A 56,106-nucleotide genomic window follows, 5' to 3' on the forward strand; every position below is an offset into this window, starting at 1 on the left:
ATTTCGGTCGCTGGGTTTCAACATCTACCGTCAAGGGTGACCCAAGAGGCAGCCCTTTCTTGTACCTTAAATTACGCTGCTGCGCCGCCACCGCTGCGACGCCTGCGTGCGCCACCGCCGGGCTTGCCAGCACCACCGCCAGCGTTACCTTGGGGACGGCCACCGCCACCACCCTGTGGACGACCGCCGCCACTGCCGCCGCGACCACCACGACTTTTTTGCTTTGGCTTGGCGGGGATTTCATGGCTTTCCCAGACGCGACCAGAGGCAACAGGAATGCGGATGCCCATAACTTTTTGAATGTCGATCAACTCGCCCATTTCATCCGGCGCACAGAACGCAATTGCCGCGCCATCTTTGCCAGCACGCGCGGTACGGCCAATGCGATGCACATAGTTGTCAGGCACATTTGGCAATTCATAGTTATAGACATGCTTCACGTCAGGAATGTCCAAACCGCGTGCCGCCACATCCGTGGCCACCAACACTGTGATGTCGCCCTTTTTAAATCCGTCGATTGCACGATCGCGCTGACCTTGGGATTTATTGCCGTGGATGGACGCCGCGTCAAAACCTTCTTTGACCAGATCTTTCATCAGCTTTTCACAACCGTGCTTTGTGCGCCCGAATACCAGCGCACGTTCGCCTTTGTGCTTGGCCAGTAGTTCAATCAGCAGGGTCTTCTTTTCCGACTTCGCGATAAAGTGGACCTCTTGAGTGACCTTATCGGCCGCTTTGCCCGGAGGGGACACTTCGATGCGGATCGGGCTGTTGAGATAGCTGTTCGCGATCTCGTTCATCAGCTTTGGCATTGTCGCAGAGAACAGGAATGTCTGGCGATCTTTTGGGATCACTTGGGAAATCTTGCGCAAATCATGGATGAAACCCATGTCCAGCATTTGGTCCGCTTCATCCAGCACAAGGAACTTTGCCTCGTCCAGACGCACCGCGCGGCGGTCCATCAGGTCAAGCAAACGACCAGGTGTCGCAACCAGAATGTCTACACCAGGATGCAATCGCTTGATCTGGGTGTTGATGTTCTGACCACCAACAACCATCGCCACCTTGATTGGTGTGCTTTCGGCAAAGGCGCGCAGGTTTACGCTGATCTGGGTCGCCAGCTCACGGGTTGGGGCCAAAACTAGGCCGCGCACGGATTTAGGGTTTGGACGCCCTTCCATTTCCAGCATCCGCGCAATCAACGGAATACCAAAGGCTGCTGTCTTACCTGTACCGGTTTGGGCCAAGCCCATCACATCGCGGCCATTGATCCCATGCGGGATCGCCTGTTTCTGGATCGGAGTTGGATCTTTCAAACCCATAGCCGCCAGTCGTTTCACAAGAGCTGTTGGCAGCTCCATCATGTCAAAATCGCTCATTAAAAACTCATCTTCCGCGCTGCGGGCAAGGCCCGAACGCATATCATCTAGGGTGCGCAATACCGGATCGCAGGAACGGACCAAATGCCCTGCCCCTGTCGGAATGCGTCTGGCCCCACGCGTGATTTTGGGAACAAGGGGCGACCTTACAATTACGGATATCCGCAGCCTGCTCACGCGGCAGAAGGTACGCCCTATCCCCCACATGGGGCCTACGTGCACATAAGTCAACGGGTCTGGCAAACCACACGACATCGTTTTAAGGCTTCCCTCATAACGTGAAAGGAAGCTCCAATGCACAAACGCCACCCAAATGAACGCCCATTGCTGGCCGTTTTGATCGACGCCGACAATCTGAATGCGCGTTTAGCTGAATCGATCCTCAAAGAAGTAAGCAACATTGGATAACCCGCGTTACGGCGCGTCTACGGGGATTGGACCGAACCAAATCTCAAACACTGGAGCGACAAACCACTGTCACTTGGGCTGGGCGCAATTCAAGCTTCCGCAAATACAAAAAGCAAAAACGCCTCTGATATTCGTCTGGTGATTGATGCTATGGACATTCTACATGACGGCCAATTTGATGGATTTGTTATTGTGAGTTCAGATAGCGACTTCACTGCACTTGCCAACAGGATGCGTGAATCTGGGAAGTTGGTGATCTGTATAGGCGAAGAAAAGACGCCGACCTCATTACAAAATGTTGTGAACCGTTTCATTCTAATTGAGAACATCGATGAAACTGCCAGAAAAGACAGCCCACCTGCCCAGCACCCCAAAGCGGCTTTGGGCCTTGTCAAACAAGCTATGGCAAAAATAGAACCTGATGATGATTGGTATGCCTTGGGCCTACTCGGCCAAACCATCCGCGCATCACACTCTGATTTTGACACCCGAACCTACGGATGTGTTAACTTGTCAACGTTGGTCCAATCCGTCCCAAAATTGGAATATCGCCAGCTCGGTAGCGGGTGGGTTCGGCTGAAAAAATAGCAATCTCACAGCCCCTTGCACAGCCGCCAACAAAAGCGCATCAAACTCCAAACACAACGGAGCCCCCTTACATGGATAATCTGCGCGGCGCGATCTTGATGGTGCTGGCCATGCTTGGTTTTGCAATTGAAGATGGGTTTATCAAGCTGATGGGCGATGCCCTTCCAGTGGGTCAGATCATCTTTTTGCTCGGTATTGGTGGCTCAACCGTGTTTGGGATCATTGTTTTGGCCCAAGGGCGTGCGTTATTTGAACGCGCAATGCTGACAGGTCCGGTTGTGATCCGCGCAATAGGTGAAATCATCGGCACCATGTGCTTTATCTCGGCCATCGTGTTTACGCCCCTCTCATCCGCTTCGGCAATTTTACAGGCCACACCATTGGTTGTGACACTGGGCGCCGCGCTTTTCTTGGGTGAAACGGTTGGCTGGCGCCGTTGGAGCGCTATTTTTGTCGGGTTCATTGGTGTCTTAATGATCATCCGCCCCGGAATGGAGGGGTTCTCGCCTCTGTCTTTATTTGCACTGGGGGGCGTTTTGGGGCTGGCTTCACGTGATGTGGCCACGCGCAAGGTGCCTCCAAGCCTATCCACCATGCAGCTTAGTTTTTTGGGCTTTCTCGTGCTGATCCCTGCTGGTCTGATCATGCTGGCCATAACAGGCAAAACCCCTCAAGCCATGGATATGCAGCTTATCGGGTTGATGATTGCATCCATCATCATCGGCATTTTTGCCTATTACGCTATTGTTGCAGCTATGCGCGTTGGCGAAGTCAGCTTTGTCAGCCCCTTCCGGTATAGCAGGCTGATCTTTGCACTGGTCATTGGCATTTCGTTCTTTGGTGAACGTCCAGATCTGTTCACCCTGCTTGGGGCAAGCATAATTGTAGCCTCAGGCATCTATACGGTCCTGCGGGAGCGCAAACAGCGGCGCAAATCGGCCACCAAGCCTTCCAATGCGTGACATCGCGCTATAAGACGGGCGCAACGTAAACGATCTGCCCCAAGGAACGCCGCCATGAGCACCATCATTGATATCCACGCCCGCGAAATCCTCGATAGCCGTGGGAACCCCACTGTCGAAGTAGATGTTACTCTTGAAGATGGAACAATGGGCCGCGCTGCGGTTCCTTCCGGCGCATCAACTGGTGCTCATGAAGCCGTTGAAAAACGCGATGGCGACAAGAGCCGTTATTTCGGCAAAGGCGTGTTGGAAGCTTGCGCTGCCGTAAACGGTGAAATCGCCGAAGCTCTGGTAGGTTTGGACGCAACCGAGCAGGTTGATCTGGACGAAGCCATGATCGAACTGGACGGCACCCCGAACAAGGCGCGCCTTGGTGCAAACGCCATTCTCGGCGTTTCCCTTGCCTCTGCAAAAGCTGCTGCAGATTTCTGCGCACAACCGCTGTACCGCTATGTTGGTGGCACTTCCGCTCGCGTATTGCCCGTACCGATGATGAACATCATCAACGGTGGTGAGCACGCAGATAACCCGATCGACATTCAAGAATTCATGATCATGCCAGTGGCAGCGGAAAACATCCGCGATGCTGTTCGTATGGGCTCCGAAGTATTCCACACGCTGAAAAAAGAACTCTCTGATGCAGGTCTTGCGACGGGTGTTGGCGATGAGGGTGGTTTTGCGCCAAACATCAGCTCCACCCGTGATGCACTTGATTTCATTTTGAAATCCATCGAAAAAGCTGGGTACAAACCCGGCGAAGAAATCCATCTCGCGCTCGACTGTGCAGCCTCTGAGTACTACAAAGACGGCGCGTATGTCTTTGCGGGCGAAGGCAAAACACTGTCTTCTGACGAAAACGTCGATTACCTAACAGCGCTGGTAAATGATTACCCCATCATCAGCATCGAAGATGGCATGCACGAAGATGACTGGGATGGTTGGATCGCACTGAACGCCGCCTTGGGTGATAAAATACAACTGGTTGGCGATGATCTGTTTGTCACAAACCCTGCGCGTTTGGCCGAAGGTATCTCACGTAAGGCCGCCAACTCAATGCTGGTTAAAGTGAACCAAATCGGTACGTTAACTGAAACTCTTCAAGCCGTTGAAATGGCGCACCGCGCTGGTTTCACCAATGTGATGTCCCACCGTTCCGGCGAGACCGAAGATGCAACGATTGCCGATCTGGCCGTTGCGACCAACTGTGGTCAGATCAAAACCGGCTCGCTGGCACGCTCTGACAGGCTCGCGAAATATAACCAGTTGATCCGCATCGAAGAAGCCTTGGGCGAAAGCGCGCAATACGCGGGCCGCAGCATTCTCAAGTAAGCTGACACGTTAAGCGCTTGGAAAATAATAAAAGGGGCGGCATCATTGGTGTCGCCCTATCTATTTCAGGAGTTGGTTCAATGACCCTCATTCGCCCTGCGACCTCACCCACCGACCTAGAGGCCGTTCGCAAGCTCTGCTGGGATTACCGCACACATCTGGCCAGCGTATCGCCCATTGAGGCAGAACTGACCGAGACGTTTTATCCTGTCCCGAAATACGCCGCGCTGATGGACGCGCTTGAGACCGAGCACGCCCGCCCGCAAGGCATAATCCTATTGGCCGAACTTGATGGCTCGCCAGTGGGTTGCGCCATGACACACGCCCTTGATCCGCAAACATCCGAAATCAAACGCGTGTTTGTTGCACCCGAAGCCCGCGGCCATGGCATTGCGCGCAAACTGATTGGTGCGCTGATGGATCAGGCGCGCACGGACGGGTATTCCCGCGTCGTCTTGGATACGTCTGTCAATCTGGGCCCTGCCCGCGCGCTGTATGCCAATCTGGGATTTTCGGAGCGCGGCCCGTATCAGGACACGCCCGAAGACGCGCTGCCACATCTTTTGTTCTTTGAAGCGCCACTGTAATTGCAGGAACTTCCAAGATACTGCCCCTTGACGCCGCATTGGAGATTTCGACATGAGCCGTAAACGCACAATTGCCATTGCAGGCATTGCCCTGCTTGCAGGTCTGCCCCTCGTTGAAAGAGCCACACGTACTGTGGGAGTTCTGCCTGCGACGGTTGTTGATGTCATATCTCTAGTGCCCGATGCAGGGCCTGATCAGTGGTCCATCACATTCACGCTGGCAGCCGGGGCCGAACACAGTCTTGATCCACTCATTGTCCGCCCGACCCTGCAATCAGGTGATAAATTTTGCGTACGCATACACAAACGCAGCTGGGCCGCACCAAAATTTCAAAAGGCTGCCGACAAAACCTGCTGATCTATGTCTCAGGTTTGATCCAGATCTACTGGCACACTCACTGTGCCGCCGCCTACGACCGCACGCACACCCGTAGTGCCAGAGCACGACGTTGGCAACCCACGCGCCACACGCACTGCCAGATAGGCAAATGCTTGGGCCTCTAGCATGTCGCCGTCCAGCCCAACTTCTTCAACCGGCACTACCGGACAATCGAGCGAGACCTCAAGCATCTGCATCAGGACGGGGTTGCGCCGCCCGCCACCTGTCACCAGAACGCGGCTTGGCGGGCTGGGACAATGTTGCATCGCCTCAGCAACGCCAGCAGCACACATCGCGGTCAGGGTCGCCGCAGCATCCGCATCAGACAGTTCGCGCACCAGTGCGACCATCTCATCAAAATCATTCCTATCCAAGGACTTGGGCGGCATCCGTGCAAAATACGGCTCTGCCAAAAACAACTCTAGCGCGCCCATTTCAACCGTGCCACCGCGCGCAACTGCGCCGTCTTTGTCATAGGCCAGCCCGAGCCGTTCTTGCATCAAGTCATTCAGGGGCGCATTGGCAGGCCCCGTATCAAAGGCCAGCAAAGCACCGCTCTGGTGTGGCTCCTCAATTGCAGGATCAACCCACGTTAGGTTGCCAACACCACCTAAATTCAGAAACACCACAGGCCCGTCAGCTTTGATGTAGCGCGCACAGGCATGGTGGAAGAACGGCGCAAGCGGCGCACCCTCGCCGCCCATCTCAACATCAGCGGATCGGAAATCCCATACAACGGGCACGCCAAGCTGGTCAGCCAACATCGCGCCATTTCCAACTTGCAGCGTCCCCTGAAGGCGCGGTGCATGGGCAAGGGTTTGACCATGAAACCCGATCAGATCAACGTCAGTGAAGTCGCTTAGAATCTCCAGATGTGCCGCCTCAACAATCTGTGCGGCGGCTTCAACTGCGTCACCGCTCCATTGCCCAAAGGCATCGGCGATTACTTTCCGGTCCTGTGCGGTGTAGCTGCGATAATCGCTGCGGCCAAATCCCGCGATGCTATGACCATCCGTTTGCAGCACAGCCACATCCACCCCGTCTAGCGACGTGCCAGACATTGCACCCGCAGCTGTGACAACACCCGTCTTTGCGATGGCCCGCCCTTTGCCAGATCTCTCGATACGAGTTGTGCCCATATTCTTGCCTTTTCCTTTGGCCCTGCTCCGCCTATAGATGCCCTGCAATTTGATCCGAGGGCAAGCGCCATGACATACCATCCCAAATCCGATTTCGTCGCTGTAATGATGGAGCGTGGCTTTTTGGCTGATTGCACCGATTATCAAGGCTTGGACGAGGCCCTGCTCAAAGGCGCACAGCCTGGATACATCGGCTTTGATGCCACGGCAAAATCCTTGCACGTCGGATCGCTCATTCAAATCATGATGTTGCGCTGGCTGCAAAAGACGGGCGGCAAGCCGATCACCCTGATGGGCGGCGGCACAACCAAGGTTGGCGATCCGTCTTTCCGCGCGGATGAGCGCCCCTTGCTGGGTCCAGAACAGATCGATGAGAACATCGCGGGCATCAAAAAGGTGTTCTCCGCCTACCTCACCTACGGCGATGGCCCGTCTGATGCGATTATGGTCAACAACGCGGAATGGCTGGACGAGTTGAATTACCTCGATTTCCTGCGCGACATCGGGCGGCACTTCAGCATCAACCGCATGTTGGCATTTGAATCCGTGAAATCGCGTCTTGATCGTGAGCAAAGCCTCAGCTTCCTCGAATTTAACTACATGATCCTGCAGGCCTATGACTTTATGGAGCTGCACCGCCGCTATGGCTGTATCCTGCAAATGGGCGGATCCGATCAATGGGGCAACATCGTCAACGGGATCGACCTGACGCGCCGAGTGATTGACGGCGAAGTGTACGGCCTTACCTCGCCACTGCTGACCACGTCTGACGGCAAAAAGATGGGCAAATCGCAATCCGGCGCGATCTGGCTTAATCCTGATATGCTGTCCCCTTACGAGTTTTGGCAGTTCTGGCGTAATACCACAGATGCCGATGTGGGCCGCTTCCTCAAGCTATACACCGAGCTGCCTGTGGACGAGTGTGACCGTCTGGGCGCGCTTGAGGGTTCCGAGATTAATGCGGCCAAGATCCGCCTCGCCAATGAAGTGACTGGCCTACTCCACGGCCCAGAGGCTGCGGTTGCAGCCGAGGCGACATCGCGCGAAGTGTTTGAAAAGGGCGGCGTTGGTGATGACCTACCCACGCTGACGCTTTCTGCAGCGGATATTGGGGACGGGATGTCCATCGTGCAACTGATTGTAAAATCCGGCCTTGCGGGTTCTGGCAAAGAAGCCAAACGCCTGATCTCGGAAAATGGTGCGCGCCTGAATGATGAACCGCTCACAAATGCTGGCCTGATGATTGACGCGGCTGCACTGGCTTCGCCAATCAAACTATCCGCAGGCAAAAAACGTCACGCGCTGGTGCAACTGGGATAAATCCCATGCGTGGTTAAGCCTGCCTTAACCACGCTGCGTCCAATGTGATGTTATGTTTGATGCCACCCCCTCCACGTCTTCTCATGCGTTGATGCAAGATCGCGCTTTTGCAGCCGCTTTGCGCCATTGCGGTGAAGCGCCAGTCACCCTGCCTTCTGGCCTCACCCTTCTTAAACGGCGCGTTGTTGGCATCCCGATTCTCATGCTTCCGCGCGTCTGCCCGCCCGCTGATCTGCGCGCACAGCTTGCCCAAGTGGGGCAACAACGCCTGCCCCTGATCCTGTCACCAGAGCAGCCCTGCAAGATGCCACTGGCCCTGAGGATCAGCCCCCCGCGCACCCTTTTACAAATTGACCTGAGTGCCGCGCAGCATGAACGCCGCGCGGCGTTGCATCAAAACTGGCGGCACCAGCTGGGACAGGCCGAAAACGGGCCGCTGCGGGTTTTAGAACGCCCTCTTACGCCGGGTCACATCTTGCTGGCACTTGAACGGGCGCAGGCTCTTAAACGGCGGTATCAAAGCTGGCCTGTAACCCTCACTGCTGCCTTTGCTAAAATCGCGCCTGATCAAACCCATCTGTTCACCGCCCTGCTGCGGGGGTATCCTGTGGCACACATGTTGTTCCTTTCACACGGCTGCCGCGCAACCTATCACATCGGTCACAGCACCGATGCTGGTCGCAAAACCCACGCACATAACCTCCTTTTATGGAGCGCGATGAACCAACTGGCGCAACGCGGCATCACTTCGCTTGACCTTGGGCCGACCACCACACCAAATATTGATCGCTTTAAGCGGCGTGCGGGTGCACTGCCACAGCCAACAGGCGGCACATGGCTACGTTGGGGCCCCCTTGCGCGTGCGCGGCGCACGTGATTATCTGAACGCCTGTTCAGATAGGGAGCATTCCACATGCAGATGTCCACAACCGCCGCTGTCATCACCGGAGGCGCATCGGGCCTTGGTGAGGCTACCGCCCGCCATTTCGCCGCTCAAGGGGCAAAGGTAACCCTGCTAGACCGCGACACTGAGCGCGGCGCACAAGTTGCCAAAGAAATTGGTGGTTTTTTCATTGAAACGGATGTGACCGATGAAGCCTCAGTTGAGGCCGCCATTGCCCAAGCTCAAAAACAAATGGGCGGGCTAAATGCCGCCGTGAACTGCGCTGGCATTGCACTGGGCATCAAAACCACAGGCCGCGATGGCCCTCACCCGCTGTCCGCGTTTCAAAAGACCATCGACATCAACCTTGTCGGCACCTTTAACGTGGCCCGCCTTGCCGCGACAGCGATGGCCAAAAACGAACCCGAAGGGGACGGCGCGCGCGGCGTGATCATCAACACAGCCTCAGTTGCCGCGTTTGACGGGCAAAAAGGCCAAGTTGCCTATGCCGCGTCCAAAGGAGGGATTGTGGGCATGACCCTACCGATGGCACGTGATCTTGCACAATCAGGCATCCGTGTTATGGCCATCGCTCCCGGCATTTTTGGCACGCCAATGCTCAAAGGGTTGCCGCAGGAAGTTCAAGACAGCCTAGCCGCGGAAGTGCCAAATCCCGCACGCCTTGGTGATCCAAGCGAATACGCGCGACTGGCGGCGTTTATTGTCGAAATGGGATATATGAACGGCGAAGTGATCCGTTTGGACGGCGCGCTGCGCATGCGCTAACGCGATGAGTGTGGAAGGCGGGCTATGCGCTCGCCTTCTCCTCTAACTTCATCCATTCTTCTTCGGCGTCTGCCAGTTTCCCGTGACGTTGCACCAGCGCATCACTGGCTTTTTGGAACTTGGCAGGTTGTTCAGTGAACAATGCCGGATCGCCCAACAGCTCTTCGAGCTTGCCAATCTCTGCGCCTATCCGCTCAATCTCGGCAGGCAATGCTTCCAGGCGGTGCTTTTCAGTAAAGCTAAGGCCTGATTGCGTCTTTTCTTTTGTCTGTGGCTTGCCCGCTGAAGTTTTGGATTTCACAACACTTTCCGAGAAATCCTCCATTCCGCGCTGCGCGAGATAATCGCTCCAACCGCCTGCATAAACAGTGGCACGTCCGTCGCCTTCCATGGCGATGGTTGTGGCGGCAACACGGTCAAGGAAGTCACGGTCGTGGCTTACCAGAATGACAGTGCCGTCATAGTTGCTCAGCAGTTCCTGCATCAGATCAAGGGTTTCAACGTCCAAATCGTTTGTCGGTTCATCGAGAACCAGCAGGTTGCTTTCGCGCGCCATCAGTTTGGCCAACAGCAAACGCGCCTTTTCCCCACCAGATAGGGAACGCACAGGTGCGCGGGCTTGGGCCTCGTCGAACAGGAATTCTTTCAAATAGCCAACGACGTGCTTGGGCATGCCACGGACCATAATCTGATCCGCCTTACCGCTTACCCGCATATCAGGATCGCCTGTCAGGCTGTCCCACAGGGTCATGTTGCCGTCCAGCTGCGCACGCGCCTGATCGAACAGCGCCAGCGCCAGATTGGTGCCAATCTTGACTTCACCGCTGTCGGGTTGCTCTTTGCCGATCAACATATTCAACAGCGTGGTTTTACCCACACCGTTAGGACCAACAAGCGCAATACGATCCCCACGGTTCACCGTCAGCGTGAAGTCATGCAGGATGACCTTGTCGCCGAAAACCTTTGTAATTCCAATCGCTTCCATGACCTTACGGCCAGACTTTGGACCCGCTTCCAGCGCCATGGCAGCGGCACCTTGGCGTTTGATCTGACCCGCACGTCCGGCGCGCAGATCTTGCAGCGCGCGGACCCGGCCTTGGTTACGTGTACGCCGTGCGGAAATACCTTCAACAGCCCAACGTGCTTCCGCTTTGATCTTGCGGTTCAGCTTGTGGCGCTGCATGTCCTCTTCTTCCCAGATCGTATCGCGCCATGCTTCAAACCCTTGAAAGCCGATCTCTTGGCGCCGAACGGCACCACGATCAATCCAAAGGGTGGCGCGGGTCAGCGCATTCAGGAATGCACGGTCGTGGGAAATAATCACATAGGCTGCGCGGGTGGACTTTAGTTCGTCCTCCAGCCACGCGATGGCCTCGATGTCCAGGTGGTTGGTCGGCTCGTCCAGCAACATCAACTCAGGCTCAAGCGCCATCAGACGTGCAAGTGCTGCGCGGCGACGTTCTCCACCTGATGCGGTTGCAACGGGGCGTTCGGGATCAAACTTAAGACCCTCGCCAGCGCGCTCGACTTTATACAATTCACCAGGCTCTAGCCCGTGAGAGGCGAAATCGCCAAGTGTTTCAAACCCTGTCAGATCAGGGTCTTGTTCCATATAACCAACGCTTACGCCCGGGCCTGCGGTGACCATGCCGTTGTCGGCTTCCACCAACCCCGCCATGACTTTCATCAGCGTGGATTTGCCAGAGCCATTACGCCCCACCAAAGCCAGCCGATCGCCGGGCTGGACAACCAACGAGAGGTTATCGAATACAGGATCGCCGCCAAAAGTGAGGGCGATATCGGAGAGTTGAAGAACGGGTGCGCGTGCCATGGGTGTCGCCTAATGCGCGCGCGCCAGAACGTCAATCACACAAGTGCGCGAAGCAGCTTTTTGCGTGCAGGTGGGATTGCGCTGATCTCAAGCCCTGTAAAAACATGCAGCGTGTCCATCTGATGATCTATGACCGCATGGTCACTCACCCAGCCCCCCATCATCAGATAGGTGCGCAGTAATGGCGGCATCGTTGCATTGGCCTTTTTGAGATCGGGTTTTCTTTGCTCCTGCACGCAGTAGCGAAACACATCCTTTGCCTTTATCCGAGGCATCCAACGCTCAGGTGGCAGATGCCGCGCTTTAAGCAAGGCAAATGCATCGCGGTAAGGATCTGCGTTCGTTCCCGCGAATGATGAGCAGCCAAACAACATTTCAACCCCCGCCTCATCGACATAAGCCGTAAGAACGGCCCAAGCGATGCGCAATATATCTGGGTCTGCGTGGCTGGGATGAATGCAAAACCGCCCTAACTCAAGCATAGGCCCCTGAAAGGCAGCCAATGCAGCAAGGTCGTAATACTGTGCCGCATAGCTGGTGTGGACTCGCGCACCGTCCAGCATAGACATTCGAAACGTCGCGACGGCTTGGCCGCTTTTGATTTCTTCCACCAGAACATGTGTAGAGCACGCATCAAATTTGTCCGCTACCCCGCCAGCGGCACCAAAACACAACCCACGCAGCGCAAGCGCCACTGACATATCATCAGCGGATTCGGCCTGTCTGACCGAATAGTTTCCTTTTTTAAAAAACTTCATACGAGACCCGCCTGAAAACCAATCGGGATAAGCGTTGCATCAATTGCATTGCATTCGTGTGAAATCAGCCCGCCAGCGCCGATGGGTTAAAGCGACCGAGGTTTCCAAGCAATTGACGCAGGAAGCCGGAATTGCCAACGCCCGAGGTCGTCACGCGACGCTCTAACGGCACAACCTGCCCCCGTTCCAGTCCGAAACGTTCAACGTTGGTCACAACACCAGAACTGTCAAAACTGATCGCCAGCACCTCACGCTCAATTATCTTGGGCGCAAAGGCGCCAAGGGTCCGTTTTCTGCTGCGCACGTAATAAAAGCCACTGTCGTTCACCACACCTGCAGTAGACGGCGTACCAATGGTGTCCTCAACAGATGCCCGTGTATCAACACCTACTACTATTTGGTCCAGCTCTTCCTCAGGCGGAATATAGCCGTGGTTTGCAAACTCAGGACTACAGGCAACAAGACCACCAATAAGCGTTGCTGCAATCAGCACACGCCGCAAAGCGCCTGTGTTAATAAAGATACTCATAGTGCTGCCCCTTGCCCTCAGCCTGTATGGCTTTTATCCCGCTTACACCAAATGCGCCCTATGGTTCAAGAAACGAAAGCACCTGCTCATGTCCCCAACGCCCCCCAGCGACACCAGCCTGCGAGTCTCCAGCCTTTCTCAGTCTGGCCCGTCTCCATTCTCAATACGTCCAGATGCGCGGGTTCTTGCCACCTTGGCTGAGATGCTTGGCATTAGCAGCCTACGAAAACTGTCTTTTGAAGGGTCGTTGAAACCTTTTGGCGAATCTGACTGGCAACTCAAAGGCCGCTTGGGCGCCACAGCGGTCCAAGCCTGTGTTGTCACCCTTGAACCAGTGGTCACAAGAATCGACACAGACGTTGCGCGTATTTTTGTTAAAGACTTCAGCGAAGCCGAAGCACCTGAAATAGAAATGCCCGAAGATGATAGTATCGAACCATTGGGTGTTTGGATTGATCCTGCCATTGTAATGCAAGAGGCCCTCGCCCTCGCTCTGCCAGAGTATCCGCGCAAAGACGAAGCCCAAGCAAAGACTATCCGCGTCACCGAACCCGGAAAAACACCTATGACAGATGAAGAAGCACGCCCCTTTGCTGGCCTTGCCGCCCTAAAAGACCAGTTGGACGGCAACACGGACGACTAAGAATAAGACGCTCAATTGCGCCAACTAGTCTGTTGCCCGGTAACCTTGGCAATATCTGGCCTGCAAACGGGTACTTTCACAGTATTTTACAGCTATCTGGCGAAATACCGTTGGACAAGCGAGCAGCACTTGCCTAAACGCACCACACACCCGTACGGGAGTTGATCAGAAACACGGCCCGCTGCACCCGATGTGCAACACCATGGCCCCGAATACAAAGGCACCAGATATGGCTGTCCAGCAGAATAAAGTCTCCAAATCCCGCCGCAACAACCGCCGCTCACACGATTCGCTGACAGCAGCGAACCCGAACGAGTGTACCAACTGCGGTGAGCTAAAGCGCCCACACCACATTTGCCCGTCTTGCGGTCACTATGCGGAAAAAGAAATTGTAGCGCAGGTCGACGAGATTGATCTCGAAGACGACGCGGCGTAAGCTTCGTTCGATCAATAACAACTAAAGGCATTCGCAGAAGATGACGGCCCCGACCGATCACACGACAGCGAACGCCCGCACCCTCATCTCGGTCGATGCGATGGGGGGCGATCAAGGACCGGCAGCTGTTGTTGCCGGTTGCCTCATATCGGCCAAAGCAAATCCAGACATTTCCTTTGTGTTACATGGTCCTGAGGACGTTTTACGCCCGCTTGTTGCAAAACATCCCGTGCTTGAACAACGTACCAAAATCCGCAATGCAGTCGGTATTGTGACGATGGACGATAAGCCAAGTCAGGTTGTGCGTTCCGGCAAAGACACCTCTATGTGGTCCGCCGTTGAGGCCGTCCGTACAGGCGAAGCCAGCGTTGCTGTATCTTGCGGCAACACAGGGGCGCTTATGGCGCTCTCTATGATCCGCTTGCGCAAACTGCCCGGCGTGAACAGGCCCGCCATTGCTGTGCTCTACCCTTCTTCGAATCCATCCGGTTTTAATGTCATGTTGGATGTCGGCGCAGACATTCGCGCAGATGCCGATGATCTGCTGCGGTATGCCTTGATGGGCATGTCTTATGCGCGCAATGGGTTGGACCTGAAAAAACCGCGTATCGGGCTACTGAATGTCGGAACCGAAGAACACAAAGGCCGCACCGAACTCAAAGAAGCATACGACTTGATTCGCGACCATGAGACAGATGCAGCATATGAGTTTGTAGGATTCGTCGAAGGTGGCGATATTTCTGGCAACAAAGCCGACGTCATTGTAACGGACGGTTTTACTGGCAACATTGCGATCAAGACCGGCGAAGGCACAGCAAGCTTGATCGGGCAGCGTCTACGCGAAGCCTTTAAGTACTCCATTTTGTCACGCCTTTCTTCGCTTCTGGCCTATGGGTCAATGATGCGCCTTCGGAAAAAAATTGACCCCCGCCGTGTGAACGGTGGTGTGTTTTTGGGCCTGAATGGAACTGTTGTGAAATCACATGGTTCTGCCGACGCGACAGGCATATCTGCGGCGATCAAACTCGCTGCGCAATTGGCCGAAAATGGCTTTAACGACAAACTGGCTGCTCGCGTTGCAGCCGCCCTGCCAACCGAGGAGCCAGCCGCCCAATGACACTGCGTGCCGTTGTAAAAGGAGTTGGTCACTACCTACCAACCCGCGTTGTTGAAAATGCCGAATTTGAGGCATCACTGGAAACCAATGACGAATGGATTCGCGCGCGATCAGGGATTGAGCGACGCCATTTCGCGGGTGAAGGTGAAACAACATCCAGCATGGCAACCGCCGCTGCAAAGGCCGCACTCGACATGGCAGGGATGACAGTTGACGACGTGGACGCCATCGTGGTGGCGACCTCAACGGCTGATCTAACTTTTCCCTCTGCCGCGACGATGGTTCAGGACCAACTGGGCATGAGACATGGCTTTGCCTTTGATATTCAAGCAGTTTGTGCCGGTTTCGTCTTTGCGCTGACCAATGCCAATGCCCTCATCGTATCCGGTCAGGCGCGCCGCGTGTTGGTTATTGGCGCAGAAACATTCAGCCGGATCATGGACTGGACCGACCGCAGCACATGTGTCTTGTTTGGCGATGGTGCTGGCGCGCTTTTGCTGGAAGCCCAGGAAGGCGAAGGCACATCTGCAGACCGTGGCATTCTTTCTACTGACCTCAATTCTGACGGCTCCTACCGCGAGCTGTTGTACGTGGATGGCGGCAGTTCGACGGGCACAACTGGCTACCTGCGCATGCAAGGGAATCAAGTATTCCGCCATGCCGTTGAAAAGCTGAGCAAGACGGCAACAACAGCCATGGAGCGCGCAGGTATCGACGGCACTGACGTTGACTGGATTGTGCCCCATCAGGCGAACATACGCATTATCCAAGGCACCGCCAAAAAGCTGGGTCTATCGATGGATAAGGTTGTGGTCACAGTCCAAGATCATGGCAATACATCTGCCGCATCGATCCCCCTTGCCCTGTCTGTTGGCGTGCAGCGTGGACAGATCAAAAAAGGTGACCTGTTGGTGACCGAAGCCATCGGTGGTGGCTTGGCTTGGGGCGCAGTCGTACTGCGCTGGTGAACTCATCAGCAATAAGTTGCGCGTGTAAAGTTGGCGAAGATGTTGACTTAAAGCGCCAAGCTGGCCAATGTTTCAAAAAACTAGGGGATGAATATGACTAGCAACACATTGACGCGTATGGATTTGAGCGAAGCTGTTTTCCGCGAGGTCGGCCTATCGCGAAACGAAAGCGCGCAGTTGGTTGAGACCGTGCTTGAAGAGATGTCCGACGCTTTGGTGCGCGGCGAGCAGGTTAAGATATCTTCATTCGGTACTTTTTCTGTCCGAGATAAGTCGGCGCGTATCGGCCGCAACCCCAAGACTGGCGAAGAAGTGCCGATCAATCCACGCCGTGTTCTGACGTTCCGTCCTTCACACCTGATGAAAGACCGGGTAGCGGACGGCAATAAGTCCTGAGTATATGCCAAAATCACCAGACGCTTTCCGCACAATTTCCGAAGTCGCAGACTGGCTTGGCATTCAGGCTCATGTTCTGCGGTTTTGGGAGAGTAAGTTTACGCAAGTAAAGCCAATCAAACGTGCAGGTGGGCGTCGCTACTACAGACCCGCGGATATGTTGTTGTTGGGTGGCATTAAGAAATTGCTGCATGATGATGGATTAACAATCAAAGGCGTTCAAAAGCTTTTACGCGAAGAAGGCATGAGCCATGTCTCTGCGATGTCCATGCCTTTGGAAGGTGCTGATGGCGAATTGGAACCCGACTCAATTCCCCAACCAGAAGCCGTTGTTCTGCCCTTTGAGGCACCAAAAGACACCGTTAAAGAAACCATGAGTGAGCCAGAATCCGAGCTGGAGGCTGAGCAAGAGCCTGCCATAGACACTCCAGAAGCAGTGGCTCCTGCTCTGCTTGACGATGACCTAGCAGAGGCTGGAGATGATGCAGACCAAGAAAGCCCAACGGATACAGCCGAGCAAGAAGCTAACCTGAACGCGGCTACCGAGGTGGAACCTGCTGAAGCAGATCAAGAAACCGCCAAGGTCATGCCAGAAAATGAAACCACCGCTCCAGTGGACGATGTTCTTGCTGAATCTGCGGATGACTCGGTGCAAATGCCCCACGAAGATAAAGTTGAAGAGGAAGCTATCGTAGAGACCTCTGTAGTGGAGAATCCCGTTGAGGCCGAACAAGAACCCGCCAAGGACACCTTGGAAACCGTAGCCGATGCTCCTCCAGTGGACAATGTTGCAGCTGAGACCAACGATAAAGCGATGAATACGACGTTACCCGACCAATCGATATCTGATGAACAGGACCCAAAGCCCGAGGTTGTAGAAGCCAAAGCTGAAAAAGCAGTGCCAGAATCGGATACCTCATCGGATACGCCATCGCAAATCCAACCAACAGAGCCTGAAACCACAACCCAAACTGGGTCTGAGGCAGAAAAGGTAGAATCTGCTGAGATCGTTCCAGAGGCGCATACGCCCGAAAAGCCGGAAGCAAGCACACAAGAAGCGGTTGAGCAGGACGCACTGGCAGACCAAATAGCTGAAGATTCTGTAATTTCGGAAGAAACTGAGATTCCAGTCGAAGCGGAAGCGGAATCGCCAGAAAACGTCGCGGCAACCATGCCGGACATTGAGACAAATGTTCCTGCCGAACCAACGCCTGAGGCTATTCCCCCGCTACCATCGTTCTTGCGCGCCAGCTCTGAACCAAAAGTTGCTGAGGTTGCTGAGGTTGCTGAGGTTGCTGAGGTTGGCGATACGGTTACGGAAACACCAGCGGAAGCGACAAAACCCTCTGAAGAACCTGAACCTATTGTTGCTAAGGTCATGCCCGTGCCGGAAACTATTCCTGCCCCCAAGGCGCGCGATATTGGCATGCCAGAGATAACGGCCGAACCCGATATTCCCGCGCTGGCTGCCATGCTCACAAAAGCAAGCCGCTTACGAAGTATCGATGCAACTACCGCGAAAAATATCCAACCTTTGGTGACGCAACTGACAGCCGTACGCGACCGGATGGCGGCACGGCGCGGTGGCAATCACCCGAATTCCTGAGCGGTGATCAAAATGGGTGCGATTGCCCCTTGCACCGCCCTGTTTATGCGGTATGAACGGCCCCATGTCGGGCTATGGCGCAGCCTGGTAGCGCGTCCGTCTGGGGGACGGAAGGTCGCAGGTTCGAGTCCTGCTAGCCCGACCACGACATACTCAAAACGCTCGCATCCTTTCAGGTGCGGGCGTTTTGTACATCCAACGACCGCTACCCAAAAGGACCTGACATGCCAGGCGTGATCCCAAACCAGCAGCTAGAAACAATGATCGCCAAAGGCGAGATTTCAGCCAATCCAGCAGTGGATAGTGCACAAATTCAGCCTGCCAGCCTTGATTTGCGATTGGGAAACATTGCTTACCGTGTACGTGCGTCATTCCTGACAGGGCACGGCGCAAAGGTGGCCGATCGGCTCGAAGAGTTTGAGATGCACCGCGTTGACCTCACCAAGGGCGCTGTTTTGGAAAAAGGTGCGGTCTACGTTGTGCCGTTGATGGAGCACCTTGCCCTACCCGATAATGTGAGTGCAGTCGCCAACGCGAAAAGCTCAACCGGACGTCTTGATCTGTTAACCCGCACCATCACCGATGGGGGCACCGAATTTGACCGCGTTGCAGCAGGCTATCACGGCCCACTTTATGCCGAGATTTGCCCGCGCTCTTTCTCTGTCCTTGTACGCCCGGGCATGCGCCTCAACCAGATCCGCTTTGGCACGGGCAACGCGGCCCTTAGTGATGATGCACTGCGCGCGTTGCACGCTGACACACCGCTTGTAGACGGCCCAGCCGTGATCGATGATGGTTTGGGATTTTCCGTTGATCTAAAGCTCGCTGGTACAACGCTGGTCGGTTACCGCGCCAAACCGCATACAGGTGTGATTGATCTGGACCGTATCGGGCACTACGACCCTTCCGAGTATTGGGAAGAGGTCCATACAACCAATGGTCAGATCATTCTGGACCCCGGTGCCTTTTATATTCTCGTCAGCCGCGAAGCCGTGACCATTCCGCCAGAATACGCTGCCGAAATGGCCCCCTATCTGGCGATGGTTGGCGAATTCCGCGTCCATTACGCTGGCTTCTTTGATCCCGGCTTTGGGCACGACGCGGCTGGTGGTGCTGGCTCCCGCGGTGTTCTTGAGGTTCGCTGCCATGAAGCGCCATTTGTGCTTGAGCATGGGCAGGTTGTTGGCCGTTTGGTGTATGAGCGTATGACAGAGGCTCCTACACAGCTGTACGGCGCTGGAATCGCCTCAAACTACCAAGGTCAGGGCCTAAAGCTGTCCAAACACTTTAAGGCGCCCAAAAGCGCCTAAATCCCATTTGCTGCAAGCTGTATTTTAAAACTTGGTCGCCCGGCGGGCCATTTTCATCGCCTGCTTGGTCTGCTGCTGTCCCGATTGACCGCCACCTTGGCGCTTTGCACGGCGCGCAGCGCGTACTTCTTGCTGTGTTGGGCCGCTTTGAACAGGATTGCCGTAATCGTCAATCTCACCCTGAGGCTGCTGTTGCTTGCCCCCGCCCCGCATTGAAGCGGCTTTGTTAAATCCTGCGTCTATGCCCTTGTTGAGCAGTTTGCGCATAACTGTGCGCATGATCATGTTGATGATCTGGTTCATATCGCTCTCCTCGGTGGTATCTTTGTCGCCAATATAGGGACAATTACGGCAATTTTGAGGATCAATCCTCAAATAGTTCGCTTTGCCCTTCGGTGGTTTCAGGCTCGTCCTCACCATCACCGACCTGCAATGACATGCCAAGAGGGGGACGGTTTTCCAACAACCCAGCAGAACGTAGTTCTTTTAGACCTGGTAAATCACGTGCGTTTTCAAGGCCAAAGTGATCAAGGAACCCTTCTGTTACGACAAATGTTACTGGCCGCCCCGGTGTCATTTTACGACGCCCAAAGCGGATCCATTCAAGCTCTAGCAGCTGATCCACCGTACCACGTGAGACAGAAACACCACGAATTTCTTCGATCTCGGCGCGGGTGACGGGCTGATGATAGGCAATGATGGCAAGGGTTTCGATTGCGGCGCGGCTAAGTTTGCGCACCTCTACCGTTTCTTTTTGCATCAGATAGCCCAGATCAGCAGCCGTGCGCATGGCATAGGCATCACCGATTTTCATCACATGCACACCTCGCCCCTCAAAGCGGCGGCGCACGTAAACCATGGCTTCGGCTGCGTCACATCCATGTGGCAAACGGGTCTGCAAATCTCTGATTGTGATCGGTTCAGCACTGGCAAACAGCACTGCTTCGATCATACGCTCCTGCTCAGCCATTGGTGGAGCCTCGAATAGGCTTTCTTCTTTTTGGTCAACATCTTCTGACATGATCTTAATCTTTCTTGCGCAACTGGATTGGCGCAAAGACGTCGCTTTGCCGGATTTCCATGTGGCCCTCTTTGACCAGCTCCAAAGACGCCGCAAACGTCGCCGCCGTGGCCGAGCGGCGCTTGATTGGGTCGCTCTCCCAGCCTTCGGGCAGATAGCTCATCAAGTCACCCCATTCACCGGCAAAGCCCATAAGGCCCCGCATCCGTTCCAGCGCTTGTTCCATCGTGAATACTTTTTCGCGGTCCATCACAAACGGGCGAAATTCGTCGCGCGTGCGAATACGGGCATAGCCTTGCATCAAATCCAGCAATGTCGCTGTGTAGGTCACGCTGCGCACGCGTTCTACAATTTGCGTCTGGCCGCGCGCAAAAAAATCACGCCCCAGTTGATCCCGCGCCATCAGGCGGGCCGCTACATCGCGCATCGCGGCAAGCCGCTCTAGCTGGAAGGCCAAATGCGCGGCGAGTTCCTCACCTGATGGGCCTTCATCGGTTGGATCAGGGGGCAACAATAGGCGCGATTTAAGGAACGCCAACCATGCGGCCATCACCAAGTAATCCGCAGCAAGTTCCAGCCGCAGCTCTTTGGCCTTTTCCACAAAGGCCAAATACTGGCGCGCAAGTTGCAGAACGGATACCTTGCGCAGATCAACCTTTTGGGTTCTGCTGAGGGTCAGCAACAGATCAAGCGGGCCCTCAAACCCGTCAACATCCACAATCAGCGCCTCGGCAGCTAGCCGATCCGCAACTGTTGTGTTGTCTTCCTCAAAACGGCTCTCAGCCATGCACATCCTCGCCCACAAGCGCCTTAAGCTGCGCATCGAGAGCGTTAATGTCAATATCGTCGGGGGTCTGACGATAACTTAGCGCACGTAAAGCACGACGTTGCGCAGCATCCGTCATCTCACCAGCAGCCTCTGCCACCTCAGCACGTTCAGACAATGTACCGTTACAATGCAAGATCACATCACAGCCTGCCGCAATCGCATCGCGGCTTAAATCACCAAGCGACCCTGTCAGGGCCTTCATTGAAATGTCATCAGTCATGATCAGATTGTCAAAACCGATGTCCTCGCGGATCACCTGCATCATACGCGCAGATAATGTTGCTGGACGTGGATCAATCGCGTCATAAACCAGATGAGCGGTCATCCCCATCGGGGTGTCACGCAAGGCCTTGAACGGCGCAAAATCAACGCGATCCAGATCGTCACGCGAGGCACTGACATGCGGCAATTCAAAATGGCTGTCCGCAGTTGCGCGGCCATGACCGGGGATGTGTTTGATCACTGGCAAAACACCGCCCGCCAACATCCCGTCATTGGCGGCCTGCCCCATCAGGGCAACCTGCTGGGCGTTCAGGCCATAACACCGGTTATAGAGGAATTCGTGGGTATCAGGCCCGGGTACATCGACCATAGGCGCACAGTTGCTATCAATGCCCAACGCATACAGTTCATGCGCGATCAGACGAAAGCGCAGATACATGGCCTCATCTGCTTGTTTACCTGCCGCGCGCACAAATTCCATGGGCGGCAGCCACTCGCGCCAGTTGGGCGCACGCAGCCGTTGAACACGGCCACCTTCTTGGTCAATTGTAATAGGTGCGTAGTGGCCCGCGGCTTCGCGAAAATCATCACAAAGCGCGCGCACTTGGTCCGGTGTGTCGATGTTTCTTGCAAACAAGATAAAGCCAAACGGCTTGGCGTCACGAAACAGCGCCTTTTCATCTGCTGTCAGGCGATGGCCAGCGGCATCAAGGATTGTCGCGCCAAAGCGCATCCGCCCCTTGCTCACCGTGTCACCACAGGGATGCAATCCACGCTTTCGGCTACCAATGCAGAGCAGAAGCGGCGCGCATCACCGATGTCGTCGAAACCTTGGGCACGCAATCGGTAGAACGTCCGCCCACCTGATTTTGCCTTCATCACGATCCGCTTTTTACCTTCCATGAAAGGCGCAAAACGCGCATTCAATTTACCCCACTGGGCACGTGCGATCTCTGGGCTGTCAAAAGCACCAAGCTGCACCAATCGGGTACCTACAGGCAGGCTTGCGGCATCAATATCTGCGCTACTGGCAGCGGCAGGTGTCGCCGGAGCCGTAGTTGCCGCACGTTTCGGGCGCAAGGTTGGGCGTAGTGATACACGCACACCTTCACCACTTAATAATGCCGCAGCAGTATCTGTGGAAACTGAGGCCAATACCGGAACGACCGCCTGCTCCATCGCCTGCATTGGCGCGACACCATTGGTCAGCTGCGCAACTAGGTCCTCAACAGAACCGGATTCAAGGGCTGCTGCTATGTCTTGCGCTGCTGGTGCCTCTAGGACGGGCGCCCGTTCGGCGGTCACTTCGGTCAGTTGTTCACCATGGAGCATCGGCTGGTCTTCTTCAGCCAAATCGGTCGGCTGAGGTGCAAGGCGCAATTCTTCGGCCCGTTTCTCTGAGGAGCCAATGGCCGTGATTGTGTTGACAGACAGCCCTTGATTTCTAGCCAACTGCCCACCCGGATTCTCAGGACGCACACGCATTTCACCGGACGCCGCAAGCACAACAGGGATGCCACTGACGTCGCGCACCAACAGCTTGTAACCCCAAACCCCAATGCCAATCACCAGCGCCAGCGAAACCGCCGCGCCTGTCAAATTGGTAAACTTGCTCAGCGCACCGGAAGACGCCACTGCATATTCAGGATGCTGATGCGTCGAAAAGCCCCCCTGAGGGGATTGTGTGTAATCTGCCATCGTTGCCTCTCTGCCCGCGCAATACATTGCCGCGCGGATCTGAAATTTTGCCTGCTGTCCTGTGGCGCGGTGCTTAACGCATCTCTTCCGCAGGAGTTACGCCAAGGATACCCAAGCCCGCTGCAATTACAATCGCAACTGCCCGTGCAAGGGCGATTTTCGCTTGGGATGTTGCAGGATCGTCCTCTTGGATAAAACGCAGGCCCGTTTCAGAGTTGCCTAGATTCCAGAAACCGTGCAAATCCCCAGCCAATTCATAGAGATAGAAGGCGACGCGGTGCGGCTCATTGCTGCGCGCAGCAGTTTCCACCAGACGCGGCCATTCTGCAACTTTGCGCAGCAGCGCCAGTTCTGCCGTATGATCCAGCTTGGTCAGGTCAGCAGATTTCAGCGCGGCCTCGCTCACGTCGATGCCCGCGTCCTGCGCCTTGCGCATAACTGAGGCAACCCGAGCATGGGCATATTGCACATAAAATACAGGGTTATCGCGGCTTTGCTCCATGACTTTATCAAAGTCAAAATCCAACGGCGCATCGTTTTTACGTGTCAGCATCACAAAGCGGGTCACATCAGAACCAACCTCGTCGATCAGATCGCGCAGCGTGACAAAGTTCCCTGCCCGCTTGGACATTTTAAACTCTTCGCCGTTCTTGAACAGCTTCACCAACTGCGTCAGCTTGATATCAAGTGGCACCGTACCACCCGACAACGCATGCACTGCAGCCTTCATCCGTTTGACATAGCCGCCGTGATCCGCGCCAAAGACGTTGATCAACGCGTCATAGCCACGTTCAACCTTATCGTTGTGATACGCGATGTCGGGTGCGAAATAAGTCCACGCGCCGTCGTTCTTCTGGATTGGGCGGTCTTGGTCATCGCCAAAGTCTGTGGATTTAAACAACGTTTGCTCACGTGCTTCCCAATCATCAGGCAGTTTGCCTTTTGGTGGCTCAAGCGTGCCGCGATAGATCAGGCCCATGTCATCAAGCTTTTTCAAGCAGGCTTCGATTTTACCTGTGTTGTAGAGGGACTTTTCGGAGAAGAACCTGTCCATCTTCACGCCCAACAGCGCAAGATCATCACGGATCAAGTCCATCATTTCGTCTGTTGAGAAATCACCGATAGGGCCCAGCCACATATCTTCGGATTGGCCTACATATTTATCGCCTACTGTCTCTTTCAGCTTTTTGCCCACTGGAACCAAATAGTCACCGGGATATGTACCTTCGGGAAAGGCGACATCCTGACCGTGCGCTTCGAGATAGCGCAGATATACGGACCGCGCGAGCATGCCGATCTGTCCACCGCCATCATTGATCACGTATTCGCGTGTCACATCCCAACCCGCAAAGGCCAGCAATGATGCCAGCGCATCGCCAAACACCGCGCCACGCGTGTGGCCCACGTGCAGCGGACCTGTTGGGTTGGCCGAAACATATTCAACGTTCACAGATTTACCCGCGCCCAGATCACCGCGCCCGTAATCTGTGCCGTTTTCCAACACATCCAGCGCAACGCCCTGCCACAAGGATGGCGCAAGCCGCAGGTTCAAGAAACCGGGGCCTGCAACCTCGGCTGAAGTAACACGTGGATCTTCAACCAACAGGGCCGCCAGTTTTTCTGCAATGTCGCGCGGCTTCATGCCTGCGGGTTTGGCCAGCACCATTGCCGCGTTGGTGGCCATATCACCATGGGCCGCATCGCGCGGCGGCTCAGCAGTGACATTGTCCGTGACAAGGCCCCCTGGCAGATCGCCAGCAGCAACCATCGCGTCAAGCGCGCTAAGAACAAGAGTACGGATATCGGCAAATAGGTTCATTGAATTGCTCTCAGGGTGTAAGTTGGCCTTCGTTTAACACTTAGGCGTGCCGCGTCAATCACAGGCGCAGTTCTGATCCAGTCAAAGAGCCCAGTGATTTGGCCAAAAGACCCACAACAGCAGTGCGCGCGGGCTTTACTGCCCCTTCACCGACATTGATCAGGTTTAACGTCAATCCATCACGTCGCAGCGCATGCGCGAGCGCCCCTTGTACAGACACAAGTGCAGGCGCCATCGCACCCGTCACAACATCAAGCGCCTGATCGGGGCGCGAAACCACGGTGACGATCTGGCCATCGCGGGTGGACAACGCAGGCATAAAACCCTGCACAATTCCCTGTAGTACCGCGATATTGAGGTCAACCTTGTCCGGATGGCGCAGCGGCATCAGGTTTAACACTCCGTCAAGGCGCGCCTCGCCCCACGCACGACCCACACGGCGCAGCGCCTCTTCCGGCGCACCCTTAAGTGCAAGAGGAACAGCACCAGATATTTGCTTGAGCGCCTCAGCATTTGCATCAGCGGCAACCACCTGCGCCCCAGATGCGCCCAAAGCGCGCACAATGCTGCGCCCAAAGCCACAACAAGCACCCAGCACCATAATCCTCTGCCCTTGCAGAATTCCTGCAGGGCGTTTGGTGGTTTGTGTTTTGATATCCAACATCTTTTACCCTTTTTCTGCCAACTGCACGCCAATACTTGGCGTGTTGCCAATCAGGCGCTGGTGTTCTTGCAGCGCAAACCGATCGGTCATACCCGCAATATAGTCCGCGACGATACGTGCCAGCATTGTACGATCTGTCCCAGCTTGGGCAATAGAATTTGCCCAGTCGGCGGGCATCAGCGCAGGTTGTTCTAGAAACAACGGGAACAAGTCCTCAACCACGTCCGAGACCTGGGCACGAATTTTCATCACTGCGGGGGCACGGTACATCCGTGTGAACAGGAATTTGCGGATTGCATTCAAGTCCTGCCACATGCCGTCCGAAAACCGGATAACGGGTCGCCCAAGGTGGCGAATTTCCTCAACGGATTGCGCGCCTGCATCTTCCAACAGCTTGCGCGAGGTCTCAATCACATCGGCAACCATTACGCCAAACACACGCCTCAAGGCCTCATAGCGGCGGCGATACGCATCCAATCCTGGATATCGCGCATCAACTTCGGCATATGCCGCCCCAACCAACGGGAGCTCTGTAATATCGTTGTCGTCAAACAGACCTGCACGCAGGCCATCATGAAGATCGTGATTGTTATAGGCAATATCATCCGCCAATGCAGCAACTTGGGCCTCAGCGCTGGCGTGGGTCTCAAGCTCTAGATCATGGGTCAGGATGTAATCAGCCAAAGCGTGCGGCAGGTCACCAGTCACGGGGCCGTTGTGCTTTGCGATCCCCTCAAGGGTTTCCCACGTGAGGTTCAAACCATCAAATCCAGCATAATGGCGTTCCAGCGAGGTCACGATCTTGATCGCTTGCGCGTTGTGATCAAACCCGCCGTAGGGTTCCATCAACGCGTGCAGTGCGTCTTCGCCCGTGTGGCCAAAGGGCGGATGCCCCAGATCATGGGCCAGTGCAATCGCCTCGGTCAACTCGCCATTCAGATGCAGCGCGCCTGCAATTGTGCGCGCAACCTGCGCGACCTCAATCGAATGCGTTAACCTTGTGCGGTAATAATCACCCTCATGTTCAACAAAAACTTGTGTCTTGTGTTTGAGCCGCCTGAACGCGCTGGCATGGATGATCCGGTCCCGATCACGCTGGAAACAAGAGCGGAAATTGCTCTCTTCCTCAGGCACTCGCCGCCCACGGGCGCGGTCCGGATCGGAGGCGTAGGATGCACGCATGGCCAAGTCTCCTGTAACACGGAGCTTGTACCCCGCTTTAACCGTTTCTATATTATGCATTACTACGGATGGAAACACACTGCGGAGTGACCCCATGAACCTGCCCCCAAAAGTGACCGAACGTGCGTTTGCGCGTCTCAATGAAATCGGCGCATCAAGCGACGGCAAAGCCCTGCGCGTCGCCGTTGAAGGTGGCGGATGTTCCGGCTTTCAATATGAAATCGCGCTAGACGAAGCAAAAGACGATGACCTGCATCTGCAAGGCGCTGGTGAAACTGTCGTTGTCGATAGCGTCTCCTTGCCCTTTCTTGCCAACGCTGTGATTGATTTCACCGAAGAATTAATTGGCGCAAGATTTGTCATCGAAAACCCCAACGCGACCTCTTCGTGCGGCTGCGGCACATCATTCTCGATGTAAGGTTGCTTGCCCTGCGGGGCCAATTGGGCGATAGCAAAGGCACCCCCGTTAAAGGAGCCTTGCGCCATGAAAATCGCCACATTCAACATCAACGGCATCAAGGCCCGCATTAACGCCCTCCCCGATTGGTTGGACGAGGCGCAGCCTGATGTTGTTTTGCTGCAAGAAATCAAATCCGTCGATGAAGCATTCCCGCGCGAAATATTCGAGGAACGCGGCTATAACGTCGAAGTTCACGGGCAAAAATCATTTAACGGCGTCGGGATCCTGTCCAAACTCCCGCTAGAGGATGTCACACGCGGCCTTCCCGGTGACGACAGCGACGAACAGGCCCGCTACATCGAGGCAACTGTTGTAGGCGAGAACCATTCTGTGCGGCTGTGTGGCCTGTACCTGCCCAACGGCAACCCTGTTGAGCTGGAAGAAGATGGCCAGCCTATAGCGGGCGGAAAATACGCCTATAAATTGGCATGGATGGACCGCCTGCACGCCCGTGCGCAGGAATTGTTAGCCGAAGAAACACCGTTCTTGATGGCCGGCGATTACAACATCATTGCCCAGCCAGAAGATGCCGCAAAACCTGAAAGCTGGGTTGGGGACGCCGCCTATCGCCCTGAAAGCCATGCAAAATGGCGTGCATTGCTCAATCTGGGGTTCACAGAAGCCTTTCGCGCATGCACCCAAGCCCCTGGCCACTATAGCTTTTGGGACTACCAAGCAGGCGCATGGAACCGCAACAACGGCATCCGCATCGACCACTTCCTGCTGTGCCCCTACACCGCTGATCGCCTGCGCGACTGTCAGATCGATAAAGACATCCGTGGCCGTGAAAAACCATCCGATCACGTACCAGTTTGGGTTGATCTAGACCTCTAGCGGTACCGCTGAAAGTTTGCAGTGCCGCCGTTGCCCTCTCTATTTGGACATGTCGGTCTTCACGATGTTAGCCAGAATGAGCTTCTTGCTGCCTATAGATAGACCTGAGGTGCAGTAGATGTTTGTCAGGCTGTCTAATTCAGGCGCATCCATGTCAAGCGGGACAGCTCCACATCCTGAAGGATCAAGGGCATTATATAATATAATAGCGATTTCCAAATTGTCGGCTCGATGCTGGCTTGAATAGGTACCGCCTTCAAACTCGACTACAAATGTCCAAATCGCCATCTATTATCCTAACCCGCAATTATGTCGACGTTATCCATTCTTGAAGGCAGGAATTTCCATCTACAAGTCCAAAACGCCTCAACGCTGTTTAGTGGATTTGGGCAACAAATCAGGCATCAAAAGCAAGCAACCAAATAGGCGCTCTCACCCAATCGGGGTGCAATATTGCCTCACGTAGGCTGTGTAGGCATCGGTGAATAGCTCAACTTTCGCTTCGAAAGCTTTCACCCTGCTAAATGAAATAGAAACCACTAAAATCATGATGTCCATTGCGTATTCCCGTGCCCACCTCCAGCCGACCATTTCCAAAAGTCAAACTTGAACCAATCGCAGTAAGCGCCGCAACAGGTTAGCTTCCGTTTTTGCCTTTTCTGTCGTGGCTGGCAGAGAGGGCATCGCGTTGCAATCGAACCTTCTCGGACGGGTTCACCCCATCCATCCAGATGGAAATCAAGTTGTCGATCGGCGAGGTGCAAGAGCTTCATGGGTTTTGTCCGTAAGTTATGGCGCCATGGCTTTCGTTGTGTTGCGTGTCGAACTAGCAGTAACTGGCAATTTGGGTGTGGTAGGAGACGCGGGTAACGATCCCGCCCGTCTACGCTTATCTGGCGCTCCGGACTTATAAGGCCCAGCCGCACACCTGTGCTGTCTCCCAAGCGTGAAAAGATCAACGTATGAGGTGAGGCAGCAGGACACTGCGACGGTGGGTGTTTGGGAAGTTTGTCAAAGGAAGCTTCCGGTCAATGGGCATACAAGCAATGCGTCGCACCCATCGTAGGGCGCGGTCAGCAGGTTGCGTGTATGAGTGCTCTAATCTTCAACATGCGGCAAACATGCCGAGGGAAACGCTTGCCGTCAAGAGTGGATATTGACGCTCAGGTCATCATAGAGCTTTGTTTTCAATTAGCATTTGCGAAAAAGAGAGAGCCTTGGGATTTTAATTGCAGTCCGAAGACTGGATCGCCAGTGTGAAGAACCCTTTACCTCACGTACGGATCTAAAGGCGACATCCAGGAAACTTGATATGATTTTCGAAAAGTGCTGCACCCCCTTTTGCAGACAATAACACAAACCAACATCAGTACTCATCGACTTCCAATATCCATGAGCATTCGAAACCGACGCGCAGATGCCAAGCGGCCATTCGAGCGCTTCGCTGACGGTAAGCGCGGTAGAAAACTGATCTGGCACCGTTTATGCGGGACAAAACACCAATTTCCTGCGCTTGCCACAAAGGCACCTTTTCGTTGTGTAACACCTGACTCTAAAACCGCTAGACATGCTGCCAGAAAAGCCACTCAACTCGATTTTTTTTGTAATGAACGTTCAGAACTTTCCGTTGTCGTTTTTCCACTCATTACGCGGAGCAATCTTTTCGGTTGTGTCCCAATGCTCCACCACTTTACCTGCGGCCAGTCGAAAGAGGTCATAGAAGGAAGAGTGGACGCCGCCATAGTTCCCCTCACTGACGCAGAGTACAAAATTTCCCTGAGCTAAAACACGGTGGATGCGGTGATATTCGATGTGTCTTCCACCGGCATTTTCGGCCTCCAGCGCCGAACGAAGGGCAGAAACGCCACCTCCCAGTCGTGGATTGTGCTCGGTGTAGATGTCAGCGTCAATAAAATCGGTCAGCCGGTCAAACTGCCCGTCGATGAGCACCGTTTCAACGAAGAACCTGACAACGGCACGATTGCTTTCCGTCATTTCAAAGTCAACCGCTTGGGTTGGCCCAGCAACCATGCTTTGACCGGATTGGTTTGGACCCGTTCTTTCCTGAATATTGTCCCAATGTTCCACCGCCTGTCCGCCCTCAAAGCGGAAGACCTCAAAACAGATTTTCCTGCTAGTGAAATCATACTCCATTTGAGCGAAAACAAATGCTCCGTCCTCGAACCCTCTGACCATGTTGACCTTGGGTTCGGTTTTCGAAAGTCGTTTGAAGAGTGCAGCCAGCCCTTCACTGCCCTCGTGAGTTTGCGGGTTGTGCTGGATGTATTTTGCTTCATTGACCACAGAGAGCGGTTCGGATGCACCAGTCTCAATGCACTTCAGCAGATCTCGTATTTGGTTTATCTGAGATTTGGCCATTTGTAATTCTGCCCTTTAATATAAGATTGCCAATCTTGGGTAAGGAGACCACGTGAAAGGTCCTATGTATAGGTCGGTCAAAAGGTCGTTTTAGCTCTGCCATCTAAATAGTCGACATTGGCTGCAATGCAGGAAATTGGCAAAAAAAGGCTTGGAGCCGCCGTTTGCTGCTTCCGCAAAATTTGTGATATACAGCTCTGTCAACGTCGGGTTGTCGCTCTGGGAGGGATTGGCGGATCGGAGGATCCATCATGCAAACACCAAACTTGCCTGCCATCCACGCGCTTCGGCCTGCTTGGAACAAGGGTCGTATCGTCGGTCAAAAGCTCCCGCTGAAACCTAAACACGTCTGGGCGATCCGTGTCAGACTGGAACTGGCTGAAAACCATCGCGACCTGGCCCTCTTCAATTTGGCCATCGATAGCAAATTGCGCGGCTGTGATCTTGTCCGGATGAAAGTCGTGGATGTAATGGCATCGGCGAAGATCAAGGCAAGGGCATCCGTTCTGCAAAGCAAAACCCAAAAGCCGGTTCGGTTTGAAATTTCGGAAGGTACGCGGGCATCTGTCGCGAATTGGATGGAAGACCCGCTGATGGTCGGATCCGAATTTCTCTGGCCAGGACGTTTCCACGTGAGTCTGCACATCTCAACGCGTCAATATGCACGGATCGTACGGGACTGGGTCGGGTCCATCGGTTTGGAAGTCACAGCTTATGGTACGCATTCAATGCGACGGACGAAGGTCACACAAATCTACAAGAAGACGGGCAATCTGCGTGCTGTTCAGCTTTTGCTGGGTCACACCAAGATGGACAGCACAGTGCGATATCTTGGCGTTGAACTCGAAGACGCCTTGGCAATCTCGGAAGCCATTGAAATCTAAACCTTAGGGCCGTTCGGAGGGACGGCCCTAAGCAGCAATTCATGCTTGGCCATGTCGCTACAGCGCGGATGCGCCAAAGCTGACATTAACGATTTTGTGCAGGAATTTGACCTAATAGGTACTAAACGCTACAGCCCTTTTGACAGAGATCAGGCTGGGGCTGGCTCATCAAACATCCAAACGGTGCCGCTTAAAATTATTTCTTCGGGGTTGGCCTCAATATTGAAGCCGCGGAGAATTTTCAAACTCACGCGGCGACGTTGGACGAATTTGAGTGGGGCTCGCTTGGAAATGCGTACAAAACGCCAATTTTCCTGGGGTGCATCAAGGATTGGTTTAACATCTAAACGAATAGATTCTATCGATGTAGAATTCTAATTTCCTGCGCACGAAAAGAGGATAACTACCTGAATTGGACAACTCGATATGAATAAAGCTCGGTCACTAACCTTGTGGCTCAGATCAACGACGTTGTTACTTTTGTTTTCAGCGGCAATTGCGGGAGATAACGCCACATGAGCTACGAACTGTACTATGCGCCAGCAAGTGCATCACTGGGGGTCAGAGTTATTCTCGAAGAGATTGGGGTTGATTATAAACTTCTCCACGCCACCATAGATATGGACAAACCAAGACTGCAGAGCCACCTTGCATTGAATCCGAACGGCTGGGTACCCGTTCTAATTTGGGGCAAGAACGCGATGTACGAATGCGCGGCAACAACGATTTTCCTGTGCGACCGCCATCCTGAATCGAAACTTGCGCCTGCTTTCAACGAACCCGAACGTGGCTTATTTCTTCAGACGTTGGTTTATTTTTCCAGTTCCGTGCAAAACGCATTCCAGCTTGATTACTACCCGGATCGCTTTGCTGACACGCCTGCGACAGAACCGAGTGCGCAGCGCCGCGGACTTCGGCGATTGCGTGAGACATGGAAGATCATTGATGATCAGATTGGGGACAACAGATGGGTGATTGGTGACCGTTTCAGCGCTGCGGATATCTATTTGTTCATGCTGACCACTTGGCTCACCCCTTCGCGTGGGCAACCATCGACGCAGGAGTTTCCTAACGTAAAGCGTATCGCTGACGTGGTGATGCAAAGGCCCAGCGTTCAACTCGTCTACGAAAAGTGGATATCGGAACAGACCAATGGGTAGCTGAGCCTGTAAATGGGGACTCAACGGTTCGAAACGACCGTTCTCTTCGCCACCGCACGCTGTGGTTTAGCTTACTCGAAACAGGCATTGTTGTCTTTGAACAGCATTTTAGAGGGACATCGTCCAATCGCAGGCCTCGGCAAGCTCAACCAAGCAAAGCTATCCTACAGGAAGCTTCCCATTGAGTTAGGAAGTCCATCACCTCCCAACTGTCGCGATGCCTTGGCGACGGACGCGATGCTTCGCGATCCCCTTGCGCGACGTGCCTCTCGACCAACTTCGTTTGATGGAAAAACGCGTCGAAGGGATCGTCGACATGGATCAGTTCATCTTCACCCTCATATGGCGACCACATCATCGCGCTACGCCCTGGGACAGGCAGCCATGGATTGCTGATAAAACTCAGGACACCATTTTCTCCCATGACGCTAAAGCCGTTCTCCATCCCATAAGAATCTGTGGATTGAAGCGTGGCCAAGACTCCATTCTCAAATCGGGCCGAACAGGCCGCGTCGCAGATGTTCCCATCCTTATTCAGATTGCCAAAGCCCTGTACTTGACGGTTCCTAAAAACGTCGGGCCCGCACATGGTCTGAACCGTAAGCTGCAACAAGGAGGTTGGGTAGCATCCCAGATTGTAGAGCGTTCCCCCGCCCTTTGGATTGACCACATCCCCGATGTTTGCACAGTAGTAGCCGTTCACGCTACGCAAATCACCCAACCGCCCATCTTGCAAAACCTCGACAAACCGCGACAGGAAAGGATGCGACAGGTACATTAGCCCTTCAACAAAGAACGTGCGCGTTTGCGCCACTGCAGCCAACAACGCATCAGCGTCGCCCATTGTCGTCGTCAGGGACTTTTCGGACAAAACAGCCTTACCCGCCTTCGCGGCCTTAATTGCTGCGTCTTTATGCAGGTGATTAGGAAGGCCCAAATAAACAGCATCTACATCCGGATCCGATAGCAGTTCATCCAGATCAAAGGACAGCTTTGGAAACCCATATTGGGACTGCAACTGCATAACCATATCTGAATTTCGACCGTAAATGGAATGTAGCTGGGAGCCATCGCTCTTGACGATCCCATCAATAGCTTGGTGCGAAATAAATCCTGTACCGATAATTGCCCAATTAAGCGCCATCTTGCCTCATAATTGTTATATTTATGCTGGAGTGACCAAAAGCCGATAGCTTCCAGCCTACCGATAGAAGCGACAACTGCAAAGCAGCATTGCGATAGCACGATTGCTTCCCGCTACTTTACGAAAGCTATAATTTTCTCAATAGCTTAATCGACCTTCAATAGCTTTTCTATAGTAGTTCCCAATCGACCCAAAGCCGCCGTTAGTATGAAACACGTCTAATGGCAGCTCCCAGCCCATGGTGTCGAATGAGGGCATTGCTCCATATAACACCAAAGCGTTATGGCAAACTCGGCGTTTAAGCGAAACCCGCGTTTATCCCTCGGCATGAGGACAGAAACCTGCCGCTAAACCGCTAAAACCCCATAAAACCATAGCTTGATGAATCCGATGCTTCCACTTCGGAAGCAAAACCACGGTTTTTGGGAAATTTATGCTTCCCTATACAGCAAAAAGTTAAAATGGCGTCCTAGGCTTCAAGCTCGGCGTCCCAATACAAGAAATCAATCCAGCTGTCATGGAGATGGTTGGGCGGGAATTTACGCCCTGTATTGCGCAACTCTTCAGCTTGGGGTTGGCGCGGTGGTTTACGCAGTTTGAACGTAGTTTGATGCAGCGCCTTGGACCCTTTGCGCAGGTTGCAAGGGCTACATGCCGCAACGACGTTTTGCCAACTCGTAACCCCTCCAGACGCACGCGGTACCACATGGTCAAACGTCAGCTCCCCTTTTGCGCCACAGTACTGGCAGCAAAATTCGTCCCTTAAAAATAAATTAAAGCGCGTGAAGGCCACGCGCTTTTGAGGTTTTACATAGTCTTTGAGCACAACGACAGACGGGATCCGCAAGGTTGTACTAGGGGAGTGAACACTGTCTTCGTATTCCGCGACGATATCCACCCTATCAAGGTATTTGGCCTTTACCGCATCCTGCCATGACCACAGCGAAAGCGGATAATAACTCAAAGGTCGATAATCCGCATTCAAGACCAAGGCGGGCCTATGTTTAAGCCCTCCCGGACTTCGCGTAAATTCGGTTCTGAATTCGCGGTCCATTTGCACGTCATCCTCTCGCCGTCTGATGTGACTATATCTCGTGGTTTGAAGCTGGCAAGCCTCTCTTTGACACAAGATGTCGCAGGTAGCGTAGGACCGGAATGTAACAGGTGATTGACGCGCGAAGCCCCTTTAGAGGCTAAGTTTGTCGCGCATAAATGCTAGGGCCACTGACAGCCCATCGGGCGCAATCCCGTGACCTGTGCCTTTCATGATATGTGCAAACACATCGGTCCAGCCAGCCTCTTGTAACGCCTCGGCCGCCTTGGGGAGCGATTCAGGTGGTACAACGTCATCCTGATCGCCGTGAATCAGCAGGATTGGGGGGCGCGAAACGGCCTCATCTGCTAGGCTTTCTGGGGCTTGCATGCGACCGGAAAAGGCAACAATACCAGCGACTTCATCCTCGCGGCGTGGCGCGACATGCAACGCCATCATTGTCCCTTGGGAAAAGCCAAACAGCACAACCTGCTCGGGCAGGACATCTTCGTCCACCATCAACGCATCCAGATAGGCGTTCAAATCTTCTACTGCCTGAACCATACCCCGTTCGCATTCTTCCTGCGAAGATCCGTCAATCCACGGCAGTGGGAACCACTGAAAGGCGTTTGGTGCCCCCGCTACGCTTTCTGGTGCATCAGGTGCTACAAACAACGTGTCCGGCAGGTGTTCGCCTAAAGGATCAGCAAGACCCAACAGGTCTGCACCATTGGCACCATAACCATGCAAAAACACCACAACTGATCTGGTTTCCCCTGATACAGGTTCGCGGCGTTCTGAATTGAGGACTCGTGTCATGTTATTCCTTCTCGATCTTTTACAATACGGTAGTAGGTGAACAGCAACCGCGCTGCAACCGCACGCCAAGGCGACCAGTCCGCTGCCATCGCTTCTAATTGTTTTGGGGTTGGGCGCGCGGGTAAATCAAACAGCACGCGCGCAGATTCTTGGAGGGCCAAATCACCCGGCGCAAACACATCCATCCGGCCTAGATTGAACATCGCATAAACCTGCGCTGTCCAGACCCCGATGCCTGACACGGCAGTAAGCGTCTCGATCACCTGCGCATCTGTGGCACCGCGCAATGCGGCATAATCAATGCCCGCCTCAGCCAAGGCACGGGCGTATTTCACCTTTGGCCGGCTCAGACCTACTGCTTTCAGATCATCCTCATTGGCGAGACGAACAGCCTCTGCCGTGTTCAGCCCTGCCGCTTCGACCCTGCCCCATATGGCACGCGCTGACGCAACTGACACTTGTTGGCTGACGATCTTATTAAACAGCGCACCAAATCCGTCGGGCGCTAGGCGCAACGGCAAAGGCCCAGTATCTTGCAAAGCGGCCGCAAATCGCGGCTCTGCATTGGCCAACCATGCGGCGCCTTCGGCGACGTCCGCATCTGACGTGATCAGGCGCATCACAGTGTTTTGATCCAGTCCAGCGCGGTATGAATATCTGCCACTGTCGTTATCCCATTTGGCGCACGCGGACGCTCAATCAGGATCACCTCAATGTCCAATGCCTCGGCGGCATCTAGTTTCGGGCGACTTGCCCGTCCGCCCAGATTGCGACAGATCAGCGTGTCTACTTTTAGGTCTTTGAACAGCGCCTGTTCGTCTGCAGCAGTAAAAGGAGGATCGCCAAACATCAGTTCAACAAATGGATAAGGTGCAGGGCGTGTATGGCGCCGCGTTTGGCGCAGCATCAGTACTTCGCCCTGAAACCCCACATAGTCAGGCAAGCTGTCCCAGCCCGTCGCACAAAATACACGCGCGCCCTGCCCAATCATCGCATTTGCAGTGCAAATGTCAGATACACTGTGCCATTTGGGGTGACCTTCAGTCTCCCATGCAGGACGTTCCAAACGCAGATATGGCAGCCCCAACATCTTTGCCGCGGCAAATCCCTGCTGAGTGACGTGGCGGTCAAAACCATGGCTGGCATCTAGCACCGCACGGTAACCTCCTTGGGCAATTGCATCTCGCATTTCTTCTGGTGCATCAAATCGCCGCAGCAGGGGTGTTTGGGGCATTCGTGCATCCCCGCGCGGGGCCTCAGAAAGCCACGCGTCATACGAGACATCTTGGTCGCTCAGCGCTTCTGCCATGCGCCGCGCCTCAAAACTGCCCGCAAGCAAAAGGATATGTGGAACCGTAACCATCACAACAGCTTTAGCCGCACAGACGCCGGACACAAGAGCACAAGCACCCCCAATGGTTTGGCAGGGGGTTGCCCCCCCACACACAGAGGAGTAGCGATTACGCAACGAAAAGGGATTTTCCGATGATTGACGACACGCGCGCCAAACGAAACGTGATGGTTTTGGTTTTGGCTCAGGCCTTCTTGGGCGCTCAGATGCCCATGATTTTCCTCGTTGGTGGGCTTGCCGGAAAATCACTGGCCACAAATGTGTGCCTTGCGACATTGCCAATCTCGATGATTGTTCTTGGATCAATGATATTTGCGACGCCGATCTCGACCATCATGCAAAAATATGGCCGCCGTACGGGCTTTTTCCTTGGGGCATTTGGCGGCGCATTGGGTGGCGGCATTGGGGCTTATGGCTTGGTCCTTCAGTCCTTTCCAATCTTCCTGTTCGGATCATTCCTGACAGGTATCTACATGTCCGCGCAGGGATTTTACCGATTTGCCGCAGCTGATACCGCCTCAGACTCGTTCCGTCCCAAAGCCATTTCATACGTGATGGCAGGTGGTTTGGTATCTGCAGTCTTTGGCCCGCAACTGGCAACTGCTACGTCCTTCGCTTTTGTCACGCCGTTTGTCGGCACCTATTTGGCTGTCATGCTTTTGAACGCTGTAGGCTGCTTGTTATTCTTCTTTATCGACATTCCAAAACCAGAAGCCCCTGCAGCGGACGCACCGCGCGGACGCACCCGCTGGGAGCTGATCACAACGCCTCGCATTGCGGTGGCTGTCATCTGCGCCATGGTTTCTTATGCGCTGATGAACCTTGTGATGACCTCAACACCGCTGGCTGTTGTCGGCTGCGGATATGAGCAAAAGGACGCAGGTTTCGTCGTTACGGGCCACGTGCTGGCTATGTTCGCCCCGTCGTTTTTCACAGGTCACTTGATCAACCGTTTCGGGGTGGAACGCATTGTAGGCACCGGCATTGCCATTCTTGGCTTTGCTGGCGTCGTCGCCTTGCAAGGCGTTGAGCTGGAGAATTTCTACATCGCCCTGATCCTGCTTGGCCTTGGCTGGAACTTTGGCTTTATTGGCGCGACATCAATGTTGGCAGGTGCACATGCCCCGCACGAACGCGGCCGCATGCAGGGCCTCAATGATCTGTTGGTGTTCGGTGGTGTTACTGTGGCGTCGCTTGCCTCAGGTGGTTTGATGAACTGCTCTGGCGGCTCTCCTGCGGCGGGCTGGGCGTCGGTCAACTATGCGATGATCCCGTTCCTGATCCTTGCGGGTGGTTCATTGCTGTGGCTGATGCTGCACGATCGCCGCGCAGCAGCCTGATCGTTACCCAGTTACCAGCGCCCTAGGGCTGCACACACTGTAAACGGCAGCCCCGCATCGGGCAGCTGCCCCTCCACAACAGATTGCGGATGGTTCCTTGCCTGCTTCAACGCGGGTTCTGCAGCCGTGGCGGGAAATAGGGCTGGCGCACAGGCACGTGCAATTGATGCACGCCCCTTACGGGCCTCATTCAGCGCACTCAAACCACCCTTGGCAAGGGCCGCAACACCTGCAGGTGTCCCATCTAGTAGCGGTACGCGGCCCGCTTCTTCTAGGGCTGGTATTGCGCGCAACCACGCCCCAATTCCTGCACTATATCCTGCACGCCGGACGGGCGCTTCAGCCGCTTGCCCCAACAAAGTTGCCCCAACCCACATCAGGTGACCTGATGTTTGGTTGATGTAGCGTTCTAGATCAGCTTCATCCTCAAACGGATCACGGTAGATATCCCAACGCCGCGCCGCGACCAGCTCATCCAGCAGTCTGGCGTGCTCCGGAGTGATGACCTGCGATAACGGTGTTGCCACTTCGTGACGGCGCACGGTTTTACCCTCTGCAATTTCCTCAAGCACGTCGCGCCACCATTGCAGACGCATTTCGGCGATCATTGCTTCGCTGGTGACCCAAGGCGCGCGGCTGACTTCAACGTTAAACGCATAAAGCGCAAACAGCGCCCCCCGTTGCGCCACGGGCGCCATCATCGCAGTGCGGAACCGCAGTGGATCGCCGCGTTCAACCAATGCAGCGCAGGCTGTTAAATCATCAGACCAGTTCATGCGGGGCGCACAACGCTCAGCAAATAGCCGTATTCGTCGCGGTGCGCGCGCCAGCAGGCCGCCTCTTCTTCGGCTTCATCCAGCACAGTATTCAACGCGCTATCTGCATCTGCACGCAGGGCTGCAATACGTTGATCCAAAGGGCCAAAATATGCCTCCCACGCAGCATCAGGCAAACGCCTTTGTCCCAGTACTACATATCCGGCACCTTCAATCTGTTGCGTAATACCCGCCTCATTGGTCATACTTGGGTATTCACGATCCCACATCGATTTGGGACGCTCGGAGGGGGTATCAGTGAACCAACACGCCTCAGAGAATGCAATCGCGCCGCCCGGCAACAGGGATTTTCGCCACGCGTTTAGCGCAGGACCAACGCCCATGAAATACACCGCACCCGCACACCAGATCAGGTCATAGGGGTTTGCGATGACCTTCATGTCAGCCTTAAGTGTTGTCACACGATCATCTGCACGCCAAGCATCCCGGGCTGCCTGAACAAAATGCGCTTTTGCATCTAATGCCGTGACATGAGCATTCTCTGCCTCAGCCAACAAGGCCGCAATGTCGCCACCCGGCCCGCACGCCACATCAGCAATACGCGCGCGCGATGGAAGCTCCAACAAGGATGCCGCCCATGCCACATCTTCGGGTGCACCTGGCCCCTCGCGCGGCAAATCGCGGTGGAGTTTAAAGAATGCTTCGGTTGCCAGATCAGAACTCATTTAAAAATCCCTCAATTACTGCGCGCGTGCGCGGATCGTCTACGATATCCAGATGGCTTGCACCTGTCATCAACTCATAGCGGCCTTTGTCCGTCACAGCACCCATGGTTGGGGCGTATTCCTGAGCACGAAATGCTTCATCCGCGCCCCCCGCCAGTAGGATAAACGGAGGCAGTGCGGCGACATCCTCAAGATACTTGCTGCGCGGCGCATAAGACGCGTTGAGGCGGTAGGAATAGGCAACCGTGGCGGTATCGCCCAACGGGCCGTCTAGCACGACCTGAGGCATATTGAACTGGATGATCGGTAGGTGGTTTAGCGCCTTGATCTGGAACGTATTCAGGATCGAAAGCCCGATGATCCGCCGAGTCAGAACATGCGCCCATCCGCCAGAGTTGGGCCGCGTGGTTGGCGCATTGTGTTTAAGAAATGGCGCAAGCAGAACAGCACCATCCAACATATCGCCGTGCTCACCACCAGCAAACCGCACAACCAGACCACCACCAGAGCTGTGGCCTGCCATGATCACTTTCTGACCGGGCTTGGCCACTGCAGCGATCATATCCGCCAGATCGTCCTCATATTGACCGATGTAATCGATATCACCGCGCCGCCCCGGCGCAGTGCCATGGCCGCGCAAATCAGGAATAATCACATCAGCTTTGCCTTGTAAGGCATTTCCAAGGCTGTCAAATTGCAAGCCATGCCAACCAGAACCATGCACAAGAACCAACAAGGGTACATTGTCTGCGCCGCCATAGGTGCGGACCTTTAAATCATAACCATCGCGCATGGGGATGCTCAACAAGGGCGCTGGCGTTTCGCTGCCACTGGCCAACTGGCGTGAAAAATCCAGCCCCCCTTCACCGCTCATGGTTTTTGGGCGTTGGGTGAAAACAAGGGTCACCGCAATCACCAAGGTGATCACAATCGAGATCAGGATGCGTTTGAAAATATCAAAAGCCATTGTGTCACCCTTTGTCTCTGATCAATTTCCAGCGGATCGCATCCAGCAGCGCATCAAAGGAGGCATCAACTATGTTAGCTGATACACCAACAGTGGACCAACGGTGGCCCTGCCCGTCTTCGCTGTCGATAATGACGCGCGTCACCGCTTCGGTGCCGCCCTGCGTTATGCGTACTTTGAAATCGACCAAACGCCAGTCTTCCAGCAATGCCGAATACTGACCAAGGTCTTTGACCAACGCCTTTGAGAGCGCGTTCACCGGACCACGGTCACTGCCCGTCTCATCCATGCTTTCTGAAACTGATTGGCGTTTTTCGCCGTCTACCTTCACAACTACAACTGCCTCAGAGAGGCTGATCATCTGGTCGTATTTGTTTTTGCGCCGCTCTACGGTCACGCGGTAGCGTTTGACCTCAAAAAGGTCTGGCATCTGGCCCAACACCTTGCGCGCGAGCAGCTCAAAGCTGGCTTGCGCCGTGTCATAGCTATAGCCCTCTGCCTCGCGTGCTTTTACCTCATCAAGGATTTCAGCCAGTGCCGGATCACCCTTTTCTACCTCCAGCCCAGCGCTTGCTAAACGGCGGCGCAGGTTCGATTGGCCCGCCTGATTGGACATCGGGATTATGCGCGCGTTCCCAACGATTGAGGGATCGATGTGTTCATAGGTTGAGGGGTCTTTGAGGATGGCCGATGCGTGCAACCCCGCCTTATGCGCAAAGGCGGATGAGCCGACAAAGCCAGCCTGTTTGTCCGGCACACGGTTGAGGATTTCATCCAGCATGCGTGACGTGCGTGTCAGCCCTGCCAGTGCTTCGGTGCTGACACCTGTCTCATAAAGGCTGGCGTAGGGTTCTTTCAGCATGAGGATCGGGATCAACGTAACGAGGTTGGCATTGCCACAGCGTTCGCCAAGTCCATTCAGCGTGCCTTGGATTTGGCGCACGCCCGCATCCACAGCGGCCAGCGAACAGGCAACCGCACTTTCGGTGTCGTCATGGGTGTGGATACCCAGACGATCACCGGATATGCCCGCGGCGATCACCTCAGCGGTGATGCGGCCAATCTCGGCGGGTAGTGTCCCCCCATTGGTGTCACACAGGACAACCCAGCGGGCACCAGCATCATAGGCGGCTTTGATTGCTTCTAATGCATAGGCGGGATTGGATTTATACCCGTCAAAGAAATGCTCGGCGTCAAATAGCGCCTCGCGGCCCTGCGCCACAAGATGCGCGATGGAACGTGAGATGTTTTCGGTATTTTCTGCCAGCGTGATGCCCAGCGCGGTTTTCACATGAAATTCGTGGGTTTTACCGACAAGGCAGACGCTTTTGGTGTTGGCATTCAGGACTGCCGCCAGCACTTCATCATTTTCGGCGGATCGACCAGCACGTTTGGTCATGCCAAAGGCGGTCATGCGCGCGCGGGTTTTGGGGGCCTCCTCGAAAAACGCGCTATCGGTCGGGTTGGCACCGGGCCATCCCCCTTCGATATAATCAACGCCCAGCGCATCTAACGCCGATGCGATGGTGACCTTTTCCTCGGTAGAGAATTGCACGCCTTGGGTTTGCTGGCCGTCACGCAGGGTGGTGTCATAGAGGGAGAGCTTGATTTTGGTCATTTGCGAGTCTCCAGACACTGCTCTTGCTTAGGTCGTGCGCTTGGCACGACCTGTCCCCGTCCGCCCCCACGGGCGGGGACAATCCCCCCCCTCGGACGGGAACAGGTCTGTGGTGTGAGACACATCATTTGAGGGCCTCCAGCTTAGCGGCATCAAAGTCCGGCGTTGGGGTGAGGGAAACGCCTTCCTTGCTCATCTTGACCTGTACACCCGCTGCCAAAAGCATGGTTTTGATGTGGTCTACTTGCGCAAAGTCTTTTGTCTCCATCGCCGTAGTACGGGCATCCCCCAACAAAGACTCATAAGCCGACAGGTCAACATCAGCCTCTTCTAACCATGTTGGAACGTCATCCCCCATTAACCCGAGGAGCTGAAGCGCCCAGCGCAATGCCGCAGCATCTCCGTCACTGGACAGCTTGTGCATATGCGTAATCGCACCAGCCGTGTTCAGATCATCCCCTAACAGGCCAACAAGTGTTTCATCAGGGCTACCCGCATCTACAGTGGCAGCCATTGCATACCATTTGCGCAACGTCTTCTCGGCCTCTGCCCGCTTCTTCTCGGTCCAGTCCATCGGCTTACGGTAATGGGTGCTGAGCATCACAAAGCGGATCACCTCACCCGATACGCCTTGATCTATCAGATCGCGCACGGTGAAGAAGTTACCAAGGCTTTTGGACATCTTCTTGCCCTCTACCTGTAGCATTTCATTGTGCAGCCAGAAATTGGCAAAGGTATCCCCAGCGCAGCAGCTTTGGGCGATCTCGTTTTCGTGGTGCGGGAACATCAGGTCGTTCCCCCCTCCGTGAATATCAAAATGCGCACCTAATAGCTCATGCGCCATAGCGGAACATTCGATGTGCCAACCGGGGCGTCCACGGCCCCACGGGCTATCCCAACCGGGTGTTTGCGCATCAGAGGGCTTCCATAGGACAAAATCCATCGGGTTACGCTTGTACGGGGCGATCTCAACACGGGCACCAGCGATCATGTCATCCACGCTGCGCCCAGACAGCGCGCCGTAGTCCGTGTAGCTGTCTACAGCGAACAGCGCATGGCCTTCTGCCTCATAGGCGTGGCCTTTGGCGATCAGGTCTTGGATCATCTCGATCATCTGAGGCACAAATGCGGTGGCACGTGGCATGTGGTCAGGCTCTAGCGCGCCTACAGCAGCCATATCATCAAGGAACCACTGCGTTGTCTCTGCAGTGATCTCACCAATGTCTTTGCCATCACGCGCAGCGCGGGCGTTAATCTTGTCATCGATATCGGTGAAGTTACGCACGTAGGTGACATGGCTTTCGCCGTATACGTGACGCAGCAAGCGATTAAGCACATCAAACACAATCACAGGCCGTGCATTGCCTAGGTGCGCGCGGTCATAGACCGTAGGACCACAGACATACATCCGCACGTTCTTGGCATCTATGGGCGTGAATTCCTCGCGTTTACGAGTCATTGTGTTGTGCAGTTTGATGGTCGTCATGGCATATATCCTATCGGCGCGGCATTGCGCGGGACATGGCACAGTTTCAGAGAAGATAAAACAACGTGATCAAGGCCCGCGAGAGGAATCTCAGCAGGTAATCGTGCAACAAATAATGAGTGTTTGCGTTGTCATACCAATTGCCTACCGCAACAGGGGCGTTTTCGTCAAGGCTGATTGACAATTACGCGCCGCTCTGCGCCCCTGCCCGTGAAGCAGAAAGGAGCATATCATGCAGGCATCAAAACGGATTAGTACAATTCTGGGCGGGGGTTCTGACGGGTGGGAAGTATTTCTGCGCGCTCGTGAAATGATCGACGGGGGTACTCCAGTAACGGAGCTTACCATTGGTGAGCATGATATCCGCACAGCGGCCCCTATCTTGCAAGACATGCACCGATCCGCCCTTGGTGGGCATACGGGTTATGCCGCTGTTCCGGGCACTGCAGAATTGCGCGATGCGATTGCAAAGCGCGTCACCGAGCGCACAGGCGTGCCAACAAAGCGTGAGAACGTGATGATCACCCCCGGTGGGCAAGCGGCCTTGTTTGCCGCCCACACGGCTGTGATAGATCCCGGTGATACTGCGCTATATCTCGATCCCTACTATGCGACCTACCCCGGCACGTTGCGCGGTGCCTCTGCCACGCCTCTTGCGATACAGGCACATGCAAGCAATGCGTTCCAACCGCGCGCCGCAGACATTGCTGCTGTGGCTAAGGGTGCAAAATCCTTGCTGGTCAACTCTCCCAATAATCCCACTGGCGTTGTCTATAGCCGTGAGACATTGGAAAGCATTGCAGACGTTTGCAAAGAGCATGACCTGTGGCTTATCTCTGACGAAGTCTACGACACCCAGATTTGGGAGGGTGAGCATATCTCACCGCGTGCACTGGACGGGATGGCAGAACGTACCTTGGTTATTGGGTCCATGTCCAAAAGCCACGCAATGACGGGTTCACGTATTGGCTGGGTCATCGGACCTGAGGCTATGATCGAGCACCTAATCAATCTGGCAACCCATACCACCTACGGCGTTGCAGGCTTCATTCAGGACGCGGCCTTGTTCGCGCTAGTGCAAGGTGATGACTTTGAGGTCGAAATCGCGGAACCCTTCCGCCGTCGCCGTGAACTGGCGCAAAACGTGCTGGCACAGCAAAACGTTGTCGGTGTCGTGCCAAACGGCGGCGCGATGTACATGATGCTTGATGTCTCGGCCACAGGGCTAAGCGGGCAAGACTTTGCCTTTGCCCTACTAGAGAAGCACCACATCGCTGTCATGCCCGGCGAAAGCTTTGGCACAGCGGCAGCTGGTCATGTTCGTGTCGCCATGACCATTGAGGACGGCGCCTTTGAAGAGGCCCTGAAAACCCTGTGTAGCTTTGCAAAAGGCCTTGCTGAAAAAGCCTGAACAAAAAAAGGCGCGCCGTTCATAGGCGCGCCTTAACTATTCTAGCGTTCCCCTACTTTAGAAGCGGAATGAACCGCGCAAGTTGAAGGTTGTTGCATCAGCATCCAAGCCGCTGCCACCAACGTCTTCAAAACGGTGCTCAAGCAGCTCACCACCAACGGTAAAGCGCTCAGTCACCTGATAGGCCACACCGACACCGATAAATGCGCCAGTGTCATCCCCGATGCTGGTTTTCAATTGCGCAGCACCTGCTGTCGCATAAAGCAACGTTTTACCAAAGTCGTAACCGCCGCGCAGCTTCAGGCGTGTAATGCTGTCCGCTTCTGCGACACCACCAAGATCGATATCGGCATTATCATACTCAAGCTCTCCACCCAGCACATACCGGCCAAAGTCATAATCGTAACCAAGGTGTAAACCGTATGTCGTGTCATCGCCTGACAGATCATCGTCGATGTCGCCATACCCCAAGTTCAAACCACCGTATGCGCCTGTCCAGTCAGACGTGACAACCGGAGCGGGTGAGTAAACTGGCTCAATGACCTCAACGGTGTCAATAATCGGTTCATCCAGGCTTCCCGCAAATGCAGCTCCGCCAAGTACCGATGAAGAAAGCACTGCTGTCGCTGCTATTTTGTGAAACTTTTTCATTGTTCTCTCCTAAAGATCGAAGTGTTCTCACGGCTAGACTGCCCAACCGTCCTTAACGAAAACCGGAGATAAACATAAAGTTCAGTTTCACTAGTGTTGCGTTTTTTGCCTCAGCGAGATTTGGCCCGAGCATTTAGTTTTGGGCAAATTCTGGCTGTCAAACCCCGCGCAGCCTTGAATGTCAAAAACGGCAACAAGTCGCAAATGAGACAGAATGACGCGGTTTTCACCTCAATGATTGGCTAAAGGGGAGCCAAAATGCAGAATTTCACCTGTAGAGCGATATTGGTCATCCGCACCATCGGGGCGGAGCGCGGACGGGCGGCACGCGGCGCACCAACGAAGGTTTGATCACCCTTCCTTGTTCCTTTTCCTGAAAGATCACTCAAATGAATGTACAAAACCCTTCCCGTTCTGGTGGCCGCGCTGCGCGCCGTGCTGCGCGTTCCTCCGCCCTTCCTGACAATCTGCGCCCCGTGCGCCCCGGCATGGAAGGTGGTAAGTTCAAACCCCTTTCAGATGCTGATGTTCTCAAAATCCACCACGCCGCATTGGACGCGCTAGAAACCATCGGTTTGGCTGATGCACCAGAATCGGGCGTTGCTTACCTTACTGGCGCAGGTGCCATCCTTGGCGATGATGGGCGCATCCGTTTTCCACGTGCCTTGGTTGAGGACATGCTGGTTAAGGCCAACCGCTCCCTTACCTTGATGAGCAGAGACGGCCAAAACGATCTGGAGCTGTCAGGCAGCCGCGTCCATTATGGAACCGCTGGGGCTGCCGTGCATCTGGTTGACGTCCACGGCAAACATTATCGCGATTGTGGCGTCCAAGACCTGCATGACGCTGCCAAAATCGTGAACACACTGGATAACGTCCACTTCTGCCAACGGCCCATGGTGTGCCGTGACATCACTGATAATCTCGAAATGGATTATAACTCGATCTATGCCTGCGTTGCGGGCACCACCAAACACATCGGCACCTCCTTTACTGATCCCAGCTTTGTCGCCCCCGCAATTGAAATGCTGCATATGATTGCAGGCGGTGAAGACAAATGGCGCGAGCGGCCCTTTGTGTCCAACTCAAATTGCTTTGTTGTCCCCCCCATGAAGTTCGCGACCGAAAGTTGTCTGGTCATGGAGGAGTGCATTAAACACGGGATGCCAGTGCTGTTGCTCTCTGCTGGGATGGCGGGTGCCACTGCGCCCTCTACCATTGCAGGCGCGATTGTTCAGGCTGTGGCCGAATGCCTTGCGGGTCTCGTGTATGTGAATGCAATCAAACCGGGGCATCCGGCAATCTTTGGCACTTGGCCTTTTGGGTTGGATTTGCGCACAGGCGCAATGACGGGTGGTTCTGGTGAGCAGGCCCTGCTCACGTCTGGTTGCGCGCAAATGCACAACTTTTACAATATTCCGGGCGGTGCAGCAGCAGGGATTGGCGACAGCAAGCTGCCAGACATGCAAGCTGGCTGGGAGCAGATGTGCTCAAACGTGATGGCGGGTCTGTCTGGGTGTAACATGATCTATGAAGCTGCGGGCATGCATGCCTCCCTGCTTGGCTTTTGTCATGAAAGCTTGATTTTGGGGGATGATATCATTGGTCAGGCATTGCGCTGTGTGCGCGGAATTGAGGTCAACGACGAAACCCTTGCGCTGGATCAAATCGCCGAAGTCTGCATGGGGGGGCCCGGTCACTACCTCGGGACTGCTGCCACATTAAGCCGGATGCAAAGTGATCACTTCTACCCCTCATCTGGGAACCGCATGTCCCCAAAAGAATGGGTGGAAATGGAAAAACCTGATCTGATTGAAACGGCAACAGCCCGCAAAGAGGCAATCCTTGGTGCGCCATCAGCAGCAGCCATTGATCCAGTCATCGAGCGCGCGATCCGCGATCAGTTTAATATCCACCTCAAAGGCTAATTAGGAAGAACGGAACACAGGTCCGAAGCTGGGGGGCCACCGGACCTGTGTTAAATTTGCGCGCATTGCTGCCACAGATGCGCGCAAACCCGGGAGGGTCGTTAGCTTGCAGGCATCAGGCCTGCTTCTTGTGCCGCTTTCACCTCGGCGTCTTCCAACATGCCATCGGCATTTAGGTCGATGGTCATGAATTGATCTTCGCTCATGTCGGGATAGACCGCTTGCACTTCGGCTAGGCTCAGAACGCCATCCTCATTCGCATCTGCCGATGTTGCACTTTGCCCCATGGCAAAAGCAGGAACGCAAAGAGCAGTTGTTGCGATGAGCGCAAGAGATTTAATATGTGTCATTTGGTGTCTCCATTTAGTTGGTTTATTCGGGGCACCGTTTGGCGCCCTCATCCAAGTAGAGGCCCCAAATGCCCTTCGCGTCCCGCCCCCTAAGGACAAGCGCGGCCAGCCGCCGATACAGACGATACAGATGCGCGCGCTACCGCTCAAAAAGGCCCTAAACCAGCGATCGGCGGAAACACCCTCACTAGTTGTATCCTGAAAACACGTCATGTTGGCCTCAAAATAACGCTTGCAGGAGCTGAACATGAGCCAATTGAAACCCGAAATCGATCTTGCCGCCCTATTGTTGAAACTGCGCCGCCGCGCTCAACGGCTGGGTGCGCAGCTAGGGGATGCCGAGGATATGGCCCAAGAGACCGCTCTGCGCCTCATGCAGCGGATGGAGCGCACAACGGTTGAAGCACCAGAACACTATGCGATGATTATCTTGCATAACCTTGCGCGTGCGCGCTGGCGCACCCAGCTGGAAACCACCGAGTTGGAAGAAGACGCCGCCAGCATCTTGCCTGTTGGGGATAGCCGTCTTGCCATTGATGATCTACGCCGTGCCATTGCCGACCTCCCCGAAGAGCAAGCACAGGTTATGGAACAGGTCTTGCAAGGGGAGCATAGCCCAAATGAAATCGCCAAAAAGCTGGGCCTGCGACGCGGTACAGTGATGTCACGCCTTGCCCGCGCACGGGCAAAACTGCGCGCGCATGTGGGAATGGATGCTGGAACGCCCGTGGCCGAGCTACTTTAACCCAGGTTCTTGCGGTTCACCGCCCCTTTAACCCAAACAAACCTTTGCTTGGGTTAAAGGGGTCAGATTGCGGTAGGTCGATTTTCGATTACTGCGCGGCCAGAGGCATACGTGCCAATTGGCATTGGCCCCATAGACCCTCAAGCGCACCAATTAAATGTTCGATATCTGCAGCGCTATGCACAGGGGAAGGCGTAATGCGCAGCCTTTCGGTGCCTTTGGGTACAGTTGGATAGTTGATTGGCTGGATGTAGATGCCGTGCTCTTGCAGCAGCATGTCAGAGATGAATTTGCATTTGTGCGGGTCTCCCACCATCACGGGGATGATATGGCTGGGGTTTTCCACATGCGGGATACCGATCTCATCCAGACGCGCACGCACCTGCGCTACTTTGGCCTTCTGGATGTCACGCTCCTGCGCGCTGTCTTTTAGATGACGAATGGAGGCCGCAGCCCCCGCAGCAACCGCAGGCGGTAATGCTGTGGTAAAGATAAACCCGCTGGCAAAGCTGCGCACAAAATCACACAGCTCTTTTGATGCTGCGATATAGCCGCCAACCACACCAAACGCTTTGCCTAATGTGCCCTCAATAACGGTTAGACGGTCCATCAAGCCTTCGCGTTCAGCGATGCCACCACCGCGCGGTCCATAAAGGCCAACGGCGTGAACTTCATCCAGATAGGTCATTGCGTTGTATTTATCGGCCAAATCGCAAATCTCTTTGATCGGGGCGATATCGCCATCCATGGAATAGACGCTTTCAAACGCGATCAATTTAGGGCGTTCCAACGGCAGCGCTGCCAGCTTGGCCTCTAGATCAACAAGATCATTGTGCGCCCAGATCATGCGTTCGGCTTTGGAGTAACGGATACCTTCGATCATAGAGGCATGATTAAGCCCGTCAGACAGCACCACACAATCAGGGATGCGCCCCGCCAAAGTGCCCAAAGCAGCCCAGTTGGATACATACCCCGAGGTGAACAACAGCGCGTCTTCCTTGCCGTGCAGATCAGCCAGTTCGTTTTCAAGTAGAACGTGATCATGCGTGGTGCCGGAAATATTGCGCGTGCCGCCTGCCCCTGCGCCGCAGCGGTCAAGCGCCTCGTGCATGGCCTCCAGTACTTTGGGGTGTTGCCCCATGCCAAGATAATCATTTGAGCACCAGATGGTTACATCCGCGGCCTTGTCGCCGCGTGATGTGGCGCGTGGAAAGGACCCGCAATGGCGTTCAAGATCGGCAAAAACGCGGTAATTGCCCTGTTCGCGCAGATCATCCAGCGCGGATTTAAAAAAACCTTGGTAGTTCATTATTCCCCCACCGCCCCATAGGCGACTTCATCAAGCAATGCTTGTATTTCTTGCATCAGGCCATTGGGAAGCACCACTGACACGTCCTGATCCAGCACCACCCCGAGGGAGCCCGCAAAATTCAAACCTGTCAAAAATGTAGAACACATGGTGTTGTCCCCTTATTTCAAATGCAATGCATGAAAACTTGTTATGGAACTTTGACGTAGATCAATGTTCTGAGCGTTTTCAAACGCTGGGTATGGATTTGATTACCCAAGCATAGCGTCCAAAATCGGTGAATGATTGTGTGAAGTCGTAAGGCTTCGTATGAACACGTATAGTTTGGCTCCTGAGGCCAATATTGATCCAAGCATTTGGACTAACATGGGCCTTCCGGTTTTTGACGAAAACACATGTGCCGAAGATATGGACAAAATGGCGGCGAGTGCCGTTCAAGCGGCCAACTTCCTAAAAGCGATTAGCCATGAAGGTCGATTGATGATCCTCTGCCATCTTGCGTCGGGGGAAAGATCAGTGACTGAATTGGAGCAGTTGCTTTCTGCGCGTCAAGCTACAGTATCTCAGCAGCTATCGCGTTTGCGCCTTGAAGGCTTGGTCACCACGCGGCGCGAGGGCAAGGCAATCTATTACAGCCTTGCCGATGACCGAGCCAAGCTGGTCATGGAACTTATCTATGACTTGTTTTGCAAACCTGAGTAGTTTTACCGATCCAATAATTTCGATAGACAGCTTTCGCCTTCTCCTGCTGTTCACGCGATCAATTCATCCGCCCTAGGCCCGGTGCCGACGGTGCAAATTCCGTTAGCTTTGGCATCTGTTCAAATACGGAGCTGGTTCGGGCCATATGGGGCAGGATAAACGGCACCCCAGCAGTGGGCAGAACGTTTGTTTTCAAATGACACTGATACGCAAACGATAGCGTCTCGTCCGTCAGAACGCGCATGGGTGTGTCATTTGCAATGAGAGCGCCGCCTGACATCATCATCACGCGATTGGCGTACATCGCAGTGAGGTTCAGATCATGCATCACTGCAATCACCCCGCCGCCGCCCTGTGCGAAATCGCGCATGATCTGCATTACTTGCAGTTGGTGACCAATATCTAGGCTTGAGACAGGTTCATCCAGCAACAACCAACGCGCCTTTCCGTCTACTACAGGCTGCCACACCTGCGACAGCACACGCGCCAACTGCACACGCTGTTGCTCGCCCCCAGAAAGATCCTGAAAAAAGCGATCTGCATGCGTGTCTAGGCCAACACGCGACAGAGCTGCCATTGCAATAGGTTCAAAACCGCTTGATGTGCTGCGTTGCAACCCCATGCGCACAACTTCGATGACTGTAAAGGGGAACGCCAGCGTGCTTGCCTGAGGTAGGACCGCACGGCGGGACGCGAGCTGCCATGCAGGCATTGTTTTGATGTCTGCGCCTTCCAGCGACACGACCCCGCCATACTCAACATCTCCTGTTACTGCACGCAGCAGTGTGGTCTTTCCCGACCCATTGGGACCAACAATGGCAGTCACCTGCCCTGCCTCAGCCTGAAACGATACGCTATCGAGGATTCCAGTGCCCCCGAATGAAACGGAAATATCCTTTGCCTCAATCATCTTACAAATCCACCATTCCGCGTTTCCGCAATAATATCCACAAGAACACAGGTCCCCCCAAAACCGCCGTTACAATACCAATGGGCAGCTCCGCAGGTGCAATGACCACGCGGCTGATCATATCAGCGATCAGCAGCAAGCTTGCCCCCAACAGAGCTGCATTGATCAGCAGCGTCCGATGATCCGGTCCTGTCCATAGTCGCAACAAATGTGGAACGATGATGCCGATAAAACCAATGCCACCGGAAACCGCAACGGCCGCACCCGTTGCCCCCGCGACTGTCAGGATTGCTGTGTTTTTCATACGTTGCACAGGGATGCCGATGTGATGTGCTGTTGCCTCACCCATCGCAAGCCCGTTCAAACCGCGCCCCAGCGTGCAAGCAACACCAATCGCCAAAGCAATCAGCGGTCCCGCAACCATCACCTTGGCCCAACTGGCTCCCGCAAGAGAGCCGAGCCCCCAGAACGTCAGATCGCGCAATTGGCGGTCATCTGCGGCATAAACCAATAGGCCAGACGCCGCGCCAGCCAATGCACCCAGCGCGATACCTGCCAGCAACATCGTGGCCACAGATGTGCGCCCACCCCGCGTCGCCACTCGGTACAAGACAAGTGTAGATATCCATCCGCCTAGAAACGCGGCCACAGGCACCAGATAGGTTCCCGTCACCTGCGACACTGCGGCAGGCAGTAACCCACCCAATACAATCGCCGAAATTGCACCCAGCCCCGCGCCAGCACTAACGCCAACTAACCCCGGGTCAGCTAGTGGATTGCGAAACAGCCCCTGCATCACAGCACCCGACACAGCCAAGGACGCCCCAACGCATATCCCCAAAACCAGACGCGGCGCACGGATATCCCACAGCACAACGGCCTCGGTTTGGGTCAGCGCCTGACCATGAGCCACCTTCAATATCACTCCCCAAAGGGAGGTGCCCGACGCGCCAATGGCCAGACTGGCGATGCTCACCGCAAGCAACAGCAACCCAAGCCATACGTGCATCAACCGCGCCATCTGCAATCGGTCCATGGGACGCGGGATGTTGCTGAGGACAGCCATCAGATCACCCTCCATACAGAGCGGCGTTTAGATCAAGGGCCGCTTGCGCTGTGCGCGGCCCAAACCCCAGTAAATAGAGGCCGTTCATCCGCACAATTGCGCGATTTTGGGCCGCTGGTGTGGGGACAAGTGCCGGCATCGCAAATAGCGCTTCGTTTTCAACGCTATGATCGTCCGAGCGGTCCATCATCAGGATCACATCAGGCGCGGCAATCGCTATCGCCTCATCCGTCAACAGCTTGTAGCCATCAAACGCGGTAATCGCATTTGTGCCGCCCGCCATCTCAATAATGCCATCCGCCGCAGTTCCCATGCCCGATGCAAGGATACGTCCGCCTTGTGTGCTGAGGATGAACAGAACCTTTTTGGGCGCATTCACGGATTCAAGCTGTTTTTTTGCGTTCGCAAAATCCGCTGTTATTTGATCGGCTAGGGCCGTCGCTGCGTCCTCAGCACCCAACCCAACCCCAACAGCACGTACTTTTGCGATCACACCTTCAGCGTCATAGACATCTGGTATCTTTATGAAGGGGATGGCAGCGGCTTCTAATGCCTCAATGGTTTCTGGCGGACCTGCCCCATCTTCCGAGATGATCAGCTCAGGCGCTACGGATAACACGCCCTCGGCGGATAACGCGCGCATATACCCCACATCAGGCAGATCATTTGCGACCTCAGGAAAGATCGAGGTGGTGTCACGCGCAACAAGGCGGTGCCCTTGACCAAGCGCATAGACAATTTCAGTCACCGACCCGCCGATAGATAAAACTCTGTCTGTATCAACAGTCTGGCTCTTGGCGGGGGACGGTAGCAAACCAGAGGCTGCAACAGCCAGCAGAACCGCACCAACGGCCAGCCGTTTTTGAACATGTGTCGAAAGGGTGCGCCTCATCATGCCATTACGCCCTCTTCCAAGCCCTGCAAGCTGCTGACGATTTCCTTCCAAGCTGGTCTGCTATCGCGCCCCTCTTTGCTGAGGCCGAAGACCTGCATAATCAGCGCACCGTGTTTATCAAAGGCCTCAACCGAGACGGCCATGCCCCGTTGCGTTGGTTTCTCAACGGCCCAAACCTCGGCTATATGATCCAGCCGCAGATGGAGATTAAACTTTGGGTCCATAACGTTTTGCCACGGCCCCATCCCGCGCAATGTCTCAATCGGGCCTGTGTGGATTTGGATACAGCCTTGGTTTCCTACAAAGATCATGATCTCGGTCCCGCGCTGCTGCACAAGGTTAAGCATCTGATCCACAGCGCCGTTCGTTAATGCGCGCACAAAAGGCGCACCAGCGATGCGGTAGGCCCCAAGGCGATTCATCTTTAACTTTGAACACAGCCGAAGGAATTGATGCGTGTCCGTCAAACGCGCCCATTCTTTGCGCAGAGTATCCAGCTTGAGCGGCTCAGACTTGGCAGCTTCGGGCGCTTTGCGCGGCGTCAAATCCAACGTCTGGCTTTGCGTATCTAGGAACAGCTTTTCCTTGATCCCTGCCCACGCTTCAAGACGGGAGCTATCGCGCAGGAAAATCTTGTGAATAGCGTCGCCCGCGCCATCAAACACCTGCAAGGATCGCTGCATGCCGTTCTCGGTTTCATTCTCAACAGCGAACGCATGTTGCCAATGTTGTGGGAACATCCGCAGGTCGATATCGTCATTCAGGACCATCGATGCGTGCTGGCCAGAATGGTAGTTGTCATAGACACCGATTTTCTCGTGGACGCAGGCCGGTACGCGTGTCAGCGCCATCACCTCCCCCAACTCCTGCGCCGCCGCCATGATCTGGTCTGGATGTGACATAATGCGGGTCGAAGTTTGGCCCGTGTAGGAGGCCAACAACTCCGCCTCGGAAATTCCGTTCTGCTCGGCAAAGTCACGCTCGCGCAGGTTTGGGCTATTTTCGCGCAATGCGCGGATTTCGTCAGGGGTCAACTTTGTCATTTAAAAACCTCGGTCCAGTTAGCTACTAAAGAAACAGTAAACTGGCTGGCACGAGGGAACGGCTGGCTATGATCGTTGCAAGATGATCATTGTTGACAGTTTTAGTAGGTTAAATTAATGCATGCAAGAGTTTGATTTTTCTTAACTCAAAATTAACCACAATTCCACGACTGCCAGCCTCTTCGCAAGCATCGTCGACAGACATGTTTGTTAGGGGACCTAATGTCTTATCCAACCACACGCGCCGCGTTGCGCACGACTACTGCTTGCGTCTTATTGATGGGGGCTGCCACCTCCTCATTTGCGCAGGACGCCGATGTTGATCTCGGAGAGATCGTATTGGGTGAAAGCAAGCGAAAGGTGCAAACCGAAACTGCTACTGCTGTCACACATATTGATCAGGAAGAAATTGACGACCGCCAGCCAAATACAATTGCCGAGCTGATCGATTCCGTTCCTGGTGTGAACCTCGTAAATGGGTCAACGCCACAAGGTTCAGGAATCAATATTCGCGGGTATGGTGCCAACTCGACCTACGGTACAGACCAAAAGGTTGCGGTTGTTGTAGACGGCGCATCAGTTGGCGCAGAAGAAATTTACCGCCTTGGGACACAGCTTTTTACTGACCCATTCTTGTACAAATCCGCCGAGGTCATTCGCGGCACGGTCGGCAGTTTTGAGTATGGCTCTGGCATCGTTGGCGGTGTCGTCAAACTTAAAACCAAAGACGCATCGGACTTTACCGATGGTGAAATCGGCTTTGCCGGAACGCAAACGCTAGTCTTTTCATCAAATGGCAATGGCATCACCAGCTCCACAAATCTAGCATGGAAAGCCACTGAAGATTTTGAAGTCCTGTTAAACTACACTTGGCGTGATCAAGACCTGCAGCAAGACGGCAGCGGCGAGGACATCGGCAGCAGCGCGTTCAACCTGCCCTCTTATCTTGTAAAAGGGCGCTATACCTTTGGCGAAAGTCGCGATCACTCAATTGCCTTTTCGTATTCTGATACAAGCACAGATGAGACAGATGTGCCGTATGACACATTTGAAACCAGCGGCGGCGCATTTGGGAATGTTGACCGTACTGTGGACTCTCGTACTGCCGCACTCACCTATAACTTTAACCCGTCAAACGATTTTATCGATCTTGATGTGGTGTTGTCATATGCTGACCAAGAGATCGACCAAGAATATGTTGCCGGCACCTCGACGTGTGACGACGCCAGCAATCCCTGTGGTTTTGAAGGCGGGTTTCCTGATGGTGGCTTTGATGTCGTTAACGCAGATCACCGCTATGAAACCACAAAACTGGCGATCAAAAACACCAG

The 56,106-nt window shown here is 54.5% G+C and carries 58 protein-coding genes, 1 tRNA gene and 1 pseudogene (1 of these 60 only partly in view); 27 read left to right on the top strand and 33 right to left on the bottom strand.

Annotated features, from left to right (window positions below; genetic code table 11):
• Positions 1-71: 71 nt before the first annotated feature.
• The gene (locus V7775_RS20445; protein ID WP_335753781.1) at positions 72-1,379 is read right to left on the bottom strand and encodes a DEAD/DEAH box helicase; all 1,308 of its coding nucleotides are present in this window, start codon (positions 1,377-1,379) and stop codon (positions 72-74) included.
• 429 nt (positions 1,380-1,808) lie between these two features.
• On the opposite strand from V7775_RS20445, the pseudogene V7775_RS20450 reads away from it, so the two are divergent.
• The 6 genes and pseudogenes from V7775_RS20450 to V7775_RS20475 form a co-directional block, all read left to right on the top strand.
• Positions 1,809-2,096: pseudogene (locus V7775_RS20450) on the top strand (NYN domain-containing protein); the annotation flags it as partial.
• 93 nt (positions 2,097-2,189) lie between these two features.
• Complete coding sequence (locus V7775_RS20455) at positions 2,190-2,375, top strand: OST-HTH/LOTUS domain-containing protein (RefSeq protein WP_335753860.1); 186 nt, start codon at positions 2,190-2,192, stop codon at positions 2,373-2,375.
• Positions 2,376-2,446: 71 nt separating this feature from the next.
• Positions 2,447-3,337 carry a DMT family transporter gene (locus V7775_RS20460; protein WP_335753782.1) on the top strand — a complete coding sequence of 297 codons (891 nt, stop codon included), beginning with the start codon at positions 2,447-2,449 and terminating at the stop codon, positions 3,335-3,337.
• Positions 3,338-3,391: 54 nt separating this feature from the next.
• Positions 3,392-4,666 (top strand): phosphopyruvate hydratase, encoded by a 1,275-nt coding sequence (eno, locus tag V7775_RS20465; RefSeq protein ID WP_335753783.1) that lies wholly within the window; start codon positions 3,392-3,394, stop codon positions 4,664-4,666.
• 80 nt (positions 4,667-4,746) lie between these two features.
• On the top strand, positions 4,747-5,253 hold the full coding sequence (locus V7775_RS20470) for a GNAT family N-acetyltransferase (RefSeq protein WP_335753784.1): 507 nt from the start codon (positions 4,747-4,749) through the stop codon (positions 5,251-5,253).
• A 52-nt stretch (positions 5,254-5,305) separates the two neighbouring features.
• Entirely contained in the window at positions 5,306-5,611 is a 306-nt protein-coding gene (locus V7775_RS20475; RefSeq protein WP_335753785.1) for a hypothetical protein, read from the top strand.
• A gap of 8 nt (positions 5,612-5,619) precedes the next feature.
• On the opposite strand, the gene V7775_RS20480 is transcribed toward V7775_RS20475, so the two are convergent.
• Complete coding sequence (locus V7775_RS20480) at positions 5,620-6,771, bottom strand: anhydro-N-acetylmuramic acid kinase (protein ID WP_335753786.1); 1,152 nt, start codon at positions 6,769-6,771, stop codon at positions 5,620-5,622.
• A 69-nt stretch (positions 6,772-6,840) separates the two neighbouring features.
• On the opposite strand from V7775_RS20480, the gene tyrS reads away from it, so the two are divergent.
• Genes tyrS through V7775_RS20495 form a run of 3 tightly spaced genes read left to right on the top strand, consistent with a single transcriptional unit; the run spans position 6,841 to position 9,760 of the window.
• Positions 6,841-8,091, top strand: coding sequence for a tyrosine--tRNA ligase (tyrS, locus tag V7775_RS20485; RefSeq protein ID WP_335753787.1), 1,251 nt, complete (start codon positions 6,841-6,843; stop codon positions 8,089-8,091).
• 52 nt (positions 8,092-8,143) lie between these two features.
• Positions 8,144-8,968 (top strand): GNAT family N-acetyltransferase, encoded by an 825-nt coding sequence (locus V7775_RS20490; protein ID WP_335753788.1) that lies wholly within the window; start codon positions 8,144-8,146, stop codon positions 8,966-8,968.
• Positions 8,969-9,004: 36 nt separating this feature from the next.
• Positions 9,005-9,760: a 3-hydroxyacyl-CoA dehydrogenase gene (locus V7775_RS20495; protein WP_335753789.1), complete on the top strand. Its 756-nt coding sequence runs from the start codon at positions 9,005-9,007 to the stop codon at positions 9,758-9,760.
• A gap of 22 nt (positions 9,761-9,782) precedes the next feature.
• Here the strand turns inward: V7775_RS20495 and V7775_RS20500 are convergent, their stop codons facing one another.
• The 3 genes from V7775_RS20500 to V7775_RS20510 form a co-directional block, all read right to left on the bottom strand.
• Positions 9,783-11,591 (bottom strand): ABC-F family ATP-binding cassette domain-containing protein, encoded by a 1,809-nt coding sequence (locus tag V7775_RS20500; RefSeq protein ID WP_335753790.1) that lies wholly within the window; start codon positions 11,589-11,591, stop codon positions 9,783-9,785.
• A 35-nt stretch (positions 11,592-11,626) separates the two neighbouring features.
• The gene (locus V7775_RS20505) at positions 11,627-12,349 is read right to left on the bottom strand and encodes a GNAT family N-acetyltransferase (RefSeq protein WP_335753791.1); all 723 of its coding nucleotides are present in this window, start codon (positions 12,347-12,349) and stop codon (positions 11,627-11,629) included.
• A gap of 64 nt (positions 12,350-12,413) precedes the next feature.
• Positions 12,414-12,878 (bottom strand): outer membrane protein assembly factor BamE, encoded by a 465-nt coding sequence (locus tag V7775_RS20510; protein ID WP_335753792.1) that lies wholly within the window; start codon positions 12,876-12,878, stop codon positions 12,414-12,416.
• A gap of 88 nt (positions 12,879-12,966) precedes the next feature.
• On the opposite strand from V7775_RS20510, the gene V7775_RS20515 reads away from it, so the two are divergent.
• The 8 genes from V7775_RS20515 to V7775_RS20550 all read left to right on the top strand — a co-directional run bounded on the left by V7775_RS20515 (position 12,967) and on the right by V7775_RS20550 (position 19,354).
• Positions 12,967-13,521 (top strand): YceD family protein, encoded by a 555-nt coding sequence (locus V7775_RS20515; protein ID WP_335753793.1) that lies wholly within the window; start codon positions 12,967-12,969, stop codon positions 13,519-13,521.
• A gap of 229 nt (positions 13,522-13,750) precedes the next feature.
• Positions 13,751-13,957 carry a 50S ribosomal protein L32 gene (gene rpmF / locus V7775_RS20520; RefSeq protein ID WP_335753861.1) on the top strand — a complete coding sequence of 69 codons (207 nt, stop codon included), beginning with the start codon at positions 13,751-13,753 and terminating at the stop codon, positions 13,955-13,957.
• 40 nt (positions 13,958-13,997) lie between these two features.
• Positions 13,998-15,074 carry a phosphate acyltransferase PlsX gene (gene plsX, locus V7775_RS20525; RefSeq protein ID WP_335753794.1) on the top strand — a complete coding sequence of 359 codons (1,077 nt, stop codon included), beginning with the start codon at positions 13,998-14,000 and terminating at the stop codon, positions 15,072-15,074.
• The gene (locus tag V7775_RS20530; RefSeq protein WP_335753795.1) at positions 15,071-16,042 is read left to right on the top strand and encodes a beta-ketoacyl-ACP synthase III; all 972 of its coding nucleotides are present in this window, start codon (positions 15,071-15,073) and stop codon (positions 16,040-16,042) included. The genes plsX and V7775_RS20530 overlap by 4 nt, the downstream gene beginning before the upstream one ends.
• Before the next feature lie 93 nt (positions 16,043-16,135).
• Positions 16,136-16,438, top strand: a complete 303-nt coding sequence (ihfA, locus tag V7775_RS20535) for an integration host factor subunit alpha (RefSeq protein WP_260000780.1) — start codon at positions 16,136-16,138, stop codon at positions 16,436-16,438.
• A 4-nt stretch (positions 16,439-16,442) separates the two neighbouring features.
• A complete protein-coding gene (locus tag V7775_RS20540) occupies positions 16,443-18,044 on the top strand; it encodes a MerR family transcriptional regulator (RefSeq protein WP_335753796.1) in 1,602 nt (533 codons plus the stop codon).
• 68 nt (positions 18,045-18,112) lie between these two features.
• Positions 18,113-18,189, top strand: a tRNA-Pro gene (locus tag V7775_RS20545).
• A 79-nt stretch (positions 18,190-18,268) separates the two neighbouring features.
• Entirely contained in the window at positions 18,269-19,354 is a 1,086-nt protein-coding gene (locus tag V7775_RS20550) for a 2'-deoxycytidine 5'-triphosphate deaminase (RefSeq protein ID WP_335753797.1), read from the top strand.
• A gap of 24 nt (positions 19,355-19,378) precedes the next feature.
• Here the strand turns inward: V7775_RS20550 and V7775_RS20555 are convergent, their stop codons facing one another.
• From V7775_RS20555 to V7775_RS20590, 8 genes are all read right to left on the bottom strand, one after another.
• A complete protein-coding gene (locus tag V7775_RS20555) occupies positions 19,379-19,657 on the bottom strand; it encodes a hypothetical protein (protein ID WP_335753798.1) in 279 nt (92 codons plus the stop codon).
• 61 nt (positions 19,658-19,718) lie between these two features.
• On the bottom strand, positions 19,719-20,375 hold the full coding sequence (gene scpB / locus V7775_RS20560) for an SMC-Scp complex subunit ScpB (RefSeq protein WP_335753799.1): 657 nt from the start codon (positions 20,373-20,375) through the stop codon (positions 19,719-19,721).
• Positions 20,376-20,379: 4 nt separating this feature from the next.
• Positions 20,380-21,162: a segregation and condensation protein A gene (locus tag V7775_RS20565; protein ID WP_335753800.1), complete on the bottom strand. Its 783-nt coding sequence runs from the start codon at positions 21,160-21,162 to the stop codon at positions 20,380-20,382.
• Entirely contained in the window at positions 21,155-22,159 is a 1,005-nt protein-coding gene (gene nagZ, locus V7775_RS20570) for a beta-N-acetylhexosaminidase (protein WP_335753862.1), read from the bottom strand. The genes V7775_RS20565 and nagZ overlap by 8 nt, the downstream gene beginning before the upstream one ends.
• 11 nt (positions 22,160-22,170) lie before the next feature.
• A complete protein-coding gene (locus V7775_RS20575; protein ID WP_335753801.1) occupies positions 22,171-23,124 on the bottom strand; it encodes an SPOR domain-containing protein in 954 nt (317 codons plus the stop codon).
• 73 nt (positions 23,125-23,197) lie between these two features.
• Positions 23,198-24,943: an arginine--tRNA ligase gene (gene argS / locus V7775_RS20580; RefSeq protein WP_335753802.1), complete on the bottom strand. Its 1,746-nt coding sequence runs from the start codon at positions 24,941-24,943 to the stop codon at positions 23,198-23,200.
• 58 nt (positions 24,944-25,001) lie between these two features.
• The gene (locus V7775_RS20585; protein ID WP_335753803.1) at positions 25,002-25,607 is read right to left on the bottom strand and encodes a hypothetical protein; all 606 of its coding nucleotides are present in this window, start codon (positions 25,605-25,607) and stop codon (positions 25,002-25,004) included.
• Positions 25,608-25,610: 3 nt separating this feature from the next.
• Complete coding sequence (locus tag V7775_RS20590; protein ID WP_335753804.1) at positions 25,611-26,789, bottom strand: deoxyguanosinetriphosphate triphosphohydrolase; 1,179 nt, start codon at positions 26,787-26,789, stop codon at positions 25,611-25,613.
• Positions 26,790-26,883: 94 nt separating this feature from the next.
• On the opposite strand from V7775_RS20590, the gene V7775_RS20595 reads away from it, so the two are divergent.
• Positions 26,884-27,207, top strand: a complete 324-nt coding sequence (locus V7775_RS20595; protein ID WP_335753805.1) for a HesB/IscA family protein — start codon at positions 26,884-26,886, stop codon at positions 27,205-27,207.
• Between the two features lie 66 nt (positions 27,208-27,273).
• Positions 27,274-28,083: an exodeoxyribonuclease III gene (gene xth, locus V7775_RS20600; protein WP_335753806.1), complete on the top strand. Its 810-nt coding sequence runs from the start codon at positions 27,274-27,276 to the stop codon at positions 28,081-28,083.
• Between the two features lie 39 nt (positions 28,084-28,122).
• On the opposite strand, the gene V7775_RS20605 is transcribed toward xth, so the two are convergent.
• The gene (locus V7775_RS20605; RefSeq protein WP_335753807.1) at positions 28,123-28,371 is read right to left on the bottom strand and encodes a hypothetical protein; all 249 of its coding nucleotides are present in this window, start codon (positions 28,369-28,371) and stop codon (positions 28,123-28,125) included.
• Positions 28,372-29,697: 1,326 nt separating this feature from the next.
• Entirely contained in the window at positions 29,698-30,462 is a 765-nt protein-coding gene (locus V7775_RS20610; protein ID WP_335753808.1) for a nuclear transport factor 2 family protein, read from the bottom strand.
• 251 nt (positions 30,463-30,713) lie between these two features.
• Here V7775_RS20610 and V7775_RS20615 point away from each other — a divergent pair, with 251 nt between their 5' ends.
• Positions 30,714-31,346: a tyrosine-type recombinase/integrase gene (locus V7775_RS20615; RefSeq protein WP_335753809.1), complete on the top strand. Its 633-nt coding sequence runs from the start codon at positions 30,714-30,716 to the stop codon at positions 31,344-31,346.
• A 515-nt stretch (positions 31,347-31,861) separates the two neighbouring features.
• Positions 31,862-32,506, top strand: a complete 645-nt coding sequence (locus V7775_RS20620; protein WP_335753810.1) for a glutathione S-transferase family protein — start codon at positions 31,862-31,864, stop codon at positions 32,504-32,506.
• A 145-nt stretch (positions 32,507-32,651) separates the two neighbouring features.
• Here the strand turns inward: V7775_RS20620 and V7775_RS20625 are convergent, their stop codons facing one another.
• The 5 genes from V7775_RS20625 to V7775_RS20645 all read right to left on the bottom strand — a co-directional run bounded on the left by V7775_RS20625 (position 32,652) and on the right by V7775_RS20645 (position 36,865).
• Positions 32,652-33,650, bottom strand: coding sequence for a Gfo/Idh/MocA family protein (locus V7775_RS20625; RefSeq protein WP_335753811.1), 999 nt, complete (start codon positions 33,648-33,650; stop codon positions 32,652-32,654).
• 469 nt (positions 33,651-34,119) lie between these two features.
• Positions 34,120-34,704 carry an HNH endonuclease gene (locus V7775_RS20630; RefSeq protein ID WP_335753812.1) on the bottom strand — a complete coding sequence of 195 codons (585 nt, stop codon included), beginning with the start codon at positions 34,702-34,704 and terminating at the stop codon, positions 34,120-34,122.
• 132 nt (positions 34,705-34,836) lie between these two features.
• Positions 34,837-35,502 (bottom strand): alpha/beta hydrolase, encoded by a 666-nt coding sequence (locus V7775_RS20635; RefSeq protein ID WP_335753813.1) that lies wholly within the window; start codon positions 35,500-35,502, stop codon positions 34,837-34,839.
• A complete protein-coding gene (locus V7775_RS20640) occupies positions 35,499-36,122 on the bottom strand; it encodes a DNA-3-methyladenine glycosylase family protein (RefSeq protein ID WP_335753863.1) in 624 nt (207 codons plus the stop codon). The genes V7775_RS20635 and V7775_RS20640 overlap by 4 nt, the downstream gene beginning before the upstream one ends.
• Entirely contained in the window at positions 36,122-36,865 is a 744-nt protein-coding gene (locus tag V7775_RS20645) for a precorrin-6A/cobalt-precorrin-6A reductase (RefSeq protein ID WP_335753814.1), read from the bottom strand. Before V7775_RS20645 ends, V7775_RS20640 begins: the two co-directional genes overlap by 1 nt.
• A 122-nt stretch (positions 36,866-36,987) precedes the next feature.
• Here V7775_RS20645 and V7775_RS20650 point away from each other — a divergent pair, with 122 nt between their 5' ends.
• The gene (locus tag V7775_RS20650) at positions 36,988-38,193 is read left to right on the top strand and encodes an MFS transporter (protein ID WP_335753815.1); all 1,206 of its coding nucleotides are present in this window, start codon (positions 36,988-36,990) and stop codon (positions 38,191-38,193) included.
• Positions 38,194-38,204: 11 nt separating this feature from the next.
• Here the strand turns inward: V7775_RS20650 and V7775_RS20655 are convergent, their stop codons facing one another.
• The 5 genes from V7775_RS20655 to cysS form a co-directional block, all read right to left on the bottom strand.
• Positions 38,205-38,969 carry a squalene/phytoene synthase family protein gene (locus V7775_RS20655; RefSeq protein WP_335753816.1) on the bottom strand — a complete coding sequence of 255 codons (765 nt, stop codon included), beginning with the start codon at positions 38,967-38,969 and terminating at the stop codon, positions 38,205-38,207.
• Positions 38,966-39,694, bottom strand: a complete 729-nt coding sequence (locus tag V7775_RS20660; RefSeq protein WP_335753817.1) for a class I SAM-dependent methyltransferase — start codon at positions 39,692-39,694, stop codon at positions 38,966-38,968. The genes V7775_RS20655 and V7775_RS20660 overlap by 4 nt, the downstream gene beginning before the upstream one ends.
• Positions 39,684-40,661 (bottom strand): alpha/beta hydrolase, encoded by a 978-nt coding sequence (locus V7775_RS20665; protein WP_335753818.1) that lies wholly within the window; start codon positions 40,659-40,661, stop codon positions 39,684-39,686. The genes V7775_RS20660 and V7775_RS20665 overlap by 11 nt, the downstream gene beginning before the upstream one ends.
• Positions 40,662-40,665: 4 nt before the next feature.
• A complete protein-coding gene (cimA, locus tag V7775_RS20670; protein ID WP_335753819.1) occupies positions 40,666-42,279 on the bottom strand; it encodes a citramalate synthase in 1,614 nt (537 codons plus the stop codon).
• 124 nt (positions 42,280-42,403) lie between these two features.
• Positions 42,404-43,765: a cysteine--tRNA ligase gene (gene cysS, locus V7775_RS20675; protein ID WP_335753820.1), complete on the bottom strand. Its 1,362-nt coding sequence runs from the start codon at positions 43,763-43,765 to the stop codon at positions 42,404-42,406.
• A 232-nt stretch (positions 43,766-43,997) separates the two neighbouring features.
• On the opposite strand from cysS, the gene V7775_RS20680 reads away from it, so the two are divergent.
• Complete coding sequence (locus tag V7775_RS20680) at positions 43,998-45,176, top strand: pyridoxal phosphate-dependent aminotransferase (RefSeq protein ID WP_335753821.1); 1,179 nt, start codon at positions 43,998-44,000, stop codon at positions 45,174-45,176.
• A 57-nt stretch (positions 45,177-45,233) separates the two neighbouring features.
• Here the strand turns inward: V7775_RS20680 and V7775_RS20685 are convergent, their stop codons facing one another.
• Positions 45,234-45,827, bottom strand: a complete 594-nt coding sequence (locus V7775_RS20685; RefSeq protein ID WP_335753822.1) for an outer membrane protein — start codon at positions 45,825-45,827, stop codon at positions 45,234-45,236.
• A gap of 389 nt (positions 45,828-46,216) precedes the next feature.
• Here V7775_RS20685 and V7775_RS20690 point away from each other — a divergent pair, with 389 nt between their 5' ends.
• Complete coding sequence (locus tag V7775_RS20690) at positions 46,217-47,755, top strand: trimethylamine methyltransferase family protein (RefSeq protein ID WP_335753823.1); 1,539 nt, start codon at positions 46,217-46,219, stop codon at positions 47,753-47,755.
• A 101-nt stretch (positions 47,756-47,856) separates the two neighbouring features.
• On the opposite strand, the gene V7775_RS20695 is transcribed toward V7775_RS20690, so the two are convergent.
• Positions 47,857-48,105 carry a hypothetical protein gene (locus V7775_RS20695; RefSeq protein WP_335753824.1) on the bottom strand — a complete coding sequence of 83 codons (249 nt, stop codon included), beginning with the start codon at positions 48,103-48,105 and terminating at the stop codon, positions 47,857-47,859.
• 247 nt (positions 48,106-48,352) lie between these two features.
• Here V7775_RS20695 and V7775_RS20700 point away from each other — a divergent pair, with 247 nt between their 5' ends.
• Entirely contained in the window at positions 48,353-48,850 is a 498-nt protein-coding gene (locus V7775_RS20700) for an RNA polymerase sigma factor (RefSeq protein ID WP_335753825.1), read from the top strand.
• Positions 48,851-48,938: 88 nt separating this feature from the next.
• On the opposite strand, the gene hemA is transcribed toward V7775_RS20700, so the two are convergent.
• Both hemA and V7775_RS20710 read right to left on the bottom strand, forming a co-directional pair.
• The gene (gene hemA, locus V7775_RS20705) at positions 48,939-50,159 is read right to left on the bottom strand and encodes a 5-aminolevulinate synthase (RefSeq protein ID WP_335753826.1); all 1,221 of its coding nucleotides are present in this window, start codon (positions 50,157-50,159) and stop codon (positions 48,939-48,941) included.
• Entirely contained in the window at positions 50,159-50,308 is a 150-nt protein-coding gene (locus tag V7775_RS20710) for a hypothetical protein (protein WP_335753827.1), read from the bottom strand. The genes hemA and V7775_RS20710 overlap by 1 nt, the downstream gene beginning before the upstream one ends.
• Before the next feature lie 217 nt (positions 50,309-50,525).
• On the opposite strand from V7775_RS20710, the gene V7775_RS20715 reads away from it, so the two are divergent.
• Positions 50,526-50,861, top strand: a complete 336-nt coding sequence (locus tag V7775_RS20715) for an ArsR/SmtB family transcription factor (RefSeq protein WP_335753864.1) — start codon at positions 50,526-50,528, stop codon at positions 50,859-50,861.
• A 58-nt stretch (positions 50,862-50,919) separates the two neighbouring features.
• Here V7775_RS20715 and V7775_RS20720 read toward each other — a convergent pair whose 3' ends face one another.
• From V7775_RS20720 to V7775_RS20735, 4 genes are read right to left on the bottom strand one after another with little or no spacing between them, the layout of a single operon-like run.
• Entirely contained in the window at positions 50,920-51,771 is an 852-nt protein-coding gene (locus tag V7775_RS20720; RefSeq protein ID WP_335753828.1) for a heme ABC transporter ATP-binding protein, read from the bottom strand.
• A 1-nt stretch (position 51,772) separates the two neighbouring features.
• Positions 51,773-52,837, bottom strand: coding sequence for a FecCD family ABC transporter permease (locus V7775_RS20725; RefSeq protein WP_335753829.1), 1,065 nt, complete (start codon positions 52,835-52,837; stop codon positions 51,773-51,775).
• Between the two features lie 4 nt (positions 52,838-52,841).
• Entirely contained in the window at positions 52,842-53,732 is an 891-nt protein-coding gene (locus V7775_RS20730; RefSeq protein WP_335753830.1) for a heme/hemin ABC transporter substrate-binding protein, read from the bottom strand.
• Positions 53,729-54,775, bottom strand: a complete 1,047-nt coding sequence (locus V7775_RS20735; protein ID WP_335753831.1) for a hemin-degrading factor — start codon at positions 54,773-54,775, stop codon at positions 53,729-53,731. Before V7775_RS20735 ends, V7775_RS20730 begins: the two co-directional genes overlap by 4 nt.
• A 222-nt stretch (positions 54,776-54,997) precedes the next feature.
• On the opposite strand from V7775_RS20735, the gene V7775_RS20740 reads away from it, so the two are divergent.
• Positions 54,998-56,106, top strand: the 5' portion of a protein-coding gene (locus tag V7775_RS20740; RefSeq protein ID WP_335753832.1) for a TonB-dependent receptor domain-containing protein. 928 nt of this gene lie beyond the right edge of the window; the window shows 1,109 of its 2,037 coding nt (coding positions 1-1,109); it begins with the start codon at positions 54,998-55,000; the stop codon falls past the right edge of the window.

It is taken from the genome of Sulfitobacter sp., assembly GCF_036960155.1.
In the GTDB taxonomy this organism is placed as follows: Bacteria; Pseudomonadota; Alphaproteobacteria; order Rhodobacterales; family Rhodobacteraceae; genus Sulfitobacter.

Coding starts and splice junctions, on each gene's coding strand:
- V7775_RS20555 (WP_335753798.1), bottom strand. CDS start 19,657: ATGAACCAGATCATCAACATGATCATGCGCACAGTTATGCGCAAACTG.
- eno (WP_335753783.1), top strand. CDS start 3,392: ATGAGCACCATCATTGATATCCACGCCCGCGAAATCCTCGATAGCCGT.
- cimA (WP_335753819.1), bottom strand. CDS start 42,279: ATGACCAAAATCAAGCTCTCCCTCTATGACACCACCCTGCGTGACGGC.
- V7775_RS20515 (WP_335753793.1), top strand. CDS start 12,967: ATGTCCCCAACGCCCCCCAGCGACACCAGCCTGCGAGTCTCCAGCCTT.
- cysS (WP_335753820.1), bottom strand. CDS start 43,765: ATGACGACCATCAAACTGCACAACACAATGACTCGTAAACGCGAGGAA.
- V7775_RS20610 (WP_335753808.1), bottom strand. CDS start 30,462: ATGGCCAAATCTCAGATAAACCAAATACGAGATCTGCTGAAGTGCATT.
- V7775_RS20690 (WP_335753823.1), top strand. CDS start 46,217: ATGAATGTACAAAACCCTTCCCGTTCTGGTGGCCGCGCTGCGCGCCGT.
- V7775_RS20505 (WP_335753791.1), bottom strand. CDS start 12,349: ATGAAGTTTTTTAAAAAAGGAAACTATTCGGTCAGACAGGCCGAATCC.
- V7775_RS20710 (WP_335753827.1), bottom strand. CDS start 50,308: ATGTGTTCTACATTTTTGACAGGTTTGAATTTTGCGGGCTCCCTCGGG.
- V7775_RS20630 (WP_335753812.1), bottom strand. CDS start 34,704: ATGGACCGCGAATTCAGAACCGAATTTACGCGAAGTCCGGGAGGGCTT.
- V7775_RS20665 (WP_335753818.1), bottom strand. CDS start 40,661: ATGGCTTTTGATATTTTCAAACGCATCCTGATCTCGATTGTGATCACC.
- V7775_RS20720 (WP_335753828.1), bottom strand. CDS start 51,771: ATGATTGAGGCAAAGGATATTTCCGTTTCATTCGGGGGCACTGGAATC.
- V7775_RS20695 (WP_335753824.1), bottom strand. CDS start 48,105: ATGACACATATTAAATCTCTTGCGCTCATCGCAACAACTGCTCTTTGC.
- rpmF (WP_335753861.1), top strand. CDS start 13,751: ATGGCTGTCCAGCAGAATAAAGTCTCCAAATCCCGCCGCAACAACCGC.
- hemA (WP_335753826.1), bottom strand. CDS start 50,159: ATGAACTACCAAGGTTTTTTTAAATCCGCGCTGGATGATCTGCGCGAA.
- V7775_RS20460 (WP_335753782.1), top strand. CDS start 2,447: ATGGATAATCTGCGCGGCGCGATCTTGATGGTGCTGGCCATGCTTGGT.
- V7775_RS20680 (WP_335753821.1), top strand. CDS start 43,998: ATGCAGGCATCAAAACGGATTAGTACAATTCTGGGCGGGGGTTCTGAC.
- V7775_RS20575 (WP_335753801.1), bottom strand. CDS start 23,124: ATGGCAGATTACACACAATCCCCTCAGGGGGGCTTTTCGACGCATCAG.
- V7775_RS20470 (WP_335753784.1), top strand. CDS start 4,747: ATGACCCTCATTCGCCCTGCGACCTCACCCACCGACCTAGAGGCCGTT.
- V7775_RS20480 (WP_335753786.1), bottom strand. CDS start 6,771: ATGGGCACAACTCGTATCGAGAGATCTGGCAAAGGGCGGGCCATCGCA.
- V7775_RS20615 (WP_335753809.1), top strand. CDS start 30,714: ATGCAAACACCAAACTTGCCTGCCATCCACGCGCTTCGGCCTGCTTGG.
- V7775_RS20490 (WP_335753788.1), top strand. CDS start 8,144: ATGTTTGATGCCACCCCCTCCACGTCTTCTCATGCGTTGATGCAAGAT.
- V7775_RS20645 (WP_335753814.1), bottom strand. CDS start 36,865: ATGGTTACGGTTCCACATATCCTTTTGCTTGCGGGCAGTTTTGAGGCG.
- V7775_RS20640 (WP_335753863.1), bottom strand. CDS start 36,122: ATGCGCCTGATCACGTCAGATGCGGACGTCGCCGAAGGCGCCGCATGG.
- V7775_RS20685 (WP_335753822.1), bottom strand. CDS start 45,827: ATGAAAAAGTTTCACAAAATAGCAGCGACAGCAGTGCTTTCTTCATCG.
- V7775_RS20550 (WP_335753797.1), top strand. CDS start 18,269: ATGCCAGGCGTGATCCCAAACCAGCAGCTAGAAACAATGATCGCCAAA.
- V7775_RS20625 (WP_335753811.1), bottom strand. CDS start 33,650: ATGGCGCTTAATTGGGCAATTATCGGTACAGGATTTATTTCGCACCAA.
- argS (WP_335753802.1), bottom strand. CDS start 24,943: ATGAACCTATTTGCCGATATCCGTACTCTTGTTCTTAGCGCGCTTGAC.
- V7775_RS20715 (WP_335753864.1), top strand. CDS start 50,526: ATGGGCCTTCCGGTTTTTGACGAAAACACATGTGCCGAAGATATGGAC.
- V7775_RS20510 (WP_335753792.1), bottom strand. CDS start 12,878: ATGAGTATCTTTATTAACACAGGCGCTTTGCGGCGTGTGCTGATTGCA.
- V7775_RS20660 (WP_335753817.1), bottom strand. CDS start 39,694: ATGAGTTCTGATCTGGCAACCGAAGCATTCTTTAAACTCCACCGCGAT.
- V7775_RS20565 (WP_335753800.1), bottom strand. CDS start 21,162: ATGGCTGAGAGCCGTTTTGAGGAAGACAACACAACAGTTGCGGATCGG.
- xth (WP_335753806.1), top strand. CDS start 27,274: ATGAAAATCGCCACATTCAACATCAACGGCATCAAGGCCCGCATTAAC.
- tyrS (WP_335753787.1), top strand. CDS start 6,841: ATGACATACCATCCCAAATCCGATTTCGTCGCTGTAATGATGGAGCGT.
- V7775_RS20500 (WP_335753790.1), bottom strand. CDS start 11,591: ATGGCACGCGCACCCGTTCTTCAACTCTCCGATATCGCCCTCACTTTT.
- V7775_RS20620 (WP_335753810.1), top strand. CDS start 31,862: ATGAGCTACGAACTGTACTATGCGCCAGCAAGTGCATCACTGGGGGTC.
- V7775_RS20725 (WP_335753829.1), bottom strand. CDS start 52,837: ATGGCTGTCCTCAGCAACATCCCGCGTCCCATGGACCGATTGCAGATG.
- V7775_RS20650 (WP_335753815.1), top strand. CDS start 36,988: ATGATTGACGACACGCGCGCCAAACGAAACGTGATGGTTTTGGTTTTG.
- V7775_RS20445 (WP_335753781.1), bottom strand. CDS start 1,379: ATGAGCGATTTTGACATGATGGAGCTGCCAACAGCTCTTGTGAAACGA.
- V7775_RS20455 (WP_335753860.1), top strand. CDS start 2,190: ATGGCAAAAATAGAACCTGATGATGATTGGTATGCCTTGGGCCTACTC.
- V7775_RS20475 (WP_335753785.1), top strand. CDS start 5,306: ATGAGCCGTAAACGCACAATTGCCATTGCAGGCATTGCCCTGCTTGCA.
- V7775_RS20530 (WP_335753795.1), top strand. CDS start 15,071: ATGACACTGCGTGCCGTTGTAAAAGGAGTTGGTCACTACCTACCAACC.
- V7775_RS20595 (WP_335753805.1), top strand. CDS start 26,884: ATGAACCTGCCCCCAAAAGTGACCGAACGTGCGTTTGCGCGTCTCAAT.
- plsX (WP_335753794.1), top strand. CDS start 13,998: ATGACGGCCCCGACCGATCACACGACAGCGAACGCCCGCACCCTCATC.
- V7775_RS20700 (WP_335753825.1), top strand. CDS start 48,353: ATGAGCCAATTGAAACCCGAAATCGATCTTGCCGCCCTATTGTTGAAA.
- V7775_RS20655 (WP_335753816.1), bottom strand. CDS start 38,969: ATGAACTGGTCTGATGATTTAACAGCCTGCGCTGCATTGGTTGAACGC.
- V7775_RS20730 (WP_335753830.1), bottom strand. CDS start 53,732: ATGATGAGGCGCACCCTTTCGACACATGTTCAAAAACGGCTGGCCGTT.
- V7775_RS20605 (WP_335753807.1), bottom strand. CDS start 28,371: ATGGCGATTTGGACATTTGTAGTCGAGTTTGAAGGCGGTACCTATTCA.
- nagZ (WP_335753862.1), bottom strand. CDS start 22,159: ATGCGCTTTGGCGCGACAATCCTTGATGCCGCTGGCCATCGCCTGACA.
- ihfA (WP_260000780.1), top strand. CDS start 16,136: ATGACTAGCAACACATTGACGCGTATGGATTTGAGCGAAGCTGTTTTC.
- V7775_RS20540 (WP_335753796.1), top strand. CDS start 16,443: ATGCCAAAATCACCAGACGCTTTCCGCACAATTTCCGAAGTCGCAGAC.
- V7775_RS20735 (WP_335753831.1), bottom strand. CDS start 54,775: ATGACAAAGTTGACCCCTGACGAAATCCGCGCATTGCGCGAAAATAGC.
- V7775_RS20635 (WP_335753813.1), bottom strand. CDS start 35,502: ATGACACGAGTCCTCAATTCAGAACGCCGCGAACCTGTATCAGGGGAA.
- scpB (WP_335753799.1), bottom strand. CDS start 20,375: ATGTCAGAAGATGTTGACCAAAAAGAAGAAAGCCTATTCGAGGCTCCA.
- V7775_RS20590 (WP_335753804.1), bottom strand. CDS start 26,789: ATGCGTGCATCCTACGCCTCCGATCCGGACCGCGCCCGTGGGCGGCGA.
- V7775_RS20495 (WP_335753789.1), top strand. CDS start 9,005: ATGCAGATGTCCACAACCGCCGCTGTCATCACCGGAGGCGCATCGGGC.
- V7775_RS20585 (WP_335753803.1), bottom strand. CDS start 25,607: ATGTTGGATATCAAAACACAAACCACCAAACGCCCTGCAGGAATTCTG.